The organism is Paraburkholderia sp. JHI869 (genome assembly GCF_038900775.1).
Lineage (GTDB): Bacteria > Pseudomonadota > Gammaproteobacteria > Burkholderiales > Burkholderiaceae > Paraburkholderia.
Genome location: NZ_JAYMSC010000028.1, coordinates 57,153 through 113,123, shown reverse-complemented (window position 1 = coordinate 113,123; position 55,971 = coordinate 57,153). Strand labels below are relative to the sequence as shown.

56 protein-coding genes and 1 pseudogene (2 of these 57 running past the window's edge) are annotated in these 55,971 nt (G+C 63.8%); 29 read left to right on the top strand and 28 right to left on the bottom strand.

The window, feature by feature from the left end; all coding sequences use genetic code 11:
• Positions 1-181, bottom strand: the 5' portion of a protein-coding gene (locus VSR72_RS34010; RefSeq protein WP_042268533.1) for a DUF3564 domain-containing protein. Its footprint begins 179 nt before the window's first position; only the first 181 of its 360 coding nucleotides appear in the window; it begins with the start codon at positions 179-181; its stop codon lies beyond the left edge, outside the window.
• 307 nt (positions 182-488) lie between these two features.
• On the opposite strand from VSR72_RS34010, the gene VSR72_RS34005 reads away from it, so the two are divergent.
• The 3 genes from VSR72_RS34005 (at position 489) to VSR72_RS33995 (ending at position 3,026) form a co-directional block, all read left to right on the top strand.
• Positions 489-911, top strand: a complete 423-nt coding sequence (locus VSR72_RS34005; protein ID WP_069261580.1) for a rubrerythrin family protein — start codon at positions 489-491, stop codon at positions 909-911.
• A 156-nt stretch (positions 912-1,067) separates the two neighbouring features.
• A complete protein-coding gene (locus VSR72_RS34000) occupies positions 1,068-2,405 on the top strand; it encodes a heterodisulfide reductase-related iron-sulfur binding cluster (RefSeq protein WP_342956639.1) in 1,338 nt (445 codons plus the stop codon).
• Positions 2,406-2,444: 39 nt separating this feature from the next.
• On the top strand, positions 2,445-3,026 hold the full coding sequence (locus VSR72_RS33995) for a DUF3501 family protein (protein ID WP_342956638.1): 582 nt from the start codon (positions 2,445-2,447) through the stop codon (positions 3,024-3,026).
• 21 nt (positions 3,027-3,047) lie between these two features.
• Here the strand turns inward: VSR72_RS33995 and VSR72_RS33990 are convergent, their stop codons facing one another.
• Complete coding sequence (locus VSR72_RS33990) at positions 3,048-3,512, bottom strand: GNAT family N-acetyltransferase (protein ID WP_342956637.1); 465 nt, start codon at positions 3,510-3,512, stop codon at positions 3,048-3,050.
• Positions 3,513-3,614: 102 nt separating this feature from the next.
• On the opposite strand from VSR72_RS33990, the gene VSR72_RS33985 reads away from it, so the two are divergent.
• Positions 3,615-5,156, top strand: coding sequence for a PLP-dependent aminotransferase family protein (locus VSR72_RS33985; protein WP_342956636.1), 1,542 nt, complete (start codon positions 3,615-3,617; stop codon positions 5,154-5,156).
• On the opposite strand, the gene VSR72_RS33980 is transcribed toward VSR72_RS33985, so the two are convergent.
• The 12 genes and pseudogenes from VSR72_RS33980 to VSR72_RS33925 all read right to left on the bottom strand — a co-directional run bounded on the left by VSR72_RS33980 (position 5,104) and on the right by VSR72_RS33925 (position 19,157).
• Complete coding sequence (locus VSR72_RS33980; protein WP_342956635.1) at positions 5,104-6,078, bottom strand: aldo/keto reductase; 975 nt, start codon at positions 6,076-6,078, stop codon at positions 5,104-5,106. The genes VSR72_RS33985 and VSR72_RS33980 overlap by 53 nt on opposite strands.
• A 115-nt stretch (positions 6,079-6,193) precedes the next feature.
• Positions 6,194-7,498, bottom strand: a complete 1,305-nt coding sequence (locus VSR72_RS33975; protein WP_342956634.1) for an FAD-dependent oxidoreductase — start codon at positions 7,496-7,498, stop codon at positions 6,194-6,196.
• Complete coding sequence (locus tag VSR72_RS33970; protein ID WP_342956633.1) at positions 7,498-8,790, bottom strand: FAD-binding oxidoreductase; 1,293 nt, start codon at positions 8,788-8,790, stop codon at positions 7,498-7,500. Before VSR72_RS33970 ends, VSR72_RS33975 begins: the two co-directional genes overlap by 1 nt.
• Positions 8,791-8,852: 62 nt before the next feature.
• A complete protein-coding gene (locus VSR72_RS33965; RefSeq protein ID WP_342956632.1) occupies positions 8,853-10,436 on the bottom strand; it encodes a DUF3138 family protein in 1,584 nt (527 codons plus the stop codon).
• A gap of 88 nt (positions 10,437-10,524) precedes the next feature.
• Positions 10,525-11,436 (bottom strand): ABC transporter permease subunit, encoded by a 912-nt coding sequence (locus VSR72_RS33960; RefSeq protein WP_342956631.1) that lies wholly within the window; start codon positions 11,434-11,436, stop codon positions 10,525-10,527.
• Positions 11,433-12,404, bottom strand: coding sequence for an ABC transporter permease subunit (locus tag VSR72_RS33955; protein ID WP_342956630.1), 972 nt, complete (start codon positions 12,402-12,404; stop codon positions 11,433-11,435). The genes VSR72_RS33960 and VSR72_RS33955 overlap by 4 nt, the downstream gene beginning before the upstream one ends.
• Before the next feature lie 13 nt (positions 12,405-12,417).
• A pseudogene (potA, locus tag VSR72_RS33950) lies at positions 12,418-13,497 on the bottom strand (polyamine ABC transporter ATP-binding protein); the annotation flags it as partial.
• Between the two features lie 323 nt (positions 13,498-13,820).
• On the bottom strand, positions 13,821-14,942 hold the full coding sequence (locus VSR72_RS33945) for a polyamine ABC transporter substrate-binding protein (protein ID WP_342956629.1): 1,122 nt from the start codon (positions 14,940-14,942) through the stop codon (positions 13,821-13,823).
• A 75-nt stretch (positions 14,943-15,017) separates the two neighbouring features.
• Positions 15,018-16,460 (bottom strand): aspartate aminotransferase family protein, encoded by a 1,443-nt coding sequence (locus VSR72_RS33940; protein ID WP_342956628.1) that lies wholly within the window; start codon positions 16,458-16,460, stop codon positions 15,018-15,020.
• An 18-nt stretch (positions 16,461-16,478) separates the two neighbouring features.
• Positions 16,479-17,813, bottom strand: coding sequence for a glutamine synthetase family protein (locus VSR72_RS33935; RefSeq protein WP_342956627.1), 1,335 nt, complete (start codon positions 17,811-17,813; stop codon positions 16,479-16,481).
• A gap of 31 nt (positions 17,814-17,844) precedes the next feature.
• Positions 17,845-18,654 (bottom strand): gamma-glutamyl-gamma-aminobutyrate hydrolase family protein, encoded by an 810-nt coding sequence (locus VSR72_RS33930; protein ID WP_342956626.1) that lies wholly within the window; start codon positions 18,652-18,654, stop codon positions 17,845-17,847.
• A 278-nt stretch (positions 18,655-18,932) separates the two neighbouring features.
• A complete protein-coding gene (locus VSR72_RS33925) occupies positions 18,933-19,157 on the bottom strand; it encodes a hypothetical protein (RefSeq protein ID WP_342956625.1) in 225 nt (74 codons plus the stop codon).
• Positions 19,158-19,608: 451 nt separating this feature from the next.
• Between VSR72_RS33925 and VSR72_RS33920 the strand changes: the two genes are divergently transcribed.
• Together VSR72_RS33920 and VSR72_RS33915 are read left to right on the top strand one after the other, a co-directional pair.
• Positions 19,609-20,160, top strand: a complete 552-nt coding sequence (locus VSR72_RS33920; RefSeq protein WP_254320159.1) for a cupin domain-containing protein — start codon at positions 19,609-19,611, stop codon at positions 20,158-20,160.
• Positions 20,161-20,241: 81 nt separating this feature from the next.
• Positions 20,242-21,732 (top strand): aldehyde dehydrogenase, encoded by a 1,491-nt coding sequence (locus VSR72_RS33915; protein ID WP_342956624.1) that lies wholly within the window; start codon positions 20,242-20,244, stop codon positions 21,730-21,732.
• 6 nt (positions 21,733-21,738) lie between these two features.
• Here VSR72_RS33915 and VSR72_RS33910 read toward each other — a convergent pair whose 3' ends face one another.
• Entirely contained in the window at positions 21,739-22,182 is a 444-nt protein-coding gene (locus tag VSR72_RS33910; RefSeq protein WP_342956623.1) for a MarR family transcriptional regulator, read from the bottom strand.
• A gap of 223 nt (positions 22,183-22,405) precedes the next feature.
• On the opposite strand from VSR72_RS33910, the gene VSR72_RS33905 reads away from it, so the two are divergent.
• The 4 genes from VSR72_RS33905 (at position 22,406) to VSR72_RS33890 (ending at position 26,254) form a co-directional block, all read left to right on the top strand.
• Positions 22,406-23,893, top strand: a complete 1,488-nt coding sequence (locus tag VSR72_RS33905; protein WP_342956643.1) for a DHA2 family efflux MFS transporter permease subunit — start codon at positions 22,406-22,408, stop codon at positions 23,891-23,893.
• A 69-nt stretch (positions 23,894-23,962) separates the two neighbouring features.
• Entirely contained in the window at positions 23,963-24,904 is a 942-nt protein-coding gene (locus tag VSR72_RS33900; protein ID WP_342956622.1) for an AEC family transporter, read from the top strand.
• 62 nt (positions 24,905-24,966) lie between these two features.
• Positions 24,967-25,170: a glycine zipper 2TM domain-containing protein gene (locus VSR72_RS33895; RefSeq protein WP_342956621.1), complete on the top strand. Its 204-nt coding sequence runs from the start codon at positions 24,967-24,969 to the stop codon at positions 25,168-25,170.
• Between the two features lie 349 nt (positions 25,171-25,519).
• A complete protein-coding gene (locus tag VSR72_RS33890; RefSeq protein WP_342956620.1) occupies positions 25,520-26,254 on the top strand; it encodes an acetoacetate decarboxylase in 735 nt (244 codons plus the stop codon).
• Between the two features lie 82 nt (positions 26,255-26,336).
• On the opposite strand, the gene VSR72_RS33885 is transcribed toward VSR72_RS33890, so the two are convergent.
• From VSR72_RS33885 to VSR72_RS33875, 3 genes are all read right to left on the bottom strand, one after another.
• A complete protein-coding gene (locus VSR72_RS33885; RefSeq protein WP_342956619.1) occupies positions 26,337-27,185 on the bottom strand; it encodes a carbohydrate ABC transporter permease in 849 nt (282 codons plus the stop codon).
• On the bottom strand, positions 27,182-28,087 hold the full coding sequence (locus tag VSR72_RS33880) for a sugar ABC transporter permease (RefSeq protein WP_342956618.1): 906 nt from the start codon (positions 28,085-28,087) through the stop codon (positions 27,182-27,184). The genes VSR72_RS33885 and VSR72_RS33880 overlap by 4 nt, the downstream gene beginning before the upstream one ends.
• A 195-nt stretch (positions 28,088-28,282) precedes the next feature.
• Positions 28,283-29,515, bottom strand: coding sequence for a sugar ABC transporter substrate-binding protein (locus VSR72_RS33875; RefSeq protein ID WP_342956617.1), 1,233 nt, complete (start codon positions 29,513-29,515; stop codon positions 28,283-28,285).
• Between the two features lie 291 nt (positions 29,516-29,806).
• On the opposite strand from VSR72_RS33875, the gene VSR72_RS33870 reads away from it, so the two are divergent.
• The 3 genes from VSR72_RS33870 to VSR72_RS33860 all read left to right on the top strand — a co-directional run bounded on the left by VSR72_RS33870 (position 29,807) and on the right by VSR72_RS33860 (position 32,674).
• Positions 29,807-30,589, top strand: coding sequence for an SDR family oxidoreductase (locus tag VSR72_RS33870; protein WP_342956616.1), 783 nt, complete (start codon positions 29,807-29,809; stop codon positions 30,587-30,589).
• 50 nt (positions 30,590-30,639) lie between these two features.
• A complete protein-coding gene (gene ugpC, locus VSR72_RS33865) occupies positions 30,640-31,701 on the top strand; it encodes a sn-glycerol-3-phosphate ABC transporter ATP-binding protein UgpC (RefSeq protein ID WP_342956615.1) in 1,062 nt (353 codons plus the stop codon).
• A 61-nt stretch (positions 31,702-31,762) separates the two neighbouring features.
• The gene (locus tag VSR72_RS33860; RefSeq protein ID WP_342956614.1) at positions 31,763-32,674 is read left to right on the top strand and encodes a MurR/RpiR family transcriptional regulator; all 912 of its coding nucleotides are present in this window, start codon (positions 31,763-31,765) and stop codon (positions 32,672-32,674) included.
• 3 nt (positions 32,675-32,677) lie between these two features.
• Here the strand turns inward: VSR72_RS33860 and VSR72_RS33855 are convergent, their stop codons facing one another.
• The 3 genes from VSR72_RS33855 to VSR72_RS33845 are packed head-to-tail and all read right to left on the bottom strand — an operon-like array spanning position 32,678 to position 35,907.
• Complete coding sequence (locus VSR72_RS33855) at positions 32,678-34,138, bottom strand: cytochrome P450 (protein WP_342956613.1); 1,461 nt, start codon at positions 34,136-34,138, stop codon at positions 32,678-32,680.
• Positions 34,139-34,186: 48 nt separating this feature from the next.
• Complete coding sequence (locus tag VSR72_RS33850; RefSeq protein ID WP_342956612.1) at positions 34,187-35,047, bottom strand: IclR family transcriptional regulator C-terminal domain-containing protein; 861 nt, start codon at positions 35,045-35,047, stop codon at positions 34,187-34,189.
• On the bottom strand, positions 35,035-35,907 hold the full coding sequence (locus VSR72_RS33845) for a helix-turn-helix domain-containing protein (protein WP_342956611.1): 873 nt from the start codon (positions 35,905-35,907) through the stop codon (positions 35,035-35,037). The genes VSR72_RS33850 and VSR72_RS33845 overlap by 13 nt, the downstream gene beginning before the upstream one ends.
• A 280-nt stretch (positions 35,908-36,187) precedes the next feature.
• On the opposite strand from VSR72_RS33845, the gene VSR72_RS33840 reads away from it, so the two are divergent.
• The 6 genes from VSR72_RS33840 to VSR72_RS33815 all read left to right on the top strand — a co-directional run bounded on the left by VSR72_RS33840 (position 36,188) and on the right by VSR72_RS33815 (position 42,174).
• Positions 36,188-37,147, top strand: coding sequence for an MBL fold metallo-hydrolase (locus tag VSR72_RS33840; RefSeq protein WP_342956610.1), 960 nt, complete (start codon positions 36,188-36,190; stop codon positions 37,145-37,147).
• A 36-nt stretch (positions 37,148-37,183) separates the two neighbouring features.
• Complete coding sequence (locus VSR72_RS33835) at positions 37,184-38,896, top strand: FAD-dependent oxidoreductase (RefSeq protein WP_342956609.1); 1,713 nt, start codon at positions 37,184-37,186, stop codon at positions 38,894-38,896.
• Between the two features lie 18 nt (positions 38,897-38,914).
• On the top strand, positions 38,915-39,145 hold the full coding sequence (locus tag VSR72_RS33830; RefSeq protein WP_342956608.1) for a DUF2783 domain-containing protein: 231 nt from the start codon (positions 38,915-38,917) through the stop codon (positions 39,143-39,145).
• A gap of 317 nt (positions 39,146-39,462) precedes the next feature.
• Entirely contained in the window at positions 39,463-40,674 is a 1,212-nt protein-coding gene (locus VSR72_RS33825; RefSeq protein ID WP_342956607.1) for a Crp/Fnr family transcriptional regulator, read from the top strand.
• 26 nt (positions 40,675-40,700) lie between these two features.
• Entirely contained in the window at positions 40,701-41,504 is an 804-nt protein-coding gene (locus VSR72_RS33820) for a flagellar motor protein (RefSeq protein WP_342956606.1), read from the top strand.
• 7 nt (positions 41,505-41,511) lie between these two features.
• Positions 41,512-42,174 carry an OmpA family protein gene (locus VSR72_RS33815; RefSeq protein WP_342956605.1) on the top strand — a complete coding sequence of 221 codons (663 nt, stop codon included), beginning with the start codon at positions 41,512-41,514 and terminating at the stop codon, positions 42,172-42,174.
• A gap of 40 nt (positions 42,175-42,214) precedes the next feature.
• On the opposite strand, the gene VSR72_RS33810 is transcribed toward VSR72_RS33815, so the two are convergent.
• On the bottom strand, positions 42,215-42,697 hold the full coding sequence (locus VSR72_RS33810) for an Lrp/AsnC family transcriptional regulator (protein ID WP_028202732.1): 483 nt from the start codon (positions 42,695-42,697) through the stop codon (positions 42,215-42,217).
• Positions 42,698-43,082: 385 nt separating this feature from the next.
• Here VSR72_RS33810 and VSR72_RS33805 point away from each other — a divergent pair, with 385 nt between their 5' ends.
• Positions 43,083-43,709, top strand: coding sequence for a LysE family translocator (locus VSR72_RS33805; protein ID WP_342956604.1), 627 nt, complete (start codon positions 43,083-43,085; stop codon positions 43,707-43,709).
• A gap of 62 nt (positions 43,710-43,771) precedes the next feature.
• On the opposite strand, the gene VSR72_RS33800 is transcribed toward VSR72_RS33805, so the two are convergent.
• On the bottom strand, positions 43,772-44,815 hold the full coding sequence (locus VSR72_RS33800) for a DUF2242 domain-containing protein (RefSeq protein ID WP_342956603.1): 1,044 nt from the start codon (positions 44,813-44,815) through the stop codon (positions 43,772-43,774).
• A gap of 403 nt (positions 44,816-45,218) precedes the next feature.
• On the bottom strand, positions 45,219-46,376 hold the full coding sequence (locus VSR72_RS33795; protein WP_342956602.1) for a branched-chain amino acid ABC transporter substrate-binding protein: 1,158 nt from the start codon (positions 46,374-46,376) through the stop codon (positions 45,219-45,221).
• Between the two features lie 385 nt (positions 46,377-46,761).
• Here VSR72_RS33795 and VSR72_RS33790 point away from each other — a divergent pair, with 385 nt between their 5' ends.
• Positions 46,762-47,433, top strand: a complete 672-nt coding sequence (locus tag VSR72_RS33790) for a GntR family transcriptional regulator (protein ID WP_342956601.1) — start codon at positions 46,762-46,764, stop codon at positions 47,431-47,433.
• Positions 47,434-47,666: 233 nt separating this feature from the next.
• Here VSR72_RS33790 and VSR72_RS33785 read toward each other — a convergent pair whose 3' ends face one another.
• The 3 genes from VSR72_RS33785 to VSR72_RS33775 all read right to left on the bottom strand — a co-directional run bounded on the left by VSR72_RS33785 (position 47,667) and on the right by VSR72_RS33775 (position 49,962).
• Positions 47,667-48,386, bottom strand: coding sequence for an HAD-IA family hydrolase (locus tag VSR72_RS33785; RefSeq protein ID WP_342956600.1), 720 nt, complete (start codon positions 48,384-48,386; stop codon positions 47,667-47,669).
• Positions 48,377-48,853 carry a YbaK/prolyl-tRNA synthetase associated domain-containing protein gene (locus tag VSR72_RS33780; RefSeq protein WP_342956599.1) on the bottom strand — a complete coding sequence of 159 codons (477 nt, stop codon included), beginning with the start codon at positions 48,851-48,853 and terminating at the stop codon, positions 48,377-48,379. Before VSR72_RS33780 ends, VSR72_RS33785 begins: the two co-directional genes overlap by 10 nt.
• A 137-nt stretch (positions 48,854-48,990) precedes the next feature.
• A complete protein-coding gene (locus tag VSR72_RS33775; protein ID WP_342956642.1) occupies positions 48,991-49,962 on the bottom strand; it encodes an ornithine cyclodeaminase family protein in 972 nt (323 codons plus the stop codon).
• A 184-nt stretch (positions 49,963-50,146) separates the two neighbouring features.
• Here VSR72_RS33775 and VSR72_RS33770 point away from each other — a divergent pair, with 184 nt between their 5' ends.
• From VSR72_RS33770 to VSR72_RS33750, 5 genes are all read left to right on the top strand, one after another.
• Entirely contained in the window at positions 50,147-50,779 is a 633-nt protein-coding gene (locus VSR72_RS33770; protein WP_342956598.1) for a PAS domain-containing protein, read from the top strand.
• 417 nt (positions 50,780-51,196) lie between these two features.
• Positions 51,197-51,733 carry a hypothetical protein gene (locus tag VSR72_RS33765; protein WP_342956597.1) on the top strand — a complete coding sequence of 179 codons (537 nt, stop codon included), beginning with the start codon at positions 51,197-51,199 and terminating at the stop codon, positions 51,731-51,733.
• A gap of 87 nt (positions 51,734-51,820) precedes the next feature.
• On the top strand, positions 51,821-52,018 hold the full coding sequence (locus tag VSR72_RS33760; RefSeq protein ID WP_342956596.1) for a hypothetical protein: 198 nt from the start codon (positions 51,821-51,823) through the stop codon (positions 52,016-52,018).
• A 108-nt stretch (positions 52,019-52,126) separates the two neighbouring features.
• Positions 52,127-52,285, top strand: a complete 159-nt coding sequence (locus VSR72_RS33755) for a hypothetical protein (protein WP_342956595.1) — start codon at positions 52,127-52,129, stop codon at positions 52,283-52,285.
• Positions 52,286-52,395: 110 nt separating this feature from the next.
• The gene (locus VSR72_RS33750) at positions 52,396-52,674 is read left to right on the top strand and encodes a hypothetical protein (protein ID WP_342956594.1); all 279 of its coding nucleotides are present in this window, start codon (positions 52,396-52,398) and stop codon (positions 52,672-52,674) included.
• A gap of 193 nt (positions 52,675-52,867) precedes the next feature.
• Here VSR72_RS33750 and VSR72_RS33745 read toward each other — a convergent pair whose 3' ends face one another.
• Positions 52,868-53,293: a hypothetical protein gene (locus VSR72_RS33745; RefSeq protein WP_342956593.1), complete on the bottom strand. Its 426-nt coding sequence runs from the start codon at positions 53,291-53,293 to the stop codon at positions 52,868-52,870.
• 64 nt (positions 53,294-53,357) lie between these two features.
• On the opposite strand from VSR72_RS33745, the gene phoU reads away from it, so the two are divergent.
• The 3 genes from phoU to VSR72_RS33730 form a co-directional block, all read left to right on the top strand.
• Positions 53,358-54,065, top strand: a complete 708-nt coding sequence (gene phoU / locus VSR72_RS33740; RefSeq protein ID WP_342956592.1) for a phosphate signaling complex protein PhoU — start codon at positions 53,358-53,360, stop codon at positions 54,063-54,065.
• A gap of 256 nt (positions 54,066-54,321) precedes the next feature.
• A complete protein-coding gene (locus tag VSR72_RS33735; protein WP_342956591.1) occupies positions 54,322-54,492 on the top strand; it encodes a hypothetical protein in 171 nt (56 codons plus the stop codon).
• A protein-coding gene (locus VSR72_RS33730; RefSeq protein WP_342956590.1) for a Na/Pi symporter crosses the window boundary here: on the top strand, positions 54,467-55,971 show its 5' portion. It continues 589 nt past the right edge of the window; the window shows 1,505 of its 2,094 coding nt (coding positions 1-1,505); it begins with the start codon at positions 54,467-54,469; its stop codon lies beyond the right edge, outside the window. The genes VSR72_RS33735 and VSR72_RS33730 overlap by 26 nt, the downstream gene beginning before the upstream one ends.

Here is a 55,971-nt window from a genome sequence, read left to right as displayed (position 1 = left end):
TCTCGAGCGGTGCGCACAGCGACGTGACACCATTCACGTCGCGTAATTCACCCCATTCTGGCAGGTCGATCCCTTCGTGAGACTCGCGGGACCAGCGTTGCTGGTCGGTGTCGAGCCAGAGCACTGCATAGTCGTGATTGACGGTCGGATCGGAACCGTTGATCAGGATCGTAAGTCGCATGGCATCTCCGCTAAATTGATCGGGCGCGTCGGCAATTTCAAAGTCTAGGACGACTCCGCGCGCGCGCAAAGCGAAGAGTGCAGGACAGATCGTCGCGCGCATGATGCGTGCCTGGATTGACCCCGCTTATGCCCATTGATGGCCGCGTAAACCCGCCTACGCTATCGCCGGGATTGAAATTCACAATTGGGAACGCAAAGGCCACAACCTAGATTGATAGTGCGGCGAAGTCGCCCGCCCATGCTGCACTGCACGAAGGCGAATTGCGTCGCGTCCCCACATATCAGGTCGAACGATGGAGGCACAGATGGCACAGCTAAAGGGCTCGAAGACGGAACAGAACCTCAAGGATGCATTTGCCGGCGAATCACAGGCCAACCGCCGTTATCTGTATTTCGCAGCCAAGGCCGACGTAGAAGGACAAAACGATGTCGCGGCGCTGTTTCGCTCGACCGCTGAAGGCGAAACCGGCCATGCGCACGGCCACCTCGAATATCTGGAAGCAGTAGGCGACCCGGCAACCGGGCTGCCGTTCGGCACGTCGCGACTGAATCTGCAAGCGGCCATTGCGGGCGAAACGCACGAATACACCGACATGTACCCCGGCATGGCCAAGGTCGCGCGCGACGAAGGCTTCGACGAAATCGCCAACTGGTTCGAGACGCTAGCCAAGGCGGAGCGCAGCCACGCCAACCGCTATACGAAGGCGCTGGACGTGCTGGCGGATTGAGGCGCATTGATCGCCGCGTGCCTTGCGGCACGCATCCATGACGCGCGCGCTGTTTTGATTCGCGTGCCGGGCAAGCACCGGCGCCGCGCGAACCAAACCGGCGCGCGCGCTCGCTCAGGCCGCGTATTTGGCTGATAAATAAAAGAAGGAGACGTCATGCCCCACAAGGAAGGCAGTCTCGAAGCGCCCACTCGCCATCCGCTCGACTGGCGCTCCGACGCTTTTTACGACCAGGCCCAGCTCGATACGGAACTCGCGCGCGTGTTCGATATCTGTGCGGGCTGCCGGCGCTGCGTCTCGCTGTGCGGCGCGTTTCCCACGCTCTTCGATCTCGTCGATGAAACCGATACCGGCGAGGCGCACGACGTCGACAAGGCGCATTTCGACAAGGTCGTCGACCAGTGCTACCTGTGCGATCTCTGCTACATGACGAAGTGCCCCTACGTGCCGCCGCACCCGTGGAACGTGGATTTTCCGCATCTCATGCTGCGCGCCAAGGCCATTCACTATCGCAAGGGCGAAGTGAAGCTGCGTGACCGCGTGCTTTCGAACACCGATGCGCTCGGCCAGATCGCAGGCATTCCCGTCGTCACGCAAACGGTCAACGCCATCAATCACACGAAAGCGATGCGCGGCGCGATGGAAGACATGCTGGGCGTCGATCGCAAGGCGTGGCTGCCCGACTTCGCCACGCACAAGTTTCGTAACGTTGCAAAACGCGCGGCGTCGAGCGAGGTGCGCGACGGCGAGCGCACGCCGGGCAAGGTCGCCATTTACGCCACCTGCTATGTGAATTTCAATGAACCGGGCATTGGCCACGATCTGCTCGCGGTGCTCGACCACAACGAGATTCCCTACGAGCTGGTGAAGAGCGAATGGTGCTGCGGCATGCCGCTGCTGGAGCAGGGCAATCTGGAGGGCGTGGCGCACAAGCAGTCGCAGAACATGCCCATGCTCGCGCGTTACGCGCGCGAAGGCTACGCGCTGATCGGCGCGGTGCCGAGCTGCGTGCTCATGTACAAGCACGAACTGCCGCTGATGTTCCCCGACGACGCCAGCACGAAAGCCGTGAGCGACGCGTTCTGGGACCCGTTCGAGTATCTCGTGGCGCGGCACCGCGACGGCCTCCTCAAGACCGATTTCCGCGCGCCGCTTGGCAACGTGTCGTATCACGTGCCGTGCCATGCGCGCGTGCAGAACATTGGCCGCAAGACCTTCGACCTGCTCTCGCTCGTGCCCGAAACGAAAGTGACCGTGGTCGAGCGCTGTTCGGGCCACGCGGGCACGTTTGGCGTGAAGAAGGAATTCCACGCCATGTCGATGAAGATCGGCACGCCTGTGTTCAAGCAGATGGGCCAGGCGGAGCCGAATTTCATCTCGTCCGATTGCCAGCTTGCGGGCCATCACATTGCGCAGGGCATCGAGGAGAACCAGCTAGGCGAGCCGCCGCTCGCTCACCCCATTACCTTGCTGCGCCGCGCCTACGGCATTTAGCCCCCGACGCCACCACGCAACATTCACGAGGCACGACTCATGACGATCGCGAGAAATTCGCTGTTGACGCTGGAAGCCTACGCCAGGGTGCGGGGCGACATGCGCAAACGCATCATCGAGCACAAGAAGCAGCGCGCGGTGTCGCTCGGCAATCACCTCACGTTCCTGTTCGAGGACGAGACCACGATCCGCTATCAGATCCAGGAGATGCTGCACATCGAAAAGATCTTCGACGAAGACGGCATTCAGGGCGAACTCGCGGCCTATCTGCCGCTCGTGCCCGACGGCGGCAACCTGAAGGCGACCCTGCAGCTCGAATACGAAAGCGAAGTCGAGCGGCGCGCGGCGCTCGCGCGGCTCATCGGCATAGAGGACAAGGTGTTCGTACAGGTGGATGGCGAGTCACCCGTCTACGCGATTGCCGATGAAGACCTCGAGCGCGAAAACGCCGAGAAGACCTCGGCGGTGCACTTCGTGCGCTTCGAACTCACGCCGCAGATGAAAACGCGGCTGCGCGAAGGTGCGGCGCTCACGATAGGGTGCGATCATCCGAATTACCGCGTGCCGACGCAGACCATCGATGGCGAGGTGCGCGCCTCGCTGCTCAAGGACCTTGCCTGAGGCGCCGCTTTATTTGCCCGATCAAACGTCCTTGCGGTACATGACGAAACCAGGCTTCACGGCCACATCGTCGTAAAGCCGCATGGCCGTGTGATTCGTCTCATGCGTGTGCCAGTACACGCGCGACGAATTCGACGCCTTCGCGTGCGCATACACGGCCTCGATCAGCGCGCGGCCCACGCCCTGGCCGCGCGCGTCTTCCACGGTGAAGAGATCCTGCAAGTAGCAGATCGGCCCTTCCAGAATCGTGTTGCGGTGATAGATGAAATGCACGAGGCCGAGCACGCGTTCGCCGCGTACGGCGATGAATGCGTGCATCGGCTCGTAGCCGTCGAAGAAGCGCGACCAGGTCGTGCGCGTGATGTGTTCCGGCAGCGCGGTTGCGTCGAAGCGGCCATAGAAGCGGTTATAGCCGTCCCATAGCGGCAGCCACGCATCGAAATCGTCGGGTGTGACGGCGCGGACTTGAAGCGTCGTGTCGGTCATGCGTTGTCTCCTTGTTGGCAGGCTATCCCAAACCCCCAAGCGTAAGCGACTTGTGGCACCATTGTTAGTCCCACCGAAACCGAGATCAATGGAGCCACGGGTTTGGACTACGCGTTGATGATGACGGCCTATGCGAAGCGCGCCGTGCGCAAGCTCACGCAGCAGGACCTGCTTTACGAGAGCCTGCGCCGCGCGATTCTCGACGGCGACATTGGCCGCGGCACGCGCCTCGCGTCGAGCCGCGCGCTCGCGGAGCAACTCGGCATCGCGCGCAATTCGGTGCTCTATGCGTATGAGCGGCTCGTGGAAGAGGGCTTTGTCAGCGCTACGCGCCACGGTTCGGTCGTCAACGCGGTCAGCGCGAGCGGCGCTGCAACGCCTGCGCAATCCTCGCCGCAAGTGGCAAGCGTGCCTGCGCTCGCGCGCCGCGTGCGCGAACTCCCGCCGCGCCGCACGGGCCGCGCCGGTCCCAAGGCGCTGCGCCCGGGCGTGCCCGCGCTCGACGCGTTTCCCTACGCGCAATGGCGCACGGCGGTTGAGCGCGCGTTGCGCGAGTTGCGCGCGCACGATCTCGGCTACGGCGACAGCGCTGGCATGCCCGCGCTGCGTCAGGCGATCGCCCAATACGTGCGCGTTTCGCGCGGCGTGCGTTGCCAGCCGGAGCAGGTGTTCGTCACGGACGGCACGCAGTCGAGCCTCGACTTGTGCGCGCGTTTGTTCGCAGACCATGGCGAACGCGCGTGGATCGAAAATCCGGGCTATCTCGGCGCGCGCGTGGCTTTTGCGGCCGCGGGGCTGCAACTCGTGCCGATGAGCGTGGATGCGGCGGGCATGGCGGCGCGCCCCGAGGACTGGCGCGAGCGGCCACCGCGACTCGTTTATCTCACGCCGTCGCACCAGTATCCGCTTGGCTGCGTGCTGAGCCTCGAGCGGCGGCTCGCGCTGATCGAGCAGGCGCGTGCGTGCGGCGCGTGGATCGTCGAAGACGACTACGACAGCGAGTTGCGCCACGATGGACCGCCGTTGCCGTCGATCCAGGGCCTCGCCGACGACACACCCGTGATCTATCTCGGCACCTTCAGCAAGACGCTTTTCCCGGCGCTGCGCATCGGCTTCATGATCGTGCCGCAGCGTGTGGCGGCGCAGTTCGCGCAGGCGCATCACACGCTCGTGCGCCAGGGGCGCGTGGCGGAACAACTGGCGCTGGCGGAATTCATCGAAAGCGGGCGCTACGCGCGCCACTTGCGGCGCATGCGCAAGCTCTACGAAGAGCGCCGCGACGGCCTTGTCGCGGCCATCGACAAACACCTGGCCGGCATGATGACGGTGTCGGCGGACGCGGGCGGCATGCATTTGAGCGTACGCCTCGACGCGCCGCTCTCCGACGCCGATGTGAGCGAAGCCGCGCGCGCACATGGGCTGCATCTTTCGCCCTTGAGCGCGTACTGTGTCCATGGCGTCGACGCACCCGACGCCACACCCTACAACGGCTTCCTGCTCGGCTATGCGGAGACGCCGCCGCACGTCGCCGACACGCTCATGCAGACGCTCGCGCGCATCGTGCGCGAACGTCTGCCAGCCGTTTCATCGCTTACTGATGGCCCGCAATCACATGCGGCAGATAAGGCGCTTCAAGCGTCTTGATCTCTTCGTCGGAGAGCTTGAGCGAGAGCGCCGCGACCGCGTCTTCGAGATGCTGCGGCTTCGAGGCGCCGATAATCGGCGAAGTGATGCTGGGCTTGTGCAGCAGCCAGGCCAGCGCGACCTGCGCACGCGAGACATTGTGCGAACGCGCGATGGTTGCGACCGCATCGATAATGGCTTTATCCGCGTCGGCGCCGTAGAGCGTCTTGCCGAACTTGTCGGTTGCTTCGCGCTCGCTTGTTTCGTTCCAGTCGCGCGTGAGCCGGCCGCGCGCGAGCGGGCTCCACGGCATCACGGCGATGCCCTGATCTGCACATAGCGGCAGCATTTCGCGCTCTTCCTCGCGATACAGCAGGTTCACGTGGTCCTGCATGCTCACGAACTCGGTCCAGCCGTGCAGGCGCGAGGTGTAGAGCGCCTTGCTGAACTGCCACGCGTGCACGGACGAAGCGCCGATATAACGTGCCTTGCCCGCCTTCACGACATCGTGCAGCGCTTCGAGCGTTTCTTCGATGGGCGTGTTGTAGTCCCAGCGATGGATCTGATAGAGATCGACGTAATCGGTGCCGAGGCGCTTGAGGCTATGGTCGATTTCCGTGAGGATCGCCTTGCGCGAAAGGCCCTGACCGTTCGGACCGGGCCGCATGCGGTTGTAGACCTTCGTGGCGAGCACGATGTCGTCGCGTTTCACGAAGTCGAGCAGCGCGCGCCCGACGATCTCTTCCGAGGTGCCGTCCGAATAGGTGTTCGCGGTGTCGAAGAAGTTGATGCCGGCGTCGAGCGCCTGGCGGATGAGCGGTCGGCTGGCGTCCTCACCGAGCGTCCACGGGTGCGTGCCGCGCTCGGGCACGCCGTAGGTCATGCAACCGAGGCAAAGACGCGAAACCTGCAGCCCTGTCGAGCCGAACCTGACGTAATCCATTGCTGTTGCTCCTGGCGAAAAGGCGAATCAAGCAGAGGAAGTGCGCGCGCCGCGCGAGGGCGGCGGACTTTCGCAAGGGTATAACAGGCAGGAAGAACGTGCAGGGCGTCCCGCGTCAGAACATCTCCATCACGCGGTGATAAAGCATGCCGACCTCGAGCGCGGGTCGCCGCCACGCGGGGCCGCCGGGGAAGCGCGCGTGCCGCAACTGTGCGAACAGATCGAAGGACGCGCGCTCGCCCACGATGGCCTGCGCAACGAGCCGCCCGGCAATGCCCGTGAGCGCGACACCGTGCCCAGAAAAGCCTTGCACGTAGTAATAATTCGGGTCGATCGCGCCGAAGTCGGGCGCGCGGTTGCGCGTCACGTCGACAAAGCCGCCCCACGCGTACTCCACACGCGCGGCCGCGAGTTGCGGGAACGTATCGCTCATGCGCGTTTGCATGGCGGTTGTAAGGCGCTCGGGTGCGGCACCGGTGGAATCGGCTCGGCCGCCGAACAGCATGCGGTCGTCTGCCGAAACGCGGAAATAGTCGAGAAAGAAATTGTTGTCGCACACGGCGGAACGTTGTGCGATCAACGAGTCGGCAAGCTCGCGCCCCAGCGGTTCGGTCGCGATGATGTATGACGCGATGGGCGCGATGCGTGCGGCCACGGCGCCCGGCAGGACGCCGCCCGGCGCGGCGTTGCAGCACGACACCACGAAGCGGCAGCGTACTTCCCCGCGCTCGGTCTTTACCACGGGCCGTGCGCCGCGCACGACTTCGAGCGCGCGCGTATGTGCGAAGAGTTGCGCGCCTTCGCGGCGGGCGGCGGCAGCGAGGCCAAGACAGTACTTCAGCGGATGAAGATGCCCCGAGACCGGATCGTAGACGCCTGCGATATAGCGTTGCGATGCCACACGTGCGCGCGTGGCGTCGGTATCGAGCCATTCGAGGCGGTCGTAGCCCCAGCGGGTGCGCGCCGCGTCCATCCATGCGCGCAGATCGGGCACGCGCTTCGTCTTCGTTGCAACGGTCAGATAACCCGGCGTGAAGTCGCAATCGATGCCATAGCGCGCAATGCGCTCGCGCACGAGCTTAACGCCCTCGATGGAAAGCGCCCACGCCGCGCGGATACCCTGCGCGCCAAGCTGCTTTTCGAGCACTTCGTCTTTCGCGAAGCCCACGAGCGTTTGCCCGCCGTTGCGGCCCGAGGCGCCCCAGCCGGGGCGGTGCGCGTCGAGCACCGCGACCGAAAGGCCGCGTGCACGGCATTCCAGCGCGACCGAAAGCCCGGCGAAGCCCGCGCCTATCACGCAGACGTCGACGTCGAGCGAGCCTTCTAGCACGGGGTCGTCGTCGGCGGGGCGCGTGGCGGTGGCTTCGTAGTACGAGTGGCGGGCGAGGGCGTCCGCCTGGGCGTCGAGGTCGAGTGTCATCAAAGCAGGTCCTTCATTCGATACCACGCCATCGCGAGCACGAGGGCAGGGGTTCGCAGTGTAGCGCCGCCTGGGAAATCGCGGTGATGGATCTTGCCGAACAGGTCGAAGCGCGCGGCCTGGCCGTGAATCGCTTCGGCGATCAGCGTGCCCGCGAGTCCCGTGGTGTTCACGCCGTGGCCCGAGAATCCCTGCGCGAAATACACCGTCGGCGAGAGGCGGCCAAAGTGCGGCGCGCGGTTCATCGTGATGTCCACGTAGCCGCCCCACGCGTAATCCACCTTCACATCGGCGAGTTGCGGGAACGTTTTCAGCATGTCGCGGCGCATGGCTTCGCCCAGGTTCGGCGGTGCGAAGGTGGAATAGCTCACCTTGCCGCCCCAAAGCAGGCGCGTGTCCGGAGAAGGACGGAAGTAGTCGAGCACGAAACGGCTGTCGCATACGGCGGCCTGAGCGGGCATCAGCGCGTTCATGCGTTCGGCACCCAGCTTTTCGGTGGCGATCACATAGGTGCCTACCGGCATGATCTTGCGCGCGAGGGCCGGTGCGAGATCGCCCAGATACGTATTGCATGCGAGCACAACGAATTTCGCACGCACGTTGCCGCGCCCGGTTTCGACCACATGTGCGCCGCGTTCTTCGCGCAGGCGCGTGACGGGGCTGTTCTCGTACACGTGTACACCCGCTTCGACCGCCGCGCGTGCAAGACCGAGCGTGTAGTTGAGTGGATGCAGATGGCCACTATCGGGATCGTAGAGGCCACCCGGATACCGCGACGATTGCACGTAGCGCCCCACGCCTTCGGCGTCTACGTACTGGAAGCGGTCGTAGCCGAAGCGCTGCGCCGCCTCGTCGCGCCAGCGCTTGAGCGCATTCGTATCGCGCGCTTTGTTCGCGGCGGTGAAATAGCCTTCTGTGAGCGCGCAATCGATGTTGTGCTGCTTCACGCGCCGCTTCACGATGTCGAGCGTTTCGAGACCCATGTCCCAGATCTGCCGGACTTCAGCTTCGGGCATGAATTGCGCAAACGTGTCGATATCGCAGGCAAAGCCGCCAATCAGCTGCCCGCCGTTGCGCCCGCTCGCGGCCCACCCTACGCGCGACGCTTCCACGAGCGCGACGCGGTGGCCGCGTTCGGCGAGATTGAGCGCGGCGGAAACGCCCGTGAGGCCCGCGCCGACCACGCAGACATCGGCATCGAGCGCTCCTTCCAGCGTTGGGTGCGCGGTGGCGTCGTTGGCGGTGGCCGCGTACCAGGACGGGGCATGAGGCTGATTGGCGAATTTGAGCATAGGGAAAGCGTACTAAAGAAGCAGCGGGCGACAACACGAAGCGGCCGCCCGCCGTCACATCATCAGAACGAGTAGATGAACTGCGCGCCGAGCAGGTCGTTGCTCTTGCCATACGAGCCGTCGTTGTGCAGGAACACGCGTTGCGTGGCCCAGTCGTGACGATATTCGACCTTCACGGTGATCTGCTGCGTCGGGAAGAACAGCAGGTCGAGCGCCACATCCTGGCGCGTTGCGCCCTTGCACTCGAAGCCGAAGCCGCCGCCCGCCTGCGAATTGGCCAGGCAGTCCGCGCCGATGCCAAAGCCGTTTGACGTGTCCATGCCGTTCGAGTTGAGCGCGATGCCGCCGCCGCCGCCACCGTTCTTGCTGTTCGCGAGCAGGTCGTAGCGTGCCGTCACGCCCATGCGGCCCACCACCGGCGCGTTGAACTTGCGGTGCGCGAGCAGCGAGAAGCCGTACCACTGCGCGTTGCCGCCGTTGAACGCGGCGCGCTGCTGCTGGCCGTAGTCGACTTCAGCGTTGTACTGGATGTCCGCGAGCGTGTAGGTCGCATCGACTTCGCCGAAGAAGAAGTAGCCGCCCGAGCTCGACGCCTGGCCGCCCACGCCGTACACGGCCTGGCCGGTGGTCGAATCGAACGCGCTCGGCAGCGTCTGGCGGCCGATGTTGAACGAGCCGCCGATGTCGAGTGCGCTCGACCACGTGTAGTCCGCACGCGCCGTGAACGTCGGGATCCTGTTGCTCGTGGTGATCGGGTCGCCCAGCGCATTCTGACCCGTCTGCACGACCGCGCCATTGGTGCGGTACTGCTCGTTGCCGACCATGAACTTGAACGCCCACTTGCTGCCGTCCGGCGTGTAGTTCCAGCCAATGCCCACATAGCTGCCCGGATCCGAGAAGTCGTAGAGCAGGTTATGCGTGAGCGTGAGCATCTGGTTGGACTGCTGCACCTCGTAGCCGCCGAAGCTCGGCATGAGACCGGCGACGAACGTGCCCGTGGACGTCACCGGCACGGTAATGACGGCCGTGTTCAGGATGTTGTTGCCGATCTCGCCATGCTCGTTCTGCAGCAGCGTGATGCCGTTGCCGCGGTTGGGCATGAGTGTGATTTCGGCCGAAGGCGCCATCGGGCCCACGCCGAAGGTCTTCTTGATGTCCAGATAGACATCGCCGAACGTGCTGTTGAAGTAGTTATACGAACCGGTGTGATTCGCGAACAGGAACGACGAGGTGCCCGGTGCGCGGTTGTAGATGTACGTCGGGTCGATGTAGCCGGTGATCGAAAGGCCCGCAAGCGGACCGGTGTTGGCGGCGTCGCTGAGCGAATCGACCTTGAGCTGCTGGTTCGCGATCTGCTGCTTCATCGCATCAACCTGATCGTTGGTCAGGTTCGCCTGCGCGCGGCCGTAGTCGGGCGAGCTGATGTCCACGACCGGAGCGGCCGCGGTGGCCGGTACGACCGGCGCCGCGGCTGTGGTCTTCGCCGGTGTCTTCGATTGCGCCAGTTCGGTCTTGAGCGACTTCACCTCTTTTTGCAGGGCGTTCAACTGTGCCTGCAGGGCCTTGATCTGTTCGCTGGTCGAGTCCGCTAGTGCGAGCCCTGGCAGCGCCCCGGCCACCAGCAGACAGATTAACTTCTTCTTCATCGAAATTCTCCTTGTTGGTCGTTATTGCAATCAGTTCGAGTGCTGCGAGGAGCGGCACACGCCGCCCCTTGTTACATGGCAATCCTCATCAAGCCGCGCGGCGACCAATCGGCGCACCCACAGCACCAGCGGGCGCGGCTGGCGTGATGGCCTCGGAGGCGTCGGGCTGGACGAAGGCGAGTTGCATGTCGCGCATGCGCTTCTTTTCGCGCGCGCTCATCATCTGGTTCACGACGATCACGCCGATCGTCACCGCGCTGATGAAGAGCGTGGCGAGCGCGTTCATCTCCGGGTTCAGACCTAGGCGCACGCGCGAGAACACGACGAGCGGCAGCGTGGTCGAGCCCGGTCCCGAAAGGAACGCGGAGAGCACGAGGTCGTCGATCGAGAGCGTGAACGAGAGGAGCCAGCCAGAAAGCAGCGCCTGCGAGATGAGCGGCAGCGTGATGACGAAAAACACCTTGAGCGGCGTGGCGCCGAGATCGAGTGCGGCCTCTTCGAGCGACTTGTTCATCTCCTTTACGCGCGACTGCACGATGATCGCGACGTAGGACACGCACAGCATCACGTGGCCAATCCAGATCGTCACGATGCCGCGGCCCTTGGGCCAGCCAAGCATCTGCTCGAGCGCGACGAAGAGCAGCAGCAGCGAGATGCCCTGAATGACCTCGGGAATCACGAGCGGCGCGTTGATCATGCCGGCGTAGAGCGTGAAGCCGCGAAAGCGTCCGAAGCGCGCGAGCACGAAGCCCGCCCACGTTCCGATCACGATCGAGGCGAAGGCGGTCATGAGGCCGATCTTGAACGAGAGCCATGCGGCGCTCAGCAACTCTTCGTCTTGAAGCAGCGCCGAGTACCACTTGAGCGAAAAGCCGGACCACACCGTGACGAGTTTCGACTCGTTGAACGAGTAGACGATGAGGCTGATGATCGGGATATAGAGGAACAAAAACCCGAGTGTGAGGACGCCGGTGGAGAGCGTACGGTTGGGCTTGATCATTTGCCTTCCTCCAGTTCCTTGACCTGGTAGTACTGAAAGATCGCCATCGGCACGAGCAGCAGCAGCACCATTGCCACGGTGACGGCGGAGGCCATCGGCCAGTCCATGTTGTTGAAGAACTCGTCCCACATGACGCGGCCGATCATGAGCGTGTCGGCGCCGCCGAGCAGTTCGGGAATCACGTACTCGCCAACCGCCGGAATGAACACGAGCAGGCTGCCCGCGATGATTCCGTTCTTCGAAAGCGGCAGGGTGATCTGCGTGAACGCCACCCAGGGCTTGGCGCCCAGGTCGTACGCGGCTTCGAGCAGCGTGAGGTCCATCTTCACGAGGTGCGCGTAGAGCGGCATCACCATGAAGGGCAGGTACGAATAGACCATGCCGATATAGACGCCCGCGTCGCTGTGATAGAGCCGCAGCGGCGAATGGATCAGGCCGATGGCCATGAGCGCGTGATTGAGCAGGCCGTCGTCCTTGAGAATGCCGATCCACGCGTAGACGCGGATCAGGAACGACGTCCAGAACGGCAGCATCACGCCCATCATGAGCAGGTTGCGCGTGGCCGGGTTCGAGCGCGCAATGTAGTAGGCGATGGGGTAGCCGATCAGCAGGCAAAAGATCGTGGAGACGGCCGCCATCTTCAGCGAGCTGATATAGGTGGCGATGTAGAGGCTGTCCTGCAGCAGGAACGCGTAGTGCCCGAGCTGCAGCGCGAAGTGCACCATGCCGTCCTTCATCTCGACCAGGTTCGAGTAGGGCGGAATGCCCATGACCTGATCGGCGAAGCTGATCTTCAGCACGAGCACGAACGGCAGCGCGAAGAACAGCGTGAGCCAGATGAACGGCACGCCGATCACGGCGGTGCGGCCCGAGGGCACGAAGCGAGAGAAGAAGCGCGCGAGTGCACCCTGGCGCGCGTCTGCGGCTGCGCGGCCCGATGCGGGCGTGGCGGGAGTAATGGTACTCATGATTCAGGCCTCCTTATTGCGTGAGCACGACGCCGCTGGCCGGCGACCAGGACACATACACATCGTCGTTCCAGGCGGGCGCGCCCTCGTTCATGAGGTGCGAGCTGGAGAGGTTCGAGACGACGACCTTGCCGCCCGGCAGGCGCACGTGATAGAGCGAATAACTGCCCATGTAGGCAACGTCCGTAACCACGCCGCGCGCCCAGTTGTGCGGCGTGCCCGGCTTCTCGCGCGTCACGCGCACGCGCTCGGGGCGCACCGAAATGCCCACGGGCATGCCGAGCGGCCCGGTCACGCCGTGGCTCACGTACATGCGCGTTTCGAGGTCTTCGCTTTCCACGAAGATGTGATCGGGCTCGTCCTCGACGACCTTGCCTTCGAACAGGTTGGTCGAACCGATGAACTCGGCCGAGAAGCGGCTATTGGGGAATTCGTAGACTTCGCCCGGCGAGCCGATCTGCACGATCCGGCCTTCGCTCATCACGGCGAGGCGGTTGGCCATGGTCATCGCCTCTTCCTGATCGTGCGTGACCATCACACAGGTGACATCGACTTTCTCGATGATGTTCACGAGTTCGAGCTGGGTCTTCTGGCGGATCTTCTTGTCGAGCGCCGACATCGGTTCGTCGAGCAGCAGGAGCTTGGGGCGCTTCACGAGCGAGCGCGCAAGCGCCACGCGCTGCTGCTGACCGCCGGAAAGCTGATGCGGTTTGCGCTTCGCGTAGCGGCCCATCTGCACGAGGTTGAGCGCATCGGCCACGCGTTCGCGAATTTCGTTCTTCGGCACGCCTTCCTGCTTGAGGCCGAACGCAACGTTCGTCTCCACGCTCATATGCGGGAAAAGCGCATACGACTGGAACATCATGTTGACGGGGCGGCGGTACGGGGGCAGCGACGCGAGGTCTTCGCCGTCGACGAAGATGCGGCCCGACGTGGCGGTTTCGAGGCCCGCGAGCATGCGCAGCAGGGTGGACTTGCCGCAGCCCGAACTGCCGAGCAGCGCAAACAGCTCGTTCTTGGCGATGTTCAGGCTCACGTTGTCCACGGCGGTGCTTTCGCCGAACTTCTTGACGACGTTCTCGATACGCACGAACGCGTCGTTCTTTGCCGGGTTCGCGTTGGCGCGCAGAGTTTCTGGGGCGGTGACTTTAGACGTCGAATTCATGATCTGACCTTGGTTCCTTTCTGATCGCAGTACACGTTTTTCAGGCGCGAGTCGGCCCGCACGGGGCGCACGGGGCGACTCGCGATTAGTACTGCGAACGGAGCTCGGGAAAGGCTCGCGCGCGTCGTCAAAAAAGGGGGGCGGCGCTGCGCGGCCGGACTTCGGAATTGCGCACTTCAGGCGGAGAGGGGTCGAGCGATCCCTCTTCCGCGTTGTCTCCTTCTTGTTTCCTTCAGGGGGTAATCAGGGTGTCAGTGGCCCGTCTTCAACTGGGCCCACAGGCGGTTTTCGAGGCGCAGGATGTCAGCCGGCATCGGCTTCATCAGCGTCATCTTCTTGAGCACGTCTTCCGACGGGTACACCGTCGCGTCCTGCGCGACCGCCGGGGTGACGAACTGGCGTGCGGCCTTGTTCGCCGTCGGGTAGAACACTTCGTTGGTGATTTCCGCGTTGACCTTCGGGTCCGAGATGTAGTTGATCCACTTCATCGCGTTTTCGGGGTGCGGTGCATCCTTCGGGATGACCATCACGTCGAACCACAGCAGGCCGCCTTCCTTCACGTTCGAGAACTTGACGTCATACGAGCGCTTGGCTTCCTCAGCGCGGCGATGCGCGATGCCGACGTCGCCCGACCATGCCACGGCAACGCAGATATCGTTGTTCACGAGGTCGTTGATGTAGCCCGACGAATTGAACTGGGTGATGTACGGGCGGACTTTCTTCAGCACTTCAAACGCGGCCTGGTAGTCGGCGGGATTCGTACTGTTGGGGTCCTTGTGCATGTATTGCAGCGTCGCCGCGAACACGTCCACGGCCTGGTCGAGGAACGACACGCCGCAGCCCTTGAGTTTCGAGAGATTCTGCGGATCGAACACGAGCGCCCAGCTATCTACGGGCGCGTTCGCTCCGAGCGCTTTTTCAACGGCCTGCTTGTTGTAGCCGATGCCGTCGGTGCCGAACGCCCAGGGCACGCCGTACTGATTGCCCGGATCGGCGTCGGCGATCATGTGCATGAGCACGGGATCGAGGTTCGCGAGGTTGGGGATCTTCGACTTGTCGAGCTTCTGGTACACGCCGGCCTGAATCTGCTTGGCCATGTAGTTCGATGTCGGCACAACGATGTCATAACCCGAGCTGCCGGCGAGCAGCTTGGCTTGCAGCGTGTCGTCGCTATCGTAGTTGTCGTATTTGACCTTGACGCCCGCTTCTTTTTCGAAGTTCGGGATCGTGTCCTTCGCAATGTAGTCGGACCAGTTATAGACGTTCAAATCGCCGTCGGCCGCGTGCGCTGGCTGGCTCGACATGGCCGTGAGGCCTGCACACGCTGCGAGGGCCGCAAGCGCGACCGCATGACGAAGATGACTAACACTCATGTTGCTTTCCCCTGAAGATGAAGATCGGCGGGAGGCCCAGCACCCCGTTGCGCCGCCCGCCGTGGACAAGTCGCGTTAAGAAAGACCCAGTTGTTGCGCAGTTGCGTCGATGGCCTTCTTCGCCTTCGACACGATTTCATCGATCTCGCTGCGCGTGACGACGAGCGGCGGCGAGAGCAGCATGCGGTCGCCGGTGGCGCGCATGATGAGGTTGCCGTTGAAGCAGAAGTCGCGGCAGAGCGTGCCCACGTCGCCGCCATTCGCGAAGCGCTTGCGGGCCTTCGGATCTTCGGCGAGCTGCAGACCGGCCACGAGACCCGCGCCCGAGATGTCACCGATGATCGGATGATTGGCGAAGGTCTCGCGCAAGCGCTGCTGGAAGTACGGACCGGTGTCGTTCTTCACGCGCGTGACGATGCCTTCGTCGCGCAGCAGCTTGAGGTTCGCGACGGCCACCGCGGCGGCGACCGGATGTCCCGAATACGTGAGGCCGTGATTGAACTCGCCGTTCTCGATGAGCGCCTTCGCCACGCGGTCGTGAATACCCACCGCGCCCATCGGCACATAGCCGCTCGTGAGGCCCTTGGCCATCGTGATGAGATCGGGCTCGAAGCCGAAGTGCTGATGCGCGAACCATTCGCCGGTGCGGCCAAAGCCGCCGATCACTTCGTCGGCGCAGAGCAGGATGTCGTACTTGCGGCAAATGCGCTGAATTTCCGGCCAGTAGGTCGAGGGCGGGAAGATCACGCCGCCCGCGCCCTGGAACGGCTCGCCGATAAAGGCGGCCACGTTTTCCGCGCCCACTTCGAGGATCTTCGCTTCGAGCTGCTGCGCGCGAGCGAGGCCGAACTCCTCCGGCGACATGTTGCCTTGCGCTTCGCCGTAGAAGTACGGCTGGTCGATGTGCACGATGTTCTCGACCTTCGAGGGCATCTGTTCATGCATGTAGCCCATGCCGCCCAGTGTGCCGCCCGCGATCGTCGACCCGTGATACGCGTTCTTGCGGGAGATGACGACCTTCTTCGAGGGCTTGCCTTGCGTGAGCCAGTACTGATGCACGATGCGCAGCACCGTGTCGTTGCCCTCGGAGCCGCTGTTGCAATAGAAGAAGTGGTTGAACGGCTCGGGCGAAAGCTGCGCGAGCAACGCAGACAATTCGATGACCGGCGGGTGCGTGGTCTTGAAGAACGTGTTGTAGAACGGCAGTTCCAGCATTTGCTCGTAGGCGGCGTCGGCCAGTTCCTTGCGGCCATAGCCCACGTTCACGCACCAGAGCCCGGCCATGCCGTCGATGATCTGGTTGCCTTCGGAGTCCCACAGGTACACGCCTTTCGCCTTCACGATCACACGGCTGCCCGCCTTGTTGAGCGAGCCCATGTCCGAGAACGGGTGAATGTGATGCGCGGCGTCGAGCGCGCGGTATTCGCTCGTCGAGCGCGTCGTGCGCGCGGATTGAGCGCGCAGCGTCGTCGGCACTTCCTGCAGCGCGCTGGCGGGGGCGTCGATTCGATAACTCATTGCTGTGTCTCCTTTCGTTTACACGTGCAGCAGCAGGTGCTTGCGTTCCCACGAACTGATCACGCGGAAATACGCTTCGTATTCGGTTTCTTTCAGCGCGAGGTAGGCGCGCACGAACTTCTCGCCGAGGATGCCCATGAGCGGCTCACTCGTGCTCATCAACGTGAGGCCTTCTTCCAGGTTGCGCGGCAACTGGTAGGGCAGCGAATAGCCGTCGCTCACGAGCGGTTCCGTGGGCTTGAGGTGCTGCGTCATGCCGAGATAACCGGCGGCGAGCGTCGCGGCGATTGCGAGGTACGGATTCGTATCCACGCCCGGAATGCGGTTCTCGACACGGCGCGCGGCCGGCGACGAGTACGGCACGCGGAAACCCACTGTGCGGTTGTCATAGCCCCATGCGACGTTGATCGGAGCTGCCATGAAGCGCGAAAGGCGGCGGTACGAGTTGATGTATGGCGCGAAGATCGGCATGAGCGCGGGCGTGTACTTCTGCTGCCCCGCGATATACGCGTAGAACATGTCCGTGGGCTTGCCGTCCGCACCCGTGAAGAGGTTCTGGCCGCTCTCCACCGAAACGAGGCTCTGGTGAATGTGCATGGCAGAGCCCGGCTCGTTCTCCATGGGCTTCGCCATGAAGGTCGCGTACATATGGTGGCGCAGCGCCGCTTCGCGCACCGTGCGCTTGAAGAGAAACACGCGGTCCGCGAGGTTGAGCGGATCGCCGTGCAGGAAGTTGATTTCCATCTGCGCCGCGCCCACTTCGTGAATGAGCGTGTCGACTTCGAGGTCCTGAATATCGCAGTACTCGTAGATGTCTTCGAAGAGCGGATCGAACTCGTTCACCGCTTCGATCGAGTACGCCTGGCGTCCCGTTTCGGGACGGCCCGTACGGCCGATCGGCGGCGTGAGCGGAATGTCCGGGTCCTTGTTCATGTCGACGAGATAGAACTCGAGTTCCGGCGCGATAACCGGCTTCCAGCCCTTCGCGGCATAAAGATCGAGCACGCGGCGCAGCACACGTCGCGGCGAGATTTCAACGGGCGTGCCGTCGAAGTGCACGCAGTCGTGGATCACCTGCGCCGTGGGATCGACGGCCCACGGAATGATGCGGATGGTCGAAGGGTCGGGCACGCACACCATGTCGGGGTCGGTCACGCCGGTGAGGCTGCCGTCTTCGGGGTAGTCGCCCGTCACGGTCTGGATCATCACCGCTTGCGGCAAGCGCATGGACTCACCCGATTCGAACTTGCTGCGCGGAATGATCTTGCCGCGCGCGATACCCGCCATGTCGGGGATGATCGCTTCGATTTCGGTGATGTGATGCTTCTTCAGGAATTCGTCGATTTCATGCATGATCTTTCTCTCTGTTTTGTATGGGCCGGCATCAGGCGTGGGCGGCGCGCGGCGCGTGCGCCACGTCGTGTCCGGCCCCGCCCGGTATTCGGGCCAGCATATGATTGCGGCAGGCTTCGCCGAACGCGCGGAAGATGGCGGTGGACAGCGCGTCATTGGCGTATTTCCACTCGGGGTGCCACTGCACGCCAAGCGCAAAGCTGTGTGCGTTCGCCACGCTCACGGCTTCGATGAGGCCGTCGGGCGCGAATGCCTCCGCCACGAGGCCCGCGCCCAGCCGCTCGATGCCTTGGCCGTGCAACGAATTCACGCGTGCTTCGCGTGCGCCGCCCGCAATCTGTTGCAGCACACCGCCTTCCACGAACTTCAACGCGTGCGCTGGACCGTATTGCGTGTCGAGCGGATCGTCCTTGTTCTCGCGATGGTCGTCGTAGCGCGCAACGTTATGCACCTGCTGATGCAGTGTGCCGCCGAACACCACGTTCATCTCCTGAAAGCCGCGGCAGATGGCGAGCACCGGCACGCCAGCTTCGATCGCGGCGCGCATGAGCGGCAGCGTGGTGGCGTCGCGAGCGGGGTCGTGCAGCGTGCCGCTCTCGCTCGCCGGGCCGCCATAACGATGCGGTTCGACGTTCGAATAGCTCCCCGTGAAGAGCAGTCCATCCACGGCTTCGAGAATATCGGCCGCAGCCTGCCGCTCGCCCAGGGCGGGCAGCACGAATGCGAGTGCACCTGCTCCATCCACTGCCGCGGCGATGTACTTCTCGCCAGCAACGTGTGACGCGTGCGGTCCCATCATCGTGCGGTCGGCCGTAACGCCAACTAATGGTCTGATTCGCATGACTAATGATTCGCTTGCTTGCCCGTGCAGGACGTATCGATGCGACGGGCGTGACATGACCTTGCAGCCTTGCGGGACGCAAAACTACAAACCCTGTGTACTCCGCGCAGCGACGCTAACGGATGGCGCTGCGCGTGGAGATCATGTAGGCGGTACGTTTCTTGCCGTTGTGAGGCGCGACGGTGTTCAGGCGTGCGCAACCACATCGTAGCGGCGCGACAAGACACCTCGCGGACAAACGACGGCGAAGAAAACGAACAGCGCAGGAATGAGAGGCGCTAGGGCAGGAGCGACGCGACTTCGTCCGTGTGGACGGCAATGAAGGCGCGTGCGGAGACCGAGTTGTGACGCCGCACAGAGCGGCGGGAAAGGATCGTGAAGACGGACAGGAACAGGCGAGAGGCAAGCCTGCCGCTACTGCCGTCGGCGATGGCGGCGCAGTCACTGCGAAGACACCTCGCATGACTACGATCCCACCTCACCAGAGGGCCACGGACTCTCACAATAACACTCGACTGGTTGCGTTGAAAAAGACGTCTGGTTCAAGCATTCGAGGTCGCCAATTTGAGTGAAGCATTAAACATTGAACGACATCGATGTATTGCTTTCCAAACTCAGCCGACTCGCTATGTTTCTCGCATAAAACGCCGTTTTTGCGTTGCAACGCGGCAGAAACGATGCAGTGTTCGACCTGTAGTTCAGCATATACGAGCCAAAAAGGGCGTCAATTATTTTTTCAAGTTTTTGATGTCAGCACTTTCCCCGAGGGCTTTGTGAAATAGCACGCTGTGCGAAATATCGGCAACTGTCGTTATATTTCGAATAACTTACAGGGGTTTGTACCGACGCAAAATAAAGCAAACTGATTAGAATATTCAACACATCCATCGCGCCCTCCTCTACACGCAGTCATCCTGTCAACGGTTCTCCATCGTGTCCGAGTCTGCTGCCTCTGTGTCATCCGAAGTCGCCACGCGCCTGCGCTACGTTCGCAAACGCTATGGCTTGTCGCAGCGCGAGCTCGCCAAGCGCGCAGGCGTGACCAATGGCGCGATTTCGCTCATCGAGCAAAGTCGCGTCAGTCCCTCTGTGGGCTCGCTCAAGAAGCTGCTCGAATGCATTCCGATGAGCCTCGCCGAATTCTTCACATTTGACCTGACCGAAGGGACAGAAGTCGTGTCGCGGCGCGGCGAAATGCCGAACCTCGGCAACGAATCGATCGAGTTCTATCTGGCCGGCGCGAACATGAAGGACCGCAACATGGGCATCATGCGCGAGGTCTATCAGCCGCTGGCCGACACGGGCCCTGAAATGCTGGTGCATGCGGGGCACGAAGGCGGCGTGGTGGTCGCCGGACAACTCGAGCTGACCGTGGATGGCACGACCTGGCTGCTCGACCCCGGAGACAGCTACTACTTCGAAAGCCGCTTCCCGCACCGGTTTCGTAATCCCAGCGCGAACGAAGTCTGCGAAGTGGTGTCGGCCAACTCGCCGCCCACCTTCTGACTCCCTGATCGCGCGAAATCCGTTTCACCTGGCGCCGCGTTGCGGCGTGCAAGGTGGATCGCAAATCATTGAGGCATCCTGATGGAAAAGAAAACTCTGGCTTACTGGCAGGACAAGGCCGCGTCGCTATCGATCGAAGGCCGTGCATTCATCGACGGCGCGTATCGCGACGCGTATTCGGGCCGTACCTTCGACTGTGTGAGCCCGATCGACGGCCGTGTGCTCGCAAGCGTGGCCGATTGCGGCGCAGCCGATGTCGACGCCGCGGTCGGCGCCGCACGCCGTGCGTTCGACGAAGGTGTGTGGGCGGGCCTGAATCCGCGTGCGCGCAAGGCCGTTCTGTTGCGCTGGGCCGCGCTCATGCGCGAGCACCTCGACGAACTTGCGCTGCTCGAAACGCTCGATGCAGGCAAGCCCATTGGCGACACGACGACCGTGGACGTGCCGGGCGCGGCCTACTGCGTGGAATGGTTCGCTGAAGCCATCGACAAGGTGGGCGGCGAAGTCGTGCCCGCCGATCATCATCTCGTGGGCCTCGTCACGCGCGAGCCCATTGGCGTGGTGGCGGCCGTCGTGCCGTGGAATTTCCCGATCCTGATGGCCTCGTGGAAGTTCGGGCCGGCGCTCGCGGCGGGCAATAGCGTCGTGCTCAAGCCTTCGGAGAAGTCGCCGCTCACGGCCATTCGCGTGGCGCAGCTCGCGCACGAGGCCGGTATTCCGGCGGGTGTGTTCAACGTGCTGCCGGGCGGCGGCGAGCCTGGCAAGCTGCTGGGACTGCATCGCGACGTGGACTGCATTGCGTTCACAGGCTCGACGAACGTGGGCAAGCAGATCATGCAGTACGCGGGCCAGTCGAATCTCAAGCGCGTGTGGCTGGAGCTTGGCGGCAAGTCGCCCAATATCGTGCTACACGATTGCCCGGATCTCGACCGTGCAGCCAGCGCGGCGGCCGGCGCGATCTTCTACAACATGGGCGAAATGTGCACGGCCGGCTCGCGCCTGCTCGTCCATCACGAGATCAAGGACGTGTTCCTCGCGAAACTCGTCGAAGCGGCGAAGGCCTATAAGCCTGGGAATCCTCTCGATCCGCAAGTGTCGATGGGTGCGATCATCGACAAGATTCAGCTAGATCGGGTGCTGAGCTATATCGAGGCCGGCCGCAAGGACTCGAAGCTGCTGACAGGCGGCGAACGCGTGAATGCGGAGGGCGGCGGCTTCTACGTGGAGCCCACGGTGTTCGATACGCATCACGATACGAAGATCGCCCGCGAGGAAATCTTCGGGCCGGTGCTTTCCGTCATCACGTTCAGCACGATCGACGAAGCGGTGCGCATTGCCAACGACAGCGACTACGGGCTCGCAGCGGCCGTCTGGACCGCGAATCTCACGCACGCGCATGAAATTGCGCGCAGGCTGCGTGCGGGCACGGTATGGGTGAACTGCTACGACGAAGGCGGCGACATGAACTTCCCGTTCGGCGGCTTCAAGGAATCCGGCAACGGCCGCGACAAGTCTTTGCACGCGCTCGAAAAGTACACGGAACTCAAGTCCACGCTCGTGCGGCTGCGCTAACGCCCGTTACCGCTCAACCAGCGCGCCAAGATTGGCGCGCACCCGCTGAAGCATCGCACTGAATTGCTCAGCTTCTTCAGGCGTGAAGCCCGCGAGGGCTTCCGCCTGCACCTCGTCGCCCACGCGGCGTGCGCCCGTCAGCACGCCTTCCGCCTTGGGCGTGAGGCTCACCAGCCATTCGCGGCGGTCTTCCGGGTTGGGCGTGCGCACGACCCAACCGCCTTCTTCCATGCGCTCGAGCAGCCGCCCCGCGGAAATGGGCGCCACTTCCAGCAGTTCGGCCAGGCGCGCCTGATTCATGTCGCCGTAGTGCGCGAGGTACGCGATCATGCGGCACTGCGCGCGCGTGAGTTCGAGCGACGACTTCGCAAGCTCGTCGTAACGTTTGCCGTAAAGCCGGCCCACGTCGACGACCAGGAAGCCAAAGCGCTTTTCGAGGTCGGTAGTCATCGCGCGATTATACGGGCGTGCGGCTCGCGCCTTTGCTCGGGCGTCATTTCCTAGCCGATACCGATTGCGCCAGCGGGCATGAGTCGTATAATAAGCATGCTTATTATCTCGCCGCGCTCCGCCCCCCAATCTAGACAACCGCACGATGACCGCAGTCATGCAGGACGGCACCGCCGCGCAGCATCGAGCGGAGCCGGTCAAGGAAGCCCCGCTCAATCGCGGCATGATCACGCTGTCGATCATGCTCGCCACGCTGATGCAGACGCTCGACAGCACGATTGCCAATGTCGCGCTGCCGCACATGCAGGGCACGCTGTCCGCGTCCCAGGACGAGATCACCTGGGTGCTCACCTCATATATCGTCGCGGCGGCCATTGCCACGCCGCTCACGGGCTGGCTCGCCGACCGCTACGGCGTGAAGCGGCTGCTTGGCGTGGCGATCGCGGGCTTCACCGTGGCGTCCGCGCTATGCGGGCTTTCTGAAACGCTCGGCGAGATCGTCGCTTCGCGGCTGTTGCAGGGCGTGTTCGGCGCGTCGCTCGTGCCGCTTTCGCAGTCCATTCTTCTCGACATCAACCCGCGCGAGCGCCAGGGGCAGGCCATGGCGGTCTGGGGCATGGGCGTGATGGTGGGACCCGTGCTGGGGCCAACGCTGGGCGGCTGGCTGACCGATAGCTATAACTGGCGCTGGGTGTTCTTCATCAACGTGCCCGTGGGCCTGTTCGCGTTCTTCGGCGTCTCGACTTTCATGCCCGCGCGCACGCCGGGCCGCACGCAGCGCTTCGACGTGTTTGGCTTCGCCACGCTCGCGCTCGCCATCGGCGCGCTGCAGGCCTTGCTCGACCGCGGCGAGCAGCTCGACTGGTTCGGCTCGCTCGAGATCCGCATCGAAGCGCTGGTGGCGGTCATTGCCTTTGCGTTCTTTATCGTGCATACGGCCAGCTCGGGGCCCGGCACGTTCTTTCGCTATCAACTGCTCAAGGACCGCAACTTCGCGACGGGCACGCTCTTCATCTTCGTGATCGGCGCAGTGCTCTACGCCACGCGTGCGCTGCTGCCGCCCATGCTGCAGAACCTCATGGGCTATCCGGTCGCCACCACGGGTCTCGTGACCGCGCCGAGCGGCGCGGGCACCATGGTCGCCATGTTGATAGCGGGGCGTATTCTGAAGCGTGTGGACGCACGCGTGATGCTGCTGTTCGGCTTCGTGGTGTCCGCGTACGCGCTATGGCAGATGATGCAGTACACGCTCGTGCTCTCGCCCTCGGATATCGTGTGGCCGGGCGTGGTGCAGGGCTTTGGTCTGGGCTTCGTGTTCGTGCCGCTTTCGGCGCTCACGTTCTCGACGCTCACGCCGCAACTGCGCGCGGATGGCACGGCCACCTATAGCCTCATGCGCAATATCGGCAGCAGTATCGGCATTTCGATCGTGCAGACCTTCGTCACGCGCGGCACGCAGATCGCGCATTCGGACCTCGCGGCGAACATCACGCCGTTCAATCCGGCGGTGCAGCAGATGCTCGAAAGCGGTTCGCGGTACGATCTCGCCGTGCTCAACCAGTCGATCACGCAGCAGGCCCAGATGATCGCGTACCTCAACGACTTCAAGATGATGTTCGTGGCTACGCTGCTCGTGATTCCGCTGCTCTTTCTGATCCGCACCGGCCCGAGCGCCGCCACCGTCGACACGAGTCACGCGGCGATGGACTAGCGCAACGGCTTGTCTTCCGTTTCACCCTGGCGCGCGGCACGTCCGCGCGCTTTGCATTCACGAATCCCGATGCTTTCTGCCGTTTCCATTCTTCTGCCGGTTTTCGGTCTCATTTTCGCGGGCTTCGCGTGCCGCCGCGCGAATGTCCTCGGCCCCGCCGCGGCTTCCGAACTGAACCGCTTCGTCGTGTGGCTCGCGCTGCCCGCGCTGCTCTTCGATATCCTTGCGCACGCAACGTGGCACGAGCTGTATCAGCCGGCGTTCGTCGCGGCGTTCGGGCTTGCCGGACTCGCAGTGTTCGTCGCCGTGGTGGGCGTGCGCGTGTTCCTCGGCCGCCCGCTCGCGGATGCGAGCATCGACGGGCTCGCCGCCGCGTATCCGAATACCGGCTACGTGGGCTTTCCGCTCTGCATGATCGCGTTCGGGCCGTCGAGCCTCACGCCCACGACGATCGCGACGATCCTCGTGGTGTGCGTGCTGTTCGCCATCGCCATCGTGCTGATCGAAACGGGCCTGCAAAGCGAGCGGCGGCCGCACCGGCTTGCCATCAAGGTCGTGCGCTCGCTCTTGCGCAATCCGCTGCTGGTGGCGCCGGCATTGGGCGCGATCGTTTCTGCGGCGCATGTCACGCTGCCCGCGAGCGCGGAAACGTTCCTCAAGCTGCTGGGCGGCGCGGCGAGCCCGTGCGCGCTCGTGAGCCTCGGTCTCTTCCTCGCCGAGCGGCGCTCGAGTGGCGACGCGCCGCGCGAGTCGTCGTGGTGGCTCACGCTCTCCAAGCTCGTCGCGCAACCGCTCATCACCTGGTGGCTGGCCGACCGCGTGTTCGGGCTGTCCGACCAGCTCGTGGAGATCGCGGTGCTGCTCGCGGCGCTGCCCACGGGCACGGGCCCGTTCATGCTCGCCGAGTACTACCGGCGCGAGGCGCACGTGACTTCGCGCACCATCCTGCATTCGACGATGGGTTCGCTCGTCACGCTCACGGTGATTCTGCTGCACCTGCACCACGGTTGAATTCCGGCGCGGCACGCTGTTTGCTGATCGAAAGGTCACAACATCGATCAGGAGAATCGACGATGAACTGGCTCCGACGCATTCGCGCCGCGCGCGCGTTAATCGCCACGACCGTCATCCTCACTGTCGCGGGCACGAGCGCCTGCACGCTGGGCGGCGCGGCCGCGGGCGGCTATATCGGCAACCGGGCGACCAACGGCAGCGCGGTCGGCACTGTAGGCGGCGCCGTGGCCGGCGGCGTGGTGGGGTACGAACTGAGCAAGTAAGCCGGAATTCGCGCGCAAGGCGCCACGGGCGCTTCAGAGGCACGGCAGAGCGTTTGCCGCGCCCCGATCCGGTTTGCTGCACGGTTCTTAACCGTCCTCAAATCGTCACCGATTCCCGACAGACTGTCGGATAGTCGGTTCCTATACTCGCCCGCGGGTTCCCGCTGCGATACCGGGCGCAACACCCTCACACCCGGCGCTTTTCTGTGTCCCGACGACTTGCCCGGCATTACGCCGGCCAGCATTGCTGTCGGCGCGCCGCACTCCTCCGTGCAACGGGCTGCCGGCAGTCAGCGTGGGTCATTGCGCCTGATTGCCGCCATCCCTTCGCACCTACCGTGAGACCGTCATGCAAGACATGCCATCCAGGGCTTTTGCAATGCCGTATACGAACCCTGCGTATCCGCCGGGTCCGTACAAGTTTGTCGATCGCGAGTTTCTCATCATCACCTACCGCACCGACATGGAGCGCTTGCGCAAGGTCGTGCCGGCGCCGCTCGAAGTGGTCGAACCGCTCGTGAGCTACGAGTTCATCCGCATGCCCGATTCGACGGGATTCGGCGACTACACGGAGAGCGGCCAGGTGATTCCGGTGATGTACGAAGGCCAGCCGGGTAGCTACACGCACTCGATGTATCTCGACGACCATCCGCCCATTGCCGGTGGCCGCGAGCTATGGGGATTCCCCAAGAAACTCGCCACGCCCACGCTTGCGCCTCACTCCGATACGCTCGTTGGCACGCTCGATTACGGCCCGGTGCGCGTCGCCATCGGCACGATGGGTTACAAGCATCGCGAGCTGGACATGGAGGAGCAGGCCAGGCGTCTTGCGGGCCCGAACTATCTGCTGAAGATCGTGCCGCATGTGGACGGCTCGGCGCGCGTATGTGAGCTGGTGCGCTATCACTTGCAGGACATTCGCATGAAGGGCGCATGGACGGGCCCGGCCGCATTGCATCTCGTGCCCCACGCGCTCGCGCCCGTCGCGGACCTGCCGGTGCTGGAGATCGTCGAGGCGCGCCATGTGATTGCCGACCTCACGCTGGGTCTCGGCGAAGTCGTGCACGACTATCTGGCGCGCTGACTTTCGCGCGCCGTGCAGCCATAAAAAAACGACGGGCCTGCGCCCGTCGTTTTTGCTTCAGTCAGTGCCGAGGCACAGGAGATCACTTCACCGCGCCGAGCGCCAGCCCCTTCACCATGTAGCGCTGCAGCCAGGCGAACACCACGGAAACCGGCAGCGTGGCCGCGAGCGTCGCCGCCATCACGAGCTGCCACTCCACGGTGTACTTGCCGGCCACCATGTCGGTGACCTGCACTGTGAGCGTCTTGTTCTCGGGCGAACGGATCAGCGTGTAGACCACGGCGAATTCGTTCCATGCGCTGATGAACGTGAAGATCGCCGTGACCACCACGGCCGGCACCGCGAGCGGCAGGAACACGCGGAACACGGCGCCCGTGCGGCTGCAGCCTTCCAGCCAGGCCGATTCTTCGAGATCGCGCGGCACGGTCTGGAAATACGACGAGAGCATCCACACGGCAAACGCAATGTTGAATGCCGCGTACGAGACGATCACGCCGATCTTCGAATCGACGAGATTGCCGTCGCCGTACGGAATCATCGCGGCGAGCCGGAACAGACCGACCACGAGCAGAATGGGCGAGAGCATCTGCGTGACGAGCAGGAACTGGCGGTACAGACCGCGCCCGCGGAACGGAAAGCGCGCGAGTGCATAGGCGGCCGGCAGGCTCACAGCGAGCGCGAGCGCCGTGGAAAGACAGCTCACCACGATGCTGTTGCGCAGCGCGACGCCGAAGTTCGCGGCCTGCCACATGTCGACGTAGTTCTGCCAGCGCCACTCCATCGGCAGCCAGCGCGCCGGAAACACGAACACTTCCGAAGCCGGCTTGAACGAAGTGAAGAACATGACCGCGAACGGGAACAGCACGGCCACGACGAGCGGCGAGAGCGCAAGCCAGCACCAGAACGAGCGTTTGAGCTTGTTGCGGTTCATGCGAGGTCTCCTTCGGCGCTGCCGCGTTTGGCCTGCAAGCGCAGGTAGACCACCGAGAAAGCGAAGAGGATCACGAGCATGATGAGCGAAACGGCCGCGGCTTCGCCTGGTCGTCCTAACCGGAAGCCGAGTTCGTAGAGATACGTGACGAGAATATGCGTACTGTCGTCGGGGCCGCCTTGCGTCATCACCCAGATGATCGGGAACGAGTTGAACACGTAGATCACGTTCAGCAGGACCGCCATGTTGATGAACGGCTTGAGCAGCGGCAGCGTGAGCTGGCGGAACTGCTGCCAGGGGCTCGCGCCGTCGATGCGCGCGGCTTCGTAAATATCGCCCGGCACGGAGGAAAGACCGCCCAGCAGGATCGTGGTCGTGAAGGGTATCGACACGAGTATGCCCACGCAGATCTCGACCGGGAACGCATACTCGGGCGTCGCGAGCCAGTGGATCGGCCCGGAAACGAGGCCCAGGCGCTGGAGCGTGACGTTGACCATGCCGTAGTCGTCGTTGAACGCCCAGCGCCAGACCACGGCGGTCATGGTGAGCGAAACGGACCACGGCAGCATGACGATCGTGCGCGCAATGCCGCGGCCATAGAAGTCCTGATTGAGCACGAGCGCGACCGGCACGGAAATCCCCACGGTGCCGACCACGACGAAGAACGTCCAGATCAACGTGTTTCTGAGGGCACTCATGAACACCGGATCGCCGAACACGTTATAGAAGTTCTGCAGCCCGCTGAAGCCGCGAATTTGCCCGAAGCGCGACACATCGTGCAGCGACTGAAACACGATGTTGAAGATCGGATAGCTGATGATGAAGAGCGCGAGCACGAGACTCGGCACGATCAGGAGCCACGGTGCGCGGGGCGTGGATACGGCGCGGGGTAGTCGGCTCATGCGGGTTCGTGCGCTAGATCGGTCGGGGGCATCGCCGGCCGCTGCTGCGGCGGGCGAGGGCTTCAGGGGACCCGTAGTCATGTCGAATCGTCAGTGCTTCGAAACGTCGGTTCTCAGGTGCTCCGGCGCGCGCCGGGTACATCGGGCGCGCGCCGGTTTTGCCTTAAGGCTTGCTTGCAGACTCAGTTGCCAGACTTACTTGCCAAGCGACTTGTTCGCTTCGGTGGCTGCCTGGTTCAGCGCATCGGCGGGCTTGGCCTTGCCGAGGTAGATCGACTGCATCGCGTTGGTCACGGCCTTGGCGGTGTCTTCCCAGCCCGTCACGGTCGGCGCGAACTTCGCATGCGGCAGGAGCGCGATGAAGGCTTGCGTGTCCGGATTCTGGAACGCCGGGTCGCTCGCTTCAGCCTTCGTGGTCGGCAGGAAGCCTTCCGTGCTCGTGAACTGTACGCGCGGCTCCTTCGTGAACAGGAAGTCGAGGAACTTCCAGGCGCTCTTCTTCACCTTGGAGTTCTTGAACATCATGATCGAGTCGGTCACCGCGTAGGTGGCGGGCGTCGTCGCAACCGGGATCGGGTCGATGCCGTACTTGATGTTCGGTGCTTCCTTCTGCAACTGCTTGGCGAGGAACGGCGCCGAGATCATCATCGCCACGCGGCCCTGCTTGAAGAGGTTCTGCACGTCTTCACGGCTGTAGCCCGTCACGCCCGGCTGCGTGAGGCCTTCGTCGATCATGGTCTTGTAGAGCGTCGCGGCCTTCACGCCAGCCGCCGAGTTGAACGCCGCCTTGCCGTCCTTGCCCACCACATCGCCGCCGTGCGTCCACAGCGCGTAGTAGAAGTACACGTCGGTTTCGATTTCCTTGCCTTGCAGACCGAAGCCCGCAATGCCCTTCGCCTTCAGCTTCTTCGAGGCGTCGATCACGTCATTCCAGGTCTTCGGGCCGCCCGGATAGCCAACCGAAGCGAGCATGTCCTTGTTGTAGTACAGCGCGCGCGCGGAAGCCGCGATCGGCAGGCCGTAGGTCTTGCCGCCGATTTGACCCGGAGCCAGGAACGGGCCGATGAAGCGGCCCTTGAAGTTGGCGTCCATATACGGGTCGAGCGGCTCGGCGATGCCGTCCTTCACGAAGTCGAGCAGCCAGCGCGTGCCGATGATGGCGAGGTCGGCGTTGGCGCCGCCGGAGATGTCCGTTTGCAGCTTCTGTTGCAGCGAGTCCCAGTTCACGTCTTCGATCTTGACCGTGATGCCGGGGTTGGCGGCCTCGAACTGCTTGGCCATCTTCTCGAAGTACGGGGCGGTGGCGTCGCTGTAGTGGGCGACGGTCACGCGGACCGTGTCGGCATGCGCCGCGGCGGTGATGCCGGCGAACGCTAGCGCGACGGCGAGCTTGCCAAGCATGGTGGTTGCACGTGCCTGAAACGACATTCTCTCTCTCCTAAGTGGTTTTTCCTGCTTATGCCGCCGCCGTGACTCCGGCCGCTGGGTTGCGTTGTTTGAAAAAATCCTACAGGATGAAAAAAGCGTTGTCACCTGGTAATCTCGATATTGTTTTGGGTGCCGGAATTTGCATAACATGCTGTAAAACAGGGGAAATTCATGCGCTGCAGCAGCGCGGCGCGGTTGGTATAAACCCGCATACGGGCCACTGCGCACCATTCGTATGTAGGAAATTTTCAGGCTCGCCGGCATGCCCGGCGGGCCGCACGGAGAGTCGACATGAGCCGGGTGGTGCTGGTGACGGGGGCGGGCGGCGGCATAGGCCGTGCGCTGTGCAAACGATTTCTCGAAGCGGGCGACACGGTGCTCGCGCTCGACCGCGAAGCGGCGCTCGTGCAGCAACTCGCAGCGGACTTGGGCGAAACGCTCGCGGCGCGCCTCGAACCGCTCGCCGCCGACGTGAGCGATCATGCCGCCGTGACCGACGCAGTGGCGCGCGGCGTGGCGGCTCGCGGCCCGGTGGATGTGGCGGTGGCGAACGCGGGCGGCGCGCTCGGCACGACGCTCGCGCATACCGACGCGGCAAGCTGGCGGCGCGACATCGACCTGAACCTGAACGGGACCTACTACACGGTCGAGGCCGTGCGCGCCTCGATGATCGAACGCCGGCGCGGCGCGCTCGTGCTGATCGGCTCGGTGAACGGCCTTTCGGCGCTCGGCCACCCCGCGTACAGCGCGGCGAAGGCAGGCCTCGTAAGCTACACGAAGGCGCTCGCCATGGAGCTGGGCCCGCATGGCATTCGCGCGAACATCGTCTGCCCCGGCACGGTGAAGACGCCCGCATGGCGCGCGCGTGTCGAGCAGCATCCGAAGATCTTCGAAGAACTAAGCAAGTGGTATCCGCTCGGCGACGTGGCCACGCCCGAGGATATCGCCGACGCCGTGCAGTTTCTCGCTTCGCCGCAGGCGCGCGTAATCACCGGCGTGGCGCTGCCCGTGGACGCGGGCCTCATGGCAGGCAACCGGCTGATGGCGAACGAGCTGACGCTCGATCCGTTCTGAGGCGCGCGGCACGCGTCGACCTGACAAGACTTCACGCAAACGAGGACAGCATGGCAGCGGTACAACTGAACGGCATCTACAAGCGCTATGGCGACACCCAGGTCGTGCACGGCGTCGATCTCGACATCGAAGACGGCGAATTCGTGGTGCTCGTCGGCCCGTCGGGCTGTGGCAAGACCACGTTGATGCGCATGATCGCCGGTCTCGAAGACATCTCGGGCGGCGACCTCACCATCGCCGGCACGCGTGCGAACGCGCTGCCGCCGCAGCAGCGCAACATCTCGATGGTGTTCCAGAGCTACGCGCTCTATCCGCATCTCTCGGTGTACGACAACATCGCATTCGGTCCGCGCATTCGCAAGGAGCGCGAGGACGGGTTCAAGCCGCGCATCGAGGCGGCCGCGAAAATGCTCAACCTGTCCAGTTACCTTGAGCGCCTGCCGCGCGCACTCTCGGGCGGCCAGCGCCAGCGCGTCGCCATGGGGCGCGCCGTGGTGCGCGAGCCCGCGGTGTTCCTCTTCGACGAGCCGCTCTCGAACCTCGACGCCAAGCTGCGCGTGCAGATGCGCACCGAGATCAAGGCGCTGCACCAGCGCCTGCGCAACACGGTGGTGTACGTCACGCACGACCAGATCGAGGCGATGACGATGGCCGACCGCATCGTCGTGATGAACTCGGGGCGTATCGAACAGATTGGCCGTCCGCTCGATCTCTATGACAAGCCTGGCAACCTGTTCGTCGCGAGTTTCCTGGGCTCGCCCTCGATGAACTTCGCCGAAGGCACGGTGATGAGCGATGCGCGCGGCACGGCGCTCGTGCTCGAAGACGGTGTGCGCATTCCGCTGCCCGAAGGCAAGGCTCAGGCCGGCGCGCGCGTGACGCTCGGCGTGCGTCCCGAGCACATCGAGGCGGGCGGCGACGTGCCGTTCACCGTGGACGTGATCGAGCCGACTGGCGCGGAGACCCACTTCTACGGGAAAATAGGCGACACGACATGGTGCGTCACCACGCGCGCGCGCCCGGACGTCAGTCCCGGCCAGCGCATGACGCTAGGTTTGCCTTTGGCGCACCTGCATCTGTTCGATACTGAAAGCGGCAAGCGGCTCGATTGAAGCGGAAGCACGCATCGAAACTGGATAGCGGGCGCCTCGTATCTTTGACGGGAAAAACAGCTTGCCGGTCTCCAACCTGATCCATCACATCCGCAACGTCGCGGAGTCGCTGCGTCCCGCCGAGCGCAAGGTCGCGGAGATGGTGCTTGCCGACATCGACTTCGCCATGCGCGCGAGCATCACCGAGCTTGCGTTGCGCGCGGACGTGTCCGAGCCCTCCGTCACGCGCTTTTGCCGCGCGGTGGGCGCGCACGGCCTGCGCGACTTCAAGATGCGGCTTGCGCAGAGCGCGGCGGGCAACGTGCCCTTCGCGCTCGCCACGGAGATGACGGGTGGCGAAGCCAGTGGTGCCGAGTGGGCCGGCGAGGTCGGCACTTTGCTCGACAAGGTGACCGAATCGGTCGTGCAAGGCGTGACGCATGCGCGCGCTTCGCTCGATACGGCCGTGTTCGAGGCTGCGGTTGCGGCGCTTTCCAGTGCGCGGCGTGTGTACTTCTTTGGCGTGGGCGCGGGTTCGGGCCTTGTCGCGCAGGACGCGGCGCTGCGCCTCTTGCGGCTCGACATCGCCGCGAGCGCGTTCACGGATGCGCACTTGCAGCGCCTTTACGCGGCGCTGCTCGAACCGGGCGACGTGGCGTTCGCGATCTCGCAGTCGGGGCGCAGCGTGGAAGTGAACGAAAGCATTCAGATCGCGAAGGAGCGAGGGGCGACGACCATCGCGCTCACGAGTGCGGGTTCGCGTCTCGCGTGGGTGGTGGACATTCCACTGTTGCTGCGCGTGCCCGCCGCGAGCGATGCGCACGCACCAGCCGTGGTGCGCATCGCGCATCTCGCGGTGCTCGATGCGCTCGCGCTGGGCGTGTCGCTCGGGCTCGGGCCCAAGGCGCTTGCCAAGATGCGCGACGCGCAGGCGCGCAGCGACGGCGCGCCCGACGATGCTCCCACGGTTGGCACGCCGGAAGACGGGCGTTGAGGCTTAAATCGCGGCGGCCGCGCGATCGCGCGGCTTGAGCCGCACCGGCATCGTATCCGGCACCATCGTAAACGCCTGCACTTCCTGAATCTTCGCGGGATCGATCGCCAGGTCGATCGTGAACGACTTCATCAGCATCGAAAGCGCGAGGCGCATTTCCACGGTCGCGAGATGGCGGCCAGGACACACGCGCGGCCCCGCGCCGAACTGCAGATAAGCGCGTACGTCATGGGCTTTTCCATCATCGCCTTCGCGTTCGCCGCGCTTCATCCAGCGCCACGGATCGTAGCGCTGCGGATCGGCAAAGTGCCTGGCATCGAGCATGGCGGGGCGCGCGACGAAGAACATGCGCGTGCCCTTGGGCAACGCCACGTTGTCGACCACCACATCTTCCAGCGGCTCGAACGAATGCACGGACGCGACCGGACGCAAGCGCGTCGCTTCGATACAGATCGCCTCGAAAATATCGAGGTCTTTCAACGTGGCGTAGTCGGGGCAGACCGTCGAATCACCGAGCACGCGTGAAGCCTCGTCGCCGAGATGCTGCTGCAAGGCCGTATCCGTGGCGAGGTAGGGCAGCGTCCACGCGATGGAATCGGCGGTCGTGTCTTCGCCAGCGATCAGCAGTGTGAGCACATTCGCGCGAATCTGCGCGTCGCTGATCGAAGCGGCGCCGTTTTCAGCTGGCGCCTGCTGCTGCGCGAGCATCGCCTCGAGCAGATTGCGCGGCGTTTCCGACGGGTCGTCGCGCATGCGTTCGCGAGCGCGCGCCATCATCGCGTCGACGTAGCGGTGCACTTCTTCCAGCGAGCGCTCAAGCTTCCGGTCCGCCGGCAGCTTGACATACCGCCAGTACGGAAAGAGCGCATTCGTGCGCCTCATCACGCCCGGCAGGATGCGCTCCAGATGCTCCTGAATCACGCCGTGATCGCGCTCCAGCGTGCGCGGGTCCTCGCCAAACGCGAGCGCGCTCGTCACGTCCACCGTGTAGCGCTTGAGGTCGTCGGTCATCTCGACGGTCTCGCCGCGCTCGGCCGCGCGTTGCCAGCGGGTGTGAAGACGCTGCGTGATATCGGCCAGGGTCGGGTAGAACGCCTTGATGTTGGGGATCGAGAGCGCCTGCATTACGAGCTTGCGCTGCGGTTCCCACGCCACGCCTTCGGCGGAAAAGAGACCATTGAAGCCCATCTCTTCGAACACCGCTTCGATCGGCTGATAGCGGCGGAAGCGATGCGGCCGCTCGCGCATGATCTGCTGGATCAACTCGGTGTCGGTCCAGATCGTGATGGGGATGCCGCCCACCTGGAAGCGGTAGGGCGCGCCGAGTTCGGCGGCCCATTGCTCGAGGATCAAATGCAGACGCGGCGGCGAAAGCTGCAGCAGATTGCCGAGCAGCGGCAGGCCGCGCGGGCAGGGCAGGTCGGCGATTTGGCGCAATGCTTGTCCGGTCGATGCCGTGCTCATGTGCGGGTTCTCATTGGGTGGTCGTTTTATATCGCGCGTGAAAGGCGCTCACAGCGGCGCGGCCGCCGCGCCTTCCATGTAGCCGAAGCGCCGCGAGAGGCGCTGCGCGGCGGCGATCAGCAATTGCGCGGCCGCGCCTTCGCGCGCGATGTCGAGGCTGCCCGTCGGCCCCATCACCGCGAGCACGAGGCACACGCTGCCCGTGTGGTCGAACACGGGCGCGGTCACGGTGCTGATGCCGGGAATGGGCTTGTCGAGCGCGGTGTCCACGCCCTCGGCGCGGATCGCGGCGAGCCGCGCGAGGTAGGCGGGCGTGCCGCCCTCGCGCGGCTTCGCGCCTGCGAGCCGTAGTTCGTCTTGTGCGAGGAGGGCGGCGCGCACGTCGTCGTCGACCCATGCGGCGAACACGCGACCGATCGACGTGTTCACGAGCGACATCACCGTGCCGGGGCGCAGGCTCACGTGCAGCGGCAGCGCCGATTCTTCGAGCCGCACGACGGTCGGCCCGAGCGGCCCCGGCACCGCGAGCGCGACGCTCATCGCGGTGCCGGCGGCGAGGCCGACCAGTTCGGCGTCGGCTTCGCGCACGGGAGACAGACGCGCAAGGCCGATCAGGCCGAGTTCGAGGCTGAGCGGCCCCGCTTCGTAGCGGCCCACCGCGTCGCGCGCGAGCAGGCCGATCTTCTGGAGGCTCACAAGGTGCGGGAAGGCTTTGGCGGGCGCCATGCCTGCGGCGGCCGCGAGGTCGCGCAGCGGCAAGGGCGTGCCCGCCGCGACGAGGGCGGCGAGCAGTTCGCCCGTGACGTCGAGCGACTGAATGCCGCGCTGCGGTTTGTCGGCTTCGGGCGTGACGTTGGTCGCGGTTTCGGTCACGTCGTCGCGCGGGGGCTTGGAGCTTACTCGGGGCATGTCGATGTCGAAGGAAAAGCGGCGGCGCCGATTTCAGCGGCGGCCTCGCGCAGCGCGCGCACGACCGGGCCGTTCGCGCGCACGTCGAGCACGCCGCTCGCGCCGATGGCGGTGAGCGTGAGGCTCGGTTCGCGCTGCGGGCCGATTACGGGCACGCATACGCTGCTCACGCCGGGGCTGGGTGCGTCGATGGCGAGTTCGTAGCCGCGCGCGCGAATGGCGTCGAGCGAGGCGAGGAAGTCGGCGTCGGGCGCGCTTTCCTGGGCCCCGCCGGCGGCACTGGCCGCGTGGCTGGTGCCGCGCCACACCGGCTGCGCGGTTTGCGTAGCCCATGCGGTTTCGAGCGCCTCGGGCCGGAGGAAGGCGCAGAACACGCGGCCCGTGGCCGTGGCCCGCAGCGACATCACCGTGCCGACGTGCAGGTTCACGTGCAGCGCCAGGCTCGCGTGCTCGTAGCGCACGATGGTCGGCCCCTGCGGCCCCGCAATGCATAGCGCGACGCTGCAGTTGAGCGTTTGCGCGAGCGCGGCGGCGCGCGGCACCGCCTCGCGCAGCGCGGGCTGCTGCGCGAGATGCAGCAGCCCGAGGCGCAGCGCGAGCGGGCCGGGCTCATAGCGCCCCGAAAGCGCGTCGCGCTTGATGAGCCCGAGGCGCGTGAGGCTCACGAGATAGGCGTGCGCCTGGCTCGAAGGAATGTCGCCGCTTGCCGCGAGATCGGTGGCGCCAAGCGGCGCGCGCGCATCCGCGAGGGCGCGCAGCAGGCGTCCGCCCACCTCCACGCTCTGGATGCCGCGCTGCGTGCGGGCCGCCGTCGCGCTGCTTTCCGGCGCGGACGCGGCGCTGTCGTTGCGACGTCTCATTGGCGCTTTTCTCTGGCTGAAAAAGGGTCCATGTTAACTGAACGGCGGCGGCCGTTGGCAACAGTACGGGCCGCGGCGCGCCTTGACTAGAAATTAGCGTATAGCGATGTAATTCGCTATTGACAAATAAAAGCGGGAGAGCCAAGATGGCTTCACCCCGGCACAACAGCGGTCCAATTTCCAACGGGGCGAGACAACCAAGGCTGGCGCCGTGCGCGCCTGGCCCCTGCGTGCTTCGCCCCGCCCAGGCTTTCAGAGCCCCTCGATACGGAGACTCAACATGGCAAAGGCGTTCGCATCCCAGGCCGACCTCGAAGAAAAGAAGGTCACTTTCACGCAGCTCTCGGAAAACGCATACGCGTACACCACGGAAGGCGACCCCAACTCGGGCGTGATCATCGGCGACGACGGCGTGCTGATCGTCGACACCACGGCTACGCCCGCCATGGCGCAGGACCTCATCGCCAGGATCCGCACGGTGACCGACAAGCCCATCAAGTACGTCGTGCTCTCGCATTACCACGCGGTGCGCGTGCTGGGCGCTTCGGCGTACTTCAAGGAAGGCGCGCAGCAGATCATCGCGAGCCGCGGCACCTATGAAATGATCGTCGAGCGCGGCGAAGCCGACATGAAGTCGGAAATCGAGCGCTTCCCGCGCCTGTTCGCGGGCGTCGAAACGGTGCCGGGTCTCACGTGGCCCACGCTAGTGTTCGAGAAAGAAATCACGCTGTTCCTCGGCAAGCTCGAAGTGAAGATCGCGCACCTCGGCTCGGGCCACACGAAGGGCGACACCGTGGTGTGGCTGCCGCAGCAGAAGGTGCTGTTCTCGGGCGACCTCGTCGAGTACGACGCGGCGTGCTACTGCGGCGACGCCCAGCTCGCCGACTGGCCCGCCACGCTCGAAGCGCTGCGCTCGCTAGGTGCCGACAAGCTCGTGCCGGGCCGCGGCCCCGCGCTGCTCAACCCTGCAGAAGTCAACAAGGGTCTCGACTACACGAAGGACTTCGTGACGACGCTGCTCGCGCAGGGCCGCGCCGCCGTGGAACAGAAGCTCGACCTGAAGGGCGCGATGTCGCTCACGCGTGAGGCGATGGACCCGAAGTTCGGCCACGTGTTCATCTACGAGCATTGCCTGCCGTTCGACGTGACGCGCGCCTATGACGAGGCGAGCGGCATTACGCATCCGCGCATCTGGACGGCGCAGCGCGACAAGGAGATGTGGGACGCGCTGCAGGATTAAGCCGAGGCCGGAATTGGTGGAATGGTGGAGACAAGAATGATCGACTATCAGACGCTGACCTTCGACTACGCGCGATGCAGCGAACAAACCCCTGACGCCGCCGCGTGTGTGCGTCCGGTCGTGGTGGTCGGCGCGGGGCCGGTGGGTCTCGCGACGGCCATCGACCTCGCGCGGCAAGGCGTGCACGTGGTGCTCGTGGACGACGACTGCACGCTGTCCACGGGCTCGCGCGCCATCTGCTTTTCCAAGCGCTCGCTCGATATCTTCGACCGCCTCGGCTGCGGCGATCGCATGGTGGAAAAGGGCGTGAGCTGGAACGTGGGCAAGGTGTTCCGCAAGGACGAGCTCGTCTACACGTTCAACCTGCTGCCCGAAAGCGGCCATCATCGGCCGGCTTTTGTCAATCTTCAGCAGTACTACGTGGAAGGCTACCTGCTCGAACGCGCACAGGAACTGCCCAACCTCGAAATCCGCTGGAAGAACAAGGTGACGGGCGTCGCGCAGCGCGGCATGCCGGGCGAAAGCGACGCACACGTCGCGCTCGAAATCGAAACGCCCGACGGCCCGTACACGCTGCTCGCGCGCTACGTGGTGGCCGCCGACGGCTCGCGCAGTCCGCTGCGCAAGCTGCTCGGCCTCGACAGCCACGGCCGCACGTTCAAGGATCGCTTCCTCATCGCCGACGTGAAGATGGAAGCGGACTTCCCCACCGAACGCTGGTTCTGGTTCGATCCGCCGTTTCATCCGAACCAGTCGGTGCTGCTGCATCGTCAGCCCGATAACGTCTGGCGCATCGACTTCCAGCTTGGCTGGGACGCCGACCCCGTGCTCGAAAAAACGCCCGAGCGCGTGATTCCGCGCGTGCGCGCGCTACTCGGCCCCGACGTGAAGTTCGAGCTGGAGTGGGTGAGCATCTACACGTTCTCGTGCCTGCGCATGGACGGCTTCCGCCAGGGCAACGTGCTGTTCGCGGGCGACTCGGCGCATCTGGTTTCGCCGTTCGGCGCGCGCGGCGCGAATAGCGGCTTTCAGGACGGCGAGAACCTCGCATGGAAGCTTGCGATGGTGCTGGAAAACCACGCGCCCGACGCGCTGCTCGACACCTACGCGAGCGAGCGCGAATACGCAGCCGACGAGAACATCCGCAACTCCACACGCTCGACCGACTTCATCACGCCCAAGAGCGCGGTGAGCCGCGTGTTCCGTGACGCTGTGCTAACGCTCGCCCGCGAGCATGCATTTGCGCGGCAACTGGTGAACAGCGGCCGGCTTTCCGTGCCGGCGGTGCTGCGCGAATCGACCTTGAATACGCCCGACGAAGATGCGTTCAACGGTCAGATGGAGCCCGGCGCTTCGTGTGCGGACGCGCCGGTGCTGAACGCGGTGGGTAACGAGAGCTGGCTGCTTGCGCATCTGGGTGACCAGTTCGCGGGACTCGTATTCAGCCGCGCGGGATCGGCATTCGATACCGCGACGCTCGACACGCTGCACGCACTCTCGCGTTCGCCGGTGCCGCTCAAGTTCGTGGTGATGCTCGAAGGCGATGCGGCTGTGCCCGCGGGTCTGCCTGCATCGACAGTGGTGCTGCGCGACGTGCAAGGGCTGGCGGCGCAGCGCTACGGCGCGCAGGACGGTGCGTTCTATCTGATTCGTCCGGACCAGCACGTGAGCGCACGCTGGCAACGCGCCGATGCGGCGCGTGTGGAGAGCGCGCTCAAGCGGGCGCTGTGCGTGCAAGGCACGGCATAGCGGAACTAGGAGACAACCATGCTGAACACCCAACCGAATCTGGCAAGACCGGACGACTTTTACGAAGCGCTGATCGACATGCATCGCGACCTCGACGAGGCGCAGAGTCAATCGGCCAATGCGCAGTTGATCCTGCTGCTCGCGAACCACATAGGCGAACACGAAACGCTGATGCAAGCGCTTCGTTTCGCACGCGCAGGCGTGAGCGCGCCGGCAAGCAACGGCGCGTCGGGAAAGCTTGCGGCGTGAAAGACTGAAAGTGCTCGAGAGCGTGGACAAGCGGCCAGCGTAAGCTGGCCGCTTGTCGTTGACTCTCTGTCACGCGTGGCCCTTTCTTGGAGCTTCTCGCATGCGCAATCGTTTGCGCTGATGAAACACACACGAACGTTGCGCACACCTGCACGCACGAGGGGCTTTCGCCGCGCTTTCCATGTGTGCGATTCATGCAATCTGATTCAAGAACGTCCCGGAAAACGCCGTAAACGCCGCACATAGCACTCACTTCGCGAACGCGTGAACAAGTCATACCAATGCGCGCGATGGAATCGTTTTCCGGGGATAAGAACTTGAATCGCAGTCAAACATGGTCGCGTACGGCGGCGCCGGGCGAGATCATTTATTCGGAAGGCTTTGCGGGCGAACGGCTGATCTTCGTGATCGCCGACGGCAAGGTCGAAATCTCCACCCGCTGCGACGACAAGAAAGTCGTGATGGCAACGCTGGGCCGCGGCGAATTTTTTGGCGAGACCGCACTGCTTGCGGCGGAACCGCGACCGAACACGGCGAAGGCGCTCAGCTTTTGCCAGCTGACCGTCGTGCCGGCGAGCCTCATCGAAGAAGAACTCGAACGCGTGACGCCGATGCTGCGCCACGTGGTGCGCACGCTCACGCGGCGCGTCAAGGCGAAGGACGATCTGCTCGCCACCTACACCCATGCCGACTTCATGCCGGGCGTGCTCTCCTACGCGCACGTGCTCGCGCTGATCGCAGGCGCGAGCGATCGCGCCGAGAGCGGCGATACCTGGTCGCGGCACGGCGCGAGCGGCGCCGAAGTGAGCGTACCGCTCGCCGACGTGGTGCAGAAATGCCGCGCGGTAGCCGGCCATTCGCGTCCGCATGTGATGGCCATGCTTCGCCGCATGGAAAAGCTCAATCTCGTCGCGATGCAGAGCGGCCAGGCCACGCATCTCGCCAATAACGCAGCGGCGGCAGAAGGCGCGTTGGGCCGCCAGGTGGTGACGTTCGACCCCGTGCGCATCGTGGAGCGTGCGGCGCAGGTGGCGGACAGCGATCTCGACGTGTCGATCAACAGTGAACTCGAACTGATCGAACTGGGCGATCTCGAAGCGCTCATCGGCGTGGAGCGAAAAGTCATTCTCAACAAGCTCTCGCACGCCGAAATCGCCGACGAGGTCTTTGCGTTTCGCAAGTCGAAGGTGCTCAACTTCGTCGAGCAAAAGGGCGTGGCGTACTTCTCGAAGCGCGCGAGCCGGGGCTCGGGCGAACTCAAGTCGCTCGACGACCTGCTCTTCGTCGATCAGCGCACGCTGTTCGAAGCCGTGAGCGCGCTCGATACCTACGATCTCGCGAAACTGCTCGCCTCGATCGAGGATCAGGCCGTATCCGAGCGCCTGCTTTCGGTCATGGCGGACGCACGCAAGAACGAGGTGTCGTGGGTCATGCGCCGCGACATCAAGATCGATCCCGTGGAAGTCGAGGACATCGAGCAGCGCCTGCTTGAAGCGGTGCGTGCGCTCAAGTCGCCTGGCGCACGCTAGGCGGATCACTCAAACGGGAGACACGCATGGATTTGCTTACCCTGATCGGTATCGCCGTTGGCGCGCTCGCGGTGGTCGCGGGCTTCTCGCTCGAAGGCGGCCATTTCGCCACGCTGCTCCAGCCCGAGGCGCTTGCCATCGTGCTGGGCGGCACGCTCGGCGCCGTGATGATCCAGAACACGTGGGCACGTTTCTTCGACGCCGTGAAGCATTTGCGCATGGCCTTCGTGAAAGCGCCGCGCGTGGATGAAGCGAGCCTCGCCGCCGTGCTGGAATGGGGCGATCAAGCCAAGCTCAACGGCCTGCTCGCGTTCGAGTCGATGGATCTGCAAGGCATTCATCCGTTTGCGCGGCGCGGGCTGGAACTGCTTGCGAGCGGTGTGTCGACCGCCGTGCTCGAAGATGCGCTTCATCGCGAACTCGAGGCCGCCGGGCGCAAGCACATGGCGGCGGCGCGCGTGTGGCAGCAGGCGGGCGGCTACGCACCCACGTTCGGCATTCTTGGCTCGGTGCTCGGCCTCATTCAGGTCACGGGGCATCTGATCGAGCCTGCCGAACTCGGGCCCGGCATCGCGGTGGCTTTCGTCGCCACGCTCTACGGCCTTGCCTTCGCTAACCTCGTTTTTCTGCCGCTGTACGGCAAGATGCGCGCGCATATCGAAAGCGAACTGCGCCTGCGCAAACTCTACCTGGATGGCCTGCTCGCCATTTCCCGCAAGGAGTCGCCCCACACGATCGCCACGCGCCTCGCCGGCGAAGTCGGCGGCAAGACCGGCGGCATGCTGGATGAAGCGAACGTGTGGGCGCTCGACACCTCGCGCGCGAGCTGACCGGCCCATGCCTTCCGATAAGAACCTGCCGCTCACGGCGCAATTCGATCACGACGAGGAAGAAGGCGGCGAATCGAGTTCCGGCCGCTGGCTCATTTCCTACGCGGATCTGATCACGACGCTGATGGTGCTGTTCCTCGCACTCTACGCGATGCAGCTCGCAAGACATAAGGAATCCGAAATACGTTCGGCGGCGCAACCCACGAGCGCAGCGGCGGCGGTGGAGAAGCTGCCCGCCGTCGATCAGGCGCTGCTCGCCTCGCTCGAAACGCTGCGCCAGCACGGTGAGATCACGATCGTGCCCGCGGCGCGCGGCGTTGAGATCGGCATCAACGCGAAGATCCTGTTCAATGCCGGCGACGCCACGCTGCTGCCTGAATCGCTCGGCGTGCTGGGCCGGATCGCGCAAGTGCTGCGCGCAGCGCCGGCGGGCAATATCCTCGTGGAAGGCCACACCGACAGCACGCCGATCTCGAATGCGAAATTCGCGTCGAACTGGGAGCTTTCTTCGGCGCGCGCGGGCGCGGTGGTGCGCTATCTGGTCGAGCGCGGCATCGAGCCTCACCGGCTCGCTGCAATTGGCCGCGCCGACAACTTCCCGCTCGTGGCAGGCGCCGACCCCGCGAGCCGCGCGCTGAACCGGCGCGTGACGTTGATCGTGCAGCGCTGAAGCTCGCGCGGCTGCGCGCCGTTTTCAAAGCAAACGCGCGTCACACCTGCATGGACGGCACGTCCTTCATGCAGCGCAAGGCGAACATCGACCGGCTGTGGCGAATGCTCGAGATGCGATAAAGCTTCTCGCGCAGGAAACGCTCGTAGCCGGCGGTGCCGTCCACCGCCACCTTGATCCAGTAGTCGTACTCGCCGGAGACGAGATAGGCCTCCAGCACTTCGGGCAGCGCCGCGAGTTCGGCGCCGAAACGCGCGAGCGCGTCGTCTTCGTGGCGGTCGAGCGTCACTTCCAGAATCACGATGTCGGCGTAGCCCAGCTTTTGCTGGTTCACGAGCGCGACATAGCCGTCGATATAGCCATCGGCTTCGAGCTGGCGCGTGCGGTTCCAGCACGCGGTGGTGGACATGCCCACCTGTTCGGCCAGTTCGGCATTCGAGAGTCGGGCGTTCTTTTGCAGGGCGCTGAGGATCTTGCGGTCCTGATTGTCGAGCGCTTTGGGCGGGCGTTCACGAGGGCTCATGGCGAAAAAGAATCTTGTACGGGTGTGATTGATTTTAGCGGAAGAAGATTCCGTCTATTGACCTTTTTTGCCTGAAAACAGGAAGCCTATCCAGCCTGAACCCCGGTATATTTTCCACATGCCTTCTTGCCTGGCACGACCCACGCGGCCACCTCCCCGCGTTGGGGAGCGCCGCCGCAGCCACAAGCCGCGGTGGTCCGTCAGGGCCGGTTTCCGTTGCACCCTGCGGCGGCTACCGGGCATTGCGCGCGTTCACCACGCGGCCAGCAGTGTCCGGTCAGGCAGATGGCATTTGAAAACCGCGCTTCTCGCGCGGTTTTTTGTTGCCCGTTTTTTTATACCCCGAGCGCCGTCCGTCACAACGTCTTCGCCAGCACGCCCCGCAATGCCGATCCAGCTGTACCTCTCTTTTCTCGCCGCCGCGCTCGTACTCGTCTACACCCCCGGTCCCGTCAACGTGCTCACCATGAGCCAGGCGCTCCACGCCGGCTGGCGCCGCGCGCTGCCCTGCGTCTGGGGCGGCACGCTCGCCGTGCTGCTCCAGCTCGCGTTGACGGCGCTGTGCCTTAACTCACTGTTGCTCATTAGTGAGCATTCACTTACGTTGTTGCGTTGGCTGGGCGCGGCCTATCTCGTCTGGCTGGGCTGCAAGCAATGGCGCAGCCGCTCTTTGACGGGCACGGATGCGCCGGCCGAAGCCGATAGCGCAAGCCGTCGCGATTTGTTCTGGCGCGGATTTGCGACTTCGGGGCTCAATCCGAAGACCTTGTTGTTCTTCCCGTCGTTTTTCCCGCAATTCATGAGCGCGGATGCGCCCTGGAGCGCCAATCGCCAGTATTGGCTGCTGGCGGCGACGTTCGCCGTGCTGTTCGCGGGCGGCGTGGCTTCGATGGCGCTGTTTTCGCACCGGCTGCGCCATGTGCTGCAGCGGCCCAGGCGCATGCGCGCCGTGAATCGCGTGATGGGCAGTTTGCTGGTGGGAATGGGCGCGATGATGGCCGGCTTGCGCTGAGCGCACGGGCGGCGGATGGCTCGCGCGCGGGTGTGCGCGAGCCGGTTGGCGTGACGCGGCGCTTAAGGCGTGGTCGTGCTGCCGATGGTTGCCGAGACCGGCGTTGAAGTCGGCGTGGCCGCCGCGCTCTGCGTGGTCGTGGTGCCGGAAGCCGCCGAGATCGAAGCGAGCGTTTGCGCCGACGCCGCAACGGGCATAGACGCCGCCGCGGACGTCGCCGCGTTGTGAGTGGTCACACTCGCCGCGAGCTCCGCTGCCTGCGGGTTTGCTGGCGCCGACGCCGGCACGCCCATGATCGCTGCCGCAGCCGCAACGCCGTGGTCGACCGGAGCCGACGCGCCCGGCGCAGAAGCGGCTGGCGCGGGCGCCGCCGTGGCAGGTGCAGACGCCGCCGCGGGCGCGGCCGCTGGCGCCGTCACCACCGGCGCGGCAGGCAGCGCATTGCTATGCAGCACCGCCGCACCCGTTGCCGCCGCAGCGGCAGCGGCAGCCGGCGCGGCCGATCCCACCGTGGTCGCTGCGGGCGCTGCGGGTGCCGTAACCGGCTGGATGGGCGGCGGCAACGGCGCAATCTTGATCGCGTCGGTGGGTGGCACAGGTTCGCTGCGCGCCGCGGCGTTCAGATAGCGCCCGACCAGATCGAAGAAACGCGAATAAAACGGGCCAGACTGGATCGTCTCGCTCGAAATCTTCACCATCTCGTCGCTGTTCGAGCGAATCGGCAGCGAAACCGACCCCAGAATCGAGAGCCCCACGCTCGCCGAGGTATCGCTCTTCTTGAGCGCGTAGCCGTTCTGCACGGCGTTCACGTACACCATGCTCGTATTGCTCGCGTCGCCCGGCGTGCAGACCACGTGCACCTCCACGACGATGTGCTGATCCATCGTCGGCTGGAAGTTCTTCGTGGCGTCGACGGTGTCGTTGCGCGTCATCGTCGTCATGTAGCCCTGGCTCAGCAGCGCGCGGCGCGACGACTCGCAGGCGTCGGTGCTCGCGAAGTTGAAGCTGCGCGAGAACTGACTGGGCGCCGTGCTCAGCAACTGATCTTCCTGGAACTTGGGCTTGGGCGAGGAGGAGCACGCGCCGAGCGCAGCGGCCAGCGTCACCGTGACTACGGCGAGGGCGGAGCTGCGAAGCGGGACGGGCAAACGAGGGAAAACTTTCAAAAAACGGGACATGTTCGGGGCAAACAGGGCAGCAATGCGGCATTGCATCGGACGGCATGCATTGTAGTTCGGTTCCGCTGCGCACGACCGAACGCTCGTTTTTTCGAGGCATTTCGAAAGCCGGTCGAAGGCGTTTCTAAGCTTACATCCCGCATGACGAAAAAAAAACGGGCTTCCGCCCAACGCGAAAGCCCGTGTCAACCCGGCGCCCGGGGCAGCGAGCGGAGAAGAGAACTCGCTGGCGCGCGCCGCAGCCGGGTACCGCCGGCTGTTCCTGTGCGCAATGCGCTAAATCGTCGAAGCCATACTGCCGCCGCGCCCGCAACGCGGCGTTAGTGTGGGCTTACTTCGTCCCGACCGTCGTGAGCGGCTGCCACTTGCCGTCCACGACCTTGTAGACCGTCACGCCGCCGTACTTGAGGTCGCCGTACTGGTCATAGGCCAGTTCGTTCGTGGTCACGCCCTTCATGTTCGTGGTCTTGAGCGAGGCGAGGTAGATGTGCGGATCGGTCGAGTTCGCCTTCTTCATCGCGGCGATCACGGCGCGCGTGCCGTCATACGCGTACGGCGAGTACAGCTCGACCGGCTTGTTGAAGCGCTTGGTGTAGCGCTCGACATAGCTCTTGCCGCCCGGCATCTGCTCCAGCGGGCTGCCGCCCGACGAAGCGAGCGCGCCATCGGCCGCCGGACCGGCGATCTTGATGAGCTCGTCCGAGTGCATCATGTCGGGGCCGATCAGCGTGGCCTTGATCGCGAGCGACTTCATCTGCTTGAGCATCGGCGCGGCCTGGGTGTCGGCGCCGCCGTAGAAGATCGCGTCGACGTCAGCCGACTTGATGTGCGTGAGAATCGAGCGGAAGTCCACGGCCTTGTCGTTCGTGAACTCCTGCGCGACCACCGTGCCGCCCGCAGCCGTCACGGCCTTGGCGAACTCTTCGGCCACGCCCTGGCCGTAGGCCGTGCGGTCGTCGATCACGGCGAAGCGCTTGAACTTCAGGTCCTTCACGACGTAGTCGCCGAGCACGCTGCCTTGCTGCGCGTCGGACGTCACGAGACGGAACGTGGTGGGCAGGCCCTGGCGCGTATAGGTGGGCGCCGTGGCCGTGGCGATTTCGGGAATGCCGGCCTTCGCGTAGATCGGCGCAGCCGGAATGCTGGTGCCCGAGTTGAAGTGACCGATCACGGCGGAAACGCCGTCGTCCACGAGCTTCTGCGCGACGGTCGTGCCGGTGCGCGGGTCGGCCTGGTCGTCGTAGGCGTCGAGCACGAAGCGCACCGGCTTGCCGCCGATGGTCGGGTTCGTGGCGTTCTCGTCGTCGATCGCCATTTGCACGCCGCTGCGGAAGTCCGCGCCGTAGTGGGCCTGGCCGCCCGTGAGCGGCGCGGCGAAGCCGATCTTGACGTCGGTGGCCTGGGCGAGCGCGCCGGCGCTCCACAGGGCCGCGACAGCGGCAAGAACGACGGGCGCGCGCAGGCGCAGATGGTGTTGGGTTGGGTTCATTCTGGTTCTCTCCTCAGCGGTCTACGTTTTTCATGGGCGCAAGCGGGCCCGCACCGCGTTCGGAGCGCGCGGCGTGCCTTTTTGCGCAGGGGTGAAGCAAAAGGAACCGGCCGCCAGATGGCGGTTCGCCTCCCGAAACCGTTGCGCACGCAACGGCCTCGGGCAGGCCCGGTGGATACGCTAAAATTGCTTGGTTTTCAGATGCTTACAGAAACCTATACAGTCTCCAGAGAAGGACACGGCACAGTGGGAATGGCTGGCGGATCCGTACTGCCACCATAAATATCCAGAAGCGATTGGATTGTATCCAATTCTGGCAGGCAAAAATATTGACGACAACACTTTTTCGTCGGACGGCGTTCGTCCGCCCGGCGCCCACGACCTCATGACGACAGTGCAGGCCAAGGAAGACCAGCGATCGCTGCCCCAGACGATTCGCGACCAGCTGCGCGACGAGATCCTGCGCGGCGTGCTGCCGCCCGGCGCGCAGCTGCGCCAGGAGAGCCTTGCGGAGCGCTTCGGCGCGAGCCGCATTCCCGTGCGCGAGGCGCTGCGCCAGCTCGAGGCCGAAGGGCTCGTGAGCTATCAGCTCAATCGCGGCGCGGTGGTGATCGCCATGTCCACGCAGGAGATCTGCGAGCTGCTCGACATTCGCGCGGCGCTGGAGACCTATGCGGCGAAGCTCGCGGTGCCGAACATGGTGGCCGGCGACATCGACGTGATGAAACGCATTCTCGCGGCGTACGACGCCGCTTCGTCACCCGCGGAGTGGGCCGAATGCAACCGCCAGTTCCACCTCGCGCTGTGCGCGCCTGCGAACAACTCGCGGCTGCGCAAGATGATCGAGGAGTATTGCCTTAGTACGACGAATCGATATCCGCATCTGCGCATGTCGCTCGATACGGAAAAGAATGAGGTGCAAAGCGATCACTACGCGATCGTCGATGCCTGCAAGCGGCGCGCTGTGGATGAAGTGGTGGCGCTGATCGAGCGGCATATTCTCGATACCAAGCGCGAAGTGATGGCGGCGGCGCGGCTGGCGGGGTTGGATAGCTGAGCGTTTCTTTATCGCTGCAATGGATGGAAAAACGGCGAGCGCCCTTCGAGCTATGCGGCTTAAAAACACGACTAACTAGTGCGTGCGTGAGTACCGACAAAGCCTTGGGCGATTTTTATTTCTGGTAAGTCTACTCATGGCCGCAGCTACCGCTGTGGCCATTTTTTCTTCTAGCATTCCTCGTCAAGGCAGCAGCCAATGAGAACCGCCCGCCTGGATCGAGCCTGCTGGCTTCAGAGCGAGTCCGGTCCCCCGACGGCACGGCATAGCATCGACAAATCGCTAATCGTGATATGGCGGCTGAGCGAGTGTTGCACCGCTAGCTCACGTTCGCGGAGAGTCCCCCGGAATAGCCACGCCGCTTGAAGCCCGGCGTTCAGGGCACCAGCAACGTCGAGGTCATAATCGTCGCCCACATGTAGCATTTCCGCTGGAGCTACATCGACGGCGCGGGCCGCAATATGAAAGATTTCCGCGGCAGGTTTTGCGAACCCCACAGCGCTCGCGCTCAACGTTGTCCGAAAGTATTCGCTGCCACCCGTCATGCGTAAGTCTGCGTTGCCGTTGGTCACTGCGACGAGAGGAAATCTGGCGCTAAGCCATTGCAGTGCAGGCATCACATCATCGTAAAACTGGACTCTCTGGCGAGCGGCGTAGAAGACCTCATACGCGTCGTCGACTAAAGAAGCGTCCTCGTTTGCCGTCTCCAATGCCAGCCTGATTGAGCCAATTCTTAACGCGCGAAAATCGCCGACCAGGTCGGGACGTGAGCGTTCGTACTCGTCCCGTATGCGGCCAAGCGCCTGCGCAGTTGGCACCACGCTCGCCGTTAGTGGCGCCTGCTCAAGCAACCAGGCATGCAGCGCTGCCTCGGCCTGTTCAACCGCGGCCTTAAACGACCAAAGTGTGTCGTCAAGGTCGAAGGAGATTGCGGAGAGTTTGCCTAGACGCACAACGGCTCGAGGATAGGTTGCGCAATTCGGACGTAATCCGAGGAGTCGAGAACGATCGATTTGTCGAGACGTCCCGCGTTGAAGGCGATTTCTGGAAAGCGCTCAATGAGGCCCGGGTCCACCACGAGCTTGATGTGAGGCGAAAACGTGAACGGCGGAATTGCGCCAATGACGCAACCGGTCTCGCGCTGCGCCTCCTCCGCGGTTGCAAGCGTCGCCTTCTTGATGCTGCCCGCGGCGGCTACCTTCTTGAAGTCAAGCTTCTTGTCGCCGGGAAGGATGGCGAGAATCAACCCCACATCATCGGTCTTGTTCTTGCAAAGCATTGCCTTCGCACCTTGCCCCGGCTCCGTCCCGCGAATTGCGGCGACCAGGTCTGAGCGTCCCTCCGCGGGGTGCTCGATGACACGATATTTGGCCCCCTCACTTTCAAGGAGCGCTACCAGCTTCTCATACACCGTAGACATCGTTCGATTTATCCCCGACAAAATGTGCCTCGAAATAGCTTAGCGCCCCGGGCGCCATTTGCTCGAGGCTGGATTGAGGCAGGCTTAAGCTGCAATCAAGAAATGGAATCGCTCGAGGCATATTCGCTTTCAAGCATTTACCAGGGCCAGGCGACGACGATGCCTGTTGCCTTCTCCAGGGCGTTCCGATAAAGGAATCGCGCCACGGTCAAATCCTGAAGCGCTAGCCCGGTCATGTCGAATACGGTGACGTCAGCCTTCGAGCGTCCGACGGTTGCTTTGCCGGCTAACACGTCGCCGATTTCCGTGCATGGCAGCTCCGGCGCCCATTGGCATTCGCCAATATTGCGCGCCTGCACCTGGTCGTCGACGAAGATGCGCGCGCGTTGCAGGACACCATCCGGTAACTCGCGCTTACCGGTGGTGTCAGCACCCACGCAAGTCAGATGCGTTCCCGGCTGAACAGAAGCTGCATCGAACAGAGGTCCGCCGCCGGGGGTAGCCGTGATGACCACATCGCTTTTGGCCACGGCGTCGTCGCGGTTCCGCGCAACGCTGATGCTGCAGCGTTCCTTGAATGCAGCTTCGAACACCGGGTCTGGCTCGCCACTTACGTTGACGTATTCGACGGTGCATCTTTCCTGGAGCATCCGGAGTGCGTATTGCAGTTGGACCTTCGCCTGCACGCCGGTGCCGAACAGGCAAATCTTTGTGCTGTCCGGGCGAGCCAGGTGTTGCAGGCCCAACCCGCCGGCAGCTCCGGTCCGGGCAGTGGTGATGGCGTTTCCGTCCATGATGCAGAGCGGTCGTCCGGTGCTTGGGTCGAACAGCGCTACGGTCGCCTGATGTGGCTCGCCGCCCTTGGCGCGGTTGCCCGGCCAAAAGCCCGCGGCCTTGAAGCCAAGCAGCTCCTGGGTGGCAATGTCGCCGGATTTGATTCCGAAGACTCCGCCTGTATGAAGCTTTTCGCGAACGACGGGGAAGACGCGCCCGGCGCGTTGGCTGTGCAGGATGAAGGCTTCACGTACCGCAGCGAGCACTTGCTCGCCCTGAAGGGCGGGCTCGACTGCATCGCGGTTCAGAAGCATGAGCTGGGCGTCGTTAGGCATCGGGCGAAAGTGAGGGCTGAGGTTCACCAGCGGGTCGGCTGCTTCAGAGTGACCCAGCTCGGGCTAGCTGCCAAACACTGGGCGTCTAGCTTACGGACTTAACAGTTTGTCTATATTTGGATAAAATGTCAATATGTCGAGCGCGACCTATGCAATGTGACCAAAGGTAGATGAAACGTCTGAAATGCCAAAAGCCAAATTCAACCGTGAACAGCAGGTCATCCTCGAACAGGTTCAGCAGATTGCTGCGGGGCTGGGGGAGACGCTGGCCCCGTTTACGGAGGTCGTCGTTCATGACCTGCGCTCGCCCAAACACGCCATCCTCGCGATTCACAACAACCTTTCGGGGCGCCATGTCGGTGAACCGGCAACTGAACTCGGCCTGGCGCGCATCGCCGACGACGAATACCCGCAGGTCATTGCGAACTATGCCAATCAGTTCAGTGATGGACGTCGCGCGAAAAGTACGTCCATCGGCATCAAGGATTCCGATGGGCACTATTTCGCCGCGCTGTGCCTGAACGTCGATGTGACTCTGTTTCGCAGCATTTCGACAATGCTCGAACAGTTCTCGGTGCCTAAGAGCAATGTCGTGAAGGAGTCGATTGACCCGTCAAGCGCGGATTCAATTCGCGAGCGTATTGACCGCTTCGCAGTTGGCCTCGCGACAACACCTCAGGCGCTGAAGACGGACCAGCGCAAGGCACTGATGCTGGCGCTTAAGGAAGAGGGCTATCTGGATTTGCGCCGCTCTATGGACACGGTGGCGCAACATTTGGGCGTATCCCGCGCGACCGTCTATAACGACGCGAAGTAATGTCGCATGCCGCGCGGCATCATTCGACCTCTCCGGCAGTCTTGCCTCCTATCACCTGGAACGCATCCTGCCCTGTTACTTTCCTCCGCCATGGCAGGCATTGAACCCTGATCGATCCACCGTGCGGGCCGAATGGTCGAAACGGGTGCGCTCACGACGTCGCAGCGTGCCAAACGATGGCGTTCCATGACTGCCCATCGATCCGAGGTCGTGACCGATCACCACGTCCGCCGATTCCCACATATTGGGGAAATTCCTGGCCAACACGACTTAATTACGCAATTTAACAAAGTTAGAATGAAGCCTCTAGATTGATCGGCGGGGCGTTGCGCAGCGCAGGTTCGCGGACGCCGGCATGCCGACGATCGGCCGCGGTGGCAGCGGCCACGCCTGTTGGTGAGTACATGGAGCCAATTCGTGAGCAGTCCTGAAAAGCAATCATTTGCCACAACTGCAGCCTGTGCGGCTGCGTTCCCCATGCTGGCCGGCCATCTGCTTGCCGGTTTCGGCGAACTCGCGCGGTTGAACGCCTCGATGTACGGAGCGCTGCTTGCCGGCGCAGAAAACCATCGCGAAAGCACGCAACCACCGAAGACGCTGGAGCCCCTTGCGTGGAATCGGGCCGGCACATTGCCGCCGTTTGCTGCGCAGTTCGCCGCGCACACCAGCGCGGTGATGGACATGACGCTGCAGACGTCGGCCGCGCTGAACCGGCTTGCCCTTGATGGCTATGTCGAAACGGTCCGGCACGCGACAGCGGCTATCGCTGCGATCGCCCGGAGCCTGAGGATCACCGACGCCATGATGAAGGCGGCCAGTCCGTCTTCCGATGATTCCGGTTGCGCCGTCGCCGCGATGGCTCCTGCTGCCCTGCAGGACATCACGTGCAAGGAAGCGGATTCCGTCGCTGCCGCGGTGCCGACAGGCCGCAAGCGGCGAAGTCAGTCGCGCTGACGTAGCCCGTCGACTAGATAGCCGTTCCCGGCCGGATCGCTGCTGGATGCGGTTTTATTTCTCAACGTCCCAACGCAAGGGATTGCCATGCTGAGCCCCCACGAACTCGCCACGTTGATGCTGGTGAAGTCTGCGCCTGAGCGGATGGAGACGGACCGCCTGGAGATTGGCGCGCTTCGAGAACTCGAGTTGATTGAGATTGAACCGCCAGAAGCGGGCCTGCCGATTCCTCGCGTGACCCCGCGAGGCGACGCAATCCTGCGCGCGATCGCACGGGCGCGCTGAGCGCAGGCACATTGCCGGTGGCCTGTCACCGGGACGGACCACATTCACGTTGCGTGCGTGCCGCCTGGAGCATGGGGCGGCGATCCGGGTATCACTGGAGAAGCTGACATGGACCAAACCTCGCTGGGTATGGCTGCCGGCACGATCGTGCTTGTTATCGCCGTGATTGGCGTGACTGCGCATTACCTCCGTGAGCGGCGTCGCGCCGATCTACTGCGCAATCTCGATCACCATGAATGGTGGCAACGGACCCGGTCACGACGTTGAACATTGTCGGGGCCGCACGGTCCAGTCTGCGCTTCAGTGCCTCCGACGCTGGAAGCAGGGTAGTGCCAACAAGAGCGAACAGGTCGGACACAAATAACGGGGAATGAATCGTGAGCGACGAATTTGCTGAAAGGGATCTGGCGCATATCAGGAACGTGCTCACCCATCTCGAGCACTCGGCCGACTGTGTTCGCGCCATTGAAACAGGGGCGATGGTCAACCTGAACTACTGGCGGGCCAGGGTCAGTGCCATTCTGGCCGCGCCCTTGCTCCCCTTGCACATTGAGAAACAGGCAAAGGATCTGCTCGCTCGCCTGGATCGAATTGAGAGACCTCGCCCTTGCGCTGACGCAGAAGGCGACGCCGCATCGTCGTTTCCGGCGCATTGAGAGCACAATGGGCAGCCGCAATGGCGGCAACTCCTCCGTACGCGATTGAGCCCGCTGTCTTCGCGGATTGTTCGGCCTCGGCGGCAACCGCTTCCAGGTTGCAGTTGTGTTTGGCACGCACGACTATTCGGGCCGCGCCTGGTCCGTGCCGCATGGGGTGATGACGGTGCGACCGTCAGGCATCGTGCGGCGCTCACTTCGATTTCGGTGGCCGGCCGGTCTTGACCGGCTCGACCGCCTTGACGGCCGAAAGAAGGCGGTTCGTCGGCTCAGATGCCAGCAAAAGCAGCCCCGCACGCACGAGCTCGCTTTTCTTCACGGCCAGACCCGCATCGAGGCACCGCTGTTTGAGCACGGCGAGCTGTTCGTAGTCTTCCCTTGGCATCGTGAAGGTGTCGCGCACGACCTTTTCCGGTTTGACATGCTCCCTGCGGTGCCGGTCAGCGCGCGAAGGAAGCGCTTCCACAGGCGTTGCCTTTCGGGCCTGTGGCTTCGCCGCCACACGTCGAGCCTTCGCAGTCTGGACTGCCTCCTGGCCGACCGCTGCCTCGTTGGCGCCTTCCTCCGGGGCTGCGTGCGCCCGCTTGCCGTTTCTTTTCCTGGTAGCCTGTGGCTTCATGGTTTTTTCACGTTTGACAAACCGTACAAACAGTTTATCGTCTTTCTGGCAAGGGGAGTTTTCTATGCCAGACAAGCACACTTCTAGCCAGTTCGATGCCGACCTGGAACACCTGTCGTCGAGATTTTTCGCGATGGGGGGACTGGTTGAGTCACAGTTGACCGATGCAATGGAGGCCCTCAGCCGCTTCGACATGGATCTGGTCGACAAGGTGATTAACGAGGAGCATCGACTCAATGCGATGGAAGTCGAGATCGATGCCGAGTGCAACAACATCATCGCGCGGCGCCAGCCCACCGCATCCGACCTGCGGCGACTGATGGCCTTCTCCAAAGGCATCACCAATCTCGAGCGCGCAGGCGATGAAGCACGCAAGATCGCAAAGCGGGCGCGCAAAATCGAGAACGACGCTGCGGGCAGGAATCTGAATATCGCGGAAATCCGGTCATCCGGCCAGATGGCGGGAACCATCTTCCACGATGCGCTCGCCGCATTTGCCAGACTCGATACGGTTGAGGCTGCACGGATCATGCGCGAGGATGAGGCGATCGATGAGCAGTACCGCGCATTCGTGCGCAAACTGCCGGCGTACATGGCGGAGAATCCCCGCATCATCTCTTCTGCCCTCGACTATGTGTCCATCGCGTCGGCCATCGAACGGATCGGCGACCATGCAAAGAACCTGGCGGAGCTCGTCATTTATGTCGTCAAGGGCAAGGATGTCCGTCACATATCGCGCGATCGCCTTGAGCGCGCGGCCCTGAATGATTGAGAGCAGTACAGCAGCGGCATGAGATCTCAACGGCCGCGCGCGTGACGTACGTGCCAACCGTCTGGGCTTGACATGCGCCTTCCCGGACTCCCGCTTGGGGCGGGCGTCTGCGAGGTCCCGGCAGAATAGCTCCGCCACAATCGTGCTTCTGCAACCTAACCGTCATGCAGGGCATCGTCCTCGCTATTGAGAGGGCGGCCGCCCGCTTCACGCGAGTGATTCGCACTTCCTGCTTGTTGACAGACTGGCTGTGCGCTTGCGCACCAATGCCATCGAAAATTATCTGGACAATGGTGTGAGTTCACCGTTGCTGCCTGCGGTGCGGAAGCACATGGAGGGCGGCGGCGCTCCGGCGCGTGTGGGGAAAACCGGCAATATGACGGCACAACTGGAGCACGGGCATGCCGACGACGTTCACGCTGATTGATCTCGCAGGTTCCATCGCACTTCTGCTGCTGGGCACGCAGATGGTCCAGTCGGGCATGCAGCGTGCGTTCGGCGCCGGGCTTCAGTCGCTGCTTGCGCGCTCTCTGCACGATCGCGGGCACGCCTTCGTCGCCGGTATGGGTGCGGCGGCCGTATTGCAGAGCGGTACGGCAACCGGTTCGATGGCAGCCGGTCTTGCTGCTGAGGGACGTGTTGACCTTGTTCCAGCGCTAGCCGTCATGCTGGGGATGAACGTCGGCGCGACGCTGATAGTGCAGGTGCTGTCGTTCGATGTACCGGCTGTCTCGCCGGCACTGATACTGGTCGGTGTGCTGATGTTTCGCAAGACATCGAATACACGGGCCCATGATCTGGGTCGCGCCTTCATCGGACTGGGCCTGATGCTGTTTGCGTTGCATGAACTGCTCGATCTGATGACCGACTACGAAGACGCGCCCAGCCTGCGCGTGCTGCTCGGCGCCGCGTCGACCGTGCCGCTCGTGGACGTTCTGCTCGCCGCGAGCCTGAGCTGGGCGGCGGATTCAAACCTTGCCGCCGTGTTGCTGGTCGCGTCCCTCTGCGCCCGCAACGTCGTGCCACCCGATACCGCATTTGCACTGGTGCTGGGAGCGAATCTGGGCGCCGCGATCAAGCCGGTGCTCGAATCGGCTGTTCCAGACGATCCTGCATCGAGGCGGCTCCCGGTGGGCAACCTGCTCATCCTGTTGACGGGCGCCGCGCTGGTGCTTGCCGCACTTGGGCCGATCGGACGATTCATGGTCTCCATGGAAGCCGACAATGGACGTGTGGTCGCGGACTTCCACACGCTGTTCAATGTCGTCCTGGCCGCGGTCTTCCTGCCACTGCTCACCCCATACGGCAATCTGCTCGGACGCTTGATGCCGGCGCTCATCAAGGTTGCAGACACGGCAGGTGCCGCTCACGGCGATCAGCCTGGTATTCCGGTTCAGAACGAGACACATCTTCGTGCAACGCGGCCGGCATTGCGCGTTGGAGCTGACCCGGGCGCACTGCTGGTCGATGTGCGTCAGCGTTTGCGAGAACGCAGCCGCGTTCCCGGCAGAGACGCCCATCGCGGGGACGTGCCGGATTGGGACGACTCCGGCGGAAGGGAGCGGCTGCCGTCACGCAACACGACCCGGAATGCCGGTGACGAAGGGCGAGAAAACGCCCACGCAGGACCTGCAACACGCAATGGAGATACGCCGAACATTCGAATCAGTATTCCTGAATACATGCGGCATAAGGATGAAAATGCCACGGACGATGGTGTGCGGATGCAGTACGAGTCTGCCCGATCGATCTGGCTGACGCTCCAGGACCTCCGCATCGTGCGCCAGGCGGAACCCAATGGAGAAGAGAGCCAATCGATCCTGGCGACGTACATACAGGGAACCGCGCATCTGGACGACGGAGAGTTGTGTGTTATCGGTGAACCCTGGACCAGGCAGCACGCCGT

Coding starts and splice junctions, on each gene's coding strand:
- VSR72_RS33905 (WP_342956643.1), top strand. CDS start 22,406: ATGATCACGCTGTCGATCATGCTCGCCACGCTGATGCAGACGCTCGAC.
- VSR72_RS33805 (WP_342956604.1), top strand. CDS start 43,083: ATGCCGATCCAGCTGTACCTCTCTTTTCTCGCCGCCGCGCTCGTACTC.
- VSR72_RS33875 (WP_342956617.1), bottom strand. CDS start 29,515: ATGTCGTTTCAGGCACGTGCAACCACCATGCTTGGCAAGCTCGCCGTC.
- VSR72_RS33995 (WP_342956638.1), top strand. CDS start 2,445: ATGACGATCGCGAGAAATTCGCTGTTGACGCTGGAAGCCTACGCCAGG.
- VSR72_RS33980 (WP_342956635.1), bottom strand. CDS start 6,078: ATGGATTACGTCAGGTTCGGCTCGACAGGGCTGCAGGTTTCGCGTCTT.
- VSR72_RS34005 (WP_069261580.1), top strand. CDS start 489: ATGGCACAGCTAAAGGGCTCGAAGACGGAACAGAACCTCAAGGATGCA.
- VSR72_RS33940 (WP_342956628.1), bottom strand. CDS start 16,460: ATGAGTTATCGAATCGACGCCCCCGCCAGCGCGCTGCAGGAAGTGCCG.
- VSR72_RS34000 (WP_342956639.1), top strand. CDS start 1,068: ATGCCCCACAAGGAAGGCAGTCTCGAAGCGCCCACTCGCCATCCGCTC.
- VSR72_RS33810 (WP_028202732.1), bottom strand. CDS start 42,697: ATGAGCCCTCGTGAACGCCCGCCCAAAGCGCTCGACAATCAGGACCGC.
- VSR72_RS33975 (WP_342956634.1), bottom strand. CDS start 7,498: ATGACACTCGACCTCGACGCCCAGGCGGACGCCCTCGCCCGCCACTCG.
- VSR72_RS33845 (WP_342956611.1), bottom strand. CDS start 35,907: ATGAGACGTCGCAACGACAGCGCCGCGTCCGCGCCGGAAAGCAGCGCG.
- VSR72_RS33935 (WP_342956627.1), bottom strand. CDS start 17,813: ATGCATGAAATCGACGAATTCCTGAAGAAGCATCACATCACCGAAATC.
- VSR72_RS33745 (WP_342956593.1), bottom strand. CDS start 53,293: ATGAAGCCACAGGCTACCAGGAAAAGAAACGGCAAGCGGGCGCACGCA.
- VSR72_RS33880 (WP_342956618.1), bottom strand. CDS start 28,087: ATGAGCCGACTACCCCGCGCCGTATCCACGCCCCGCGCACCGTGGCTC.
- VSR72_RS33840 (WP_342956610.1), top strand. CDS start 36,188: ATGGCAAAGGCGTTCGCATCCCAGGCCGACCTCGAAGAAAAGAAGGTC.
- VSR72_RS33855 (WP_342956613.1), bottom strand. CDS start 34,138: ATGAGCACGGCATCGACCGGACAAGCATTGCGCCAAATCGCCGACCTG.
- VSR72_RS33790 (WP_342956601.1), top strand. CDS start 46,762: ATGACGACAGTGCAGGCCAAGGAAGACCAGCGATCGCTGCCCCAGACG.
- phoU (WP_342956592.1), top strand. CDS start 53,358: ATGCCAGACAAGCACACTTCTAGCCAGTTCGATGCCGACCTGGAACAC.
- VSR72_RS33910 (WP_342956623.1), bottom strand. CDS start 22,182: ATGACTACCGACCTCGAAAAGCGCTTTGGCTTCCTGGTCGTCGACGTG.
- VSR72_RS33970 (WP_342956633.1), bottom strand. CDS start 8,790: ATGCTCAAATTCGCCAATCAGCCTCATGCCCCGTCCTGGTACGCGGCC.
- VSR72_RS33965 (WP_342956632.1), bottom strand. CDS start 10,436: ATGAAGAAGAAGTTAATCTGTCTGCTGGTGGCCGGGGCGCTGCCAGGG.
- VSR72_RS33835 (WP_342956609.1), top strand. CDS start 37,184: ATGATCGACTATCAGACGCTGACCTTCGACTACGCGCGATGCAGCGAA.
- VSR72_RS33960 (WP_342956631.1), bottom strand. CDS start 11,436: ATGATCAAGCCCAACCGTACGCTCTCCACCGGCGTCCTCACACTCGGG.
- VSR72_RS33915 (WP_342956624.1), top strand. CDS start 20,242: ATGGAAAAGAAAACTCTGGCTTACTGGCAGGACAAGGCCGCGTCGCTA.
- VSR72_RS33930 (WP_342956626.1), bottom strand. CDS start 18,654: ATGCGAATCAGACCATTAGTTGGCGTTACGGCCGACCGCACGATGATG.
- VSR72_RS33760 (WP_342956596.1), top strand. CDS start 51,821: ATGCTGAGCCCCCACGAACTCGCCACGTTGATGCTGGTGAAGTCTGCG.
- VSR72_RS33850 (WP_342956612.1), bottom strand. CDS start 35,047: ATGCCCCGAGTAAGCTCCAAGCCCCCGCGCGACGACGTGACCGAAACC.
- VSR72_RS33900 (WP_342956622.1), top strand. CDS start 23,963: ATGCTTTCTGCCGTTTCCATTCTTCTGCCGGTTTTCGGTCTCATTTTC.
- VSR72_RS33890 (WP_342956620.1), top strand. CDS start 25,520: ATGCAAGACATGCCATCCAGGGCTTTTGCAATGCCGTATACGAACCCT.
- VSR72_RS33820 (WP_342956606.1), top strand. CDS start 40,701: ATGGATTTGCTTACCCTGATCGGTATCGCCGTTGGCGCGCTCGCGGTG.
- VSR72_RS33990 (WP_342956637.1), bottom strand. CDS start 3,512: ATGACCGACACGACGCTTCAAGTCCGCGCCGTCACACCCGACGATTTC.
- VSR72_RS33895 (WP_342956621.1), top strand. CDS start 24,967: ATGAACTGGCTCCGACGCATTCGCGCCGCGCGCGCGTTAATCGCCACG.
- ugpC (WP_342956615.1), top strand. CDS start 30,640: ATGGCAGCGGTACAACTGAACGGCATCTACAAGCGCTATGGCGACACC.
- VSR72_RS33755 (WP_342956595.1), top strand. CDS start 52,127: ATGGACCAAACCTCGCTGGGTATGGCTGCCGGCACGATCGTGCTTGTT.
- VSR72_RS33815 (WP_342956605.1), top strand. CDS start 41,512: ATGCCTTCCGATAAGAACCTGCCGCTCACGGCGCAATTCGATCACGAC.
- VSR72_RS33780 (WP_342956599.1), bottom strand. CDS start 48,853: ATGTCTACGGTGTATGAGAAGCTGGTAGCGCTCCTTGAAAGTGAGGGG.
- VSR72_RS33830 (WP_342956608.1), top strand. CDS start 38,915: ATGCTGAACACCCAACCGAATCTGGCAAGACCGGACGACTTTTACGAA.
- VSR72_RS33775 (WP_342956642.1), bottom strand. CDS start 49,962: ATGCCTAACGACGCCCAGCTCATGCTTCTGAACCGCGATGCAGTCGAG.
- VSR72_RS33795 (WP_342956602.1), bottom strand. CDS start 46,376: ATGAACCCAACCCAACACCATCTGCGCCTGCGCGCGCCCGTCGTTCTT.
- VSR72_RS33945 (WP_342956629.1), bottom strand. CDS start 14,942: ATGAGTGTTAGTCATCTTCGTCATGCGGTCGCGCTTGCGGCCCTCGCA.
- VSR72_RS33770 (WP_342956598.1), top strand. CDS start 50,147: ATGCCAAAAGCCAAATTCAACCGTGAACAGCAGGTCATCCTCGAACAG.
- VSR72_RS33885 (WP_342956619.1), bottom strand. CDS start 27,185: ATGAACCGCAACAAGCTCAAACGCTCGTTCTGGTGCTGGCTTGCGCTC.
- VSR72_RS33870 (WP_342956616.1), top strand. CDS start 29,807: ATGAGCCGGGTGGTGCTGGTGACGGGGGCGGGCGGCGGCATAGGCCGT.
- VSR72_RS33955 (WP_342956630.1), bottom strand. CDS start 12,404: ATGAGTACCATTACTCCCGCCACGCCCGCATCGGGCCGCGCAGCCGCA.